Below are 57,671 nucleotides of genomic sequence, written 5' to 3'. Positions count from 1 at the left end.
AGCAGCGTGAACGGAAAGATCGTGGCTTGCGCAAATTCCTCGTCGTCCGTACCGGTCTTCTCGTTCGCGGTTGGAACCGGGCGAAGCGACGGCGACAACGCGATCATGCTGTCGATGCCGGCTGCAAGCTCGGCCAGCATCTTGGCGCGGAAAGCCCCGGGCACGGCGTAGTAGCCGCCGATCTCGGCCAGCGCCGCCTCCCAGCGCAGCCATTGGCCGAAATTCGGCCGGCGCTCGAAACGCGAGCGCAGCGCCGTCCACGCCACCGGCCAGTCGCAGCGGCCGGCATAGTCGAAGATACCAGGCGCGATCCCGCCAATCCGGTCGATCGACCGCGACAGGCCTTTCGGCAGCAGCAGCGCACCGCTGAAAGCGGGTCCGCCGAAGAATTTCGAGCCGGTGATCAGCACCATGTAACCGCGGTCGAGATAGCGGCGCAGCCGCCGGCGGCCGAGCCGCGCCTGACAGGCATCGACGACGACCTGAACCTTGCGCGGCCAGCGCCGCGCGATCTCATCGAGACAGGCCTCGCTCGGGGCACGCCAACCGAGTTTTGACGAATCCATGATCTGCAACAAAACGCGCCGGCCTTGCGCGAGGCTGGTCTCGACCGCGCGCAGCACCGCGGCATCGGCATCCGGGCGCATCGCAATGCCGGCCGCCAAGCCAGCCGCCATGTCGATCAGCGGCACCGCAATGCTATCGCCGGCAAGCCCCGTCACCGCGCCGTCCTTGCGCACGGCAATGCCGCCTGCCGTCATCGTGCTGAAATGGTGGCCGCGTGCGGTATGCGGCGTCCCGCTTCCGGTCTGGTCGGCGCCGACCACGATCGTCACCGGCGCCGCACCGAGCACCGCGCGCGCCACGAACAGGGCGTGAAGCTGGGAGTCCGTGCCGGATGGCGAGAACACGACGTCGATGCGCGACGAGAGCGCAAGGTGGCCGCGCAGCTCCTCGCGCATGTCCTCGCAGCGGGCATCGAAGGCGATTTCGACCTCGTCGAACAGGCATTTGTGCATCAGCTCTTCGCGCGCCAGCGCGGCGCGGTCGTAGCCCGCCCGCGAGATCGTCGACGCGGTCGAGGAGGCGAAATTCCACAGTTCCGGCTCCGGCGAGGCCGCGCAGCCATAGGCGTTGACGCGGTCGTTCGGATCGAGCGCCAGCCGCGGATCGCCGCCGGAGGCGAGCAGCGTATCCAGCGGTGTGAAGAGATCGCGCAGGCGGTAGCGCGAGCCGCCGTCGGGCGCGCGCTCGGTGGCTGACAGACGGGATGCGCCGGCGCTCATCCCGAAAGGCTCACGCCGCATCGGCCGCCGCCGCGGGCGCCGGTGCGAATTGCGAGGTGATATCGCCGTGGAACACCGACGGGCCAACGTGATCGAGCGAGCTCTCGATGTCGGCCCAGATCTCGCCGCCGATGTCGGTCCAGCGCTTGCAGAAGGCGAAGTCTTCGGACAGGTAGGTTCCGGTCGCCGGATCGATCATGCATTCGAACAAGGCAAACCGGTTCTGGCTCGCCGCCAGCGTATCGTGCGAATGCTCGCGGAAGAATTGCAGGCTGGCGTAGTCCGGATGGCGGCACATCGCCTCCAGCACGGGGCGCCGGATCATCAGGAAGCCGGTGCCGGCGTAGCGCACGCGGGTGAAGCCGTTCACCACCACGATGCGGTCGGGGTCCTCGATCTCGAGCACGTAGTCGAGCGATGCGGCCGGCACGTCGGTGCGGCCGGCTTCGATCGCGCGCTTCGCCTTGTCCCAGTTGACCCGCTTGATCGGATAGCAGCCGGCGACGACATCCGCGCCGCACTCGATCAGCCGGAACACCTGCTCCGGCTTGAAGCCGATGTCGGCATCGATGAACAGGAAATGCGTCGCCTGGGGATCGTCCAGGAACAGCGCGGCCAGATTGGCCCGCGCGCGCGTGATCAGCGCATCGCCGTCGCGCAGCAGCACCTTGAGCTCGAGATTGGCCATGCCGTGTACGGCGCGCTGGAGCGCGAAGATCGAGCTCGCATAGATGCTCGTCACCTGCCCGCCAAAACATGGCGTGGCCACCACCAGCTTCATCTTGTCCGACATCGGCAGCTCCGCCCCGCTCCAATCCTCACCAAGAGGTAAAGAGGCATGGTTAACGGCGCCTTAACGCTCGCTTACAGGAACTTGACGAGCGAGAGCTGCGACAGGTTCGAGGTCACCTGGTAGGACGCCTGGAGCGCGTTCTGGAGCGACAGTATCTCGCTCGCGACCTGGTCCGGCGAGGCCGATTCCGCCTGGTCGATGATGGTCTGGACCTGCGCCTTGGCCTGGGTCTGGCGCGAGCTTGCGTCCTTCATCGTGTTCTGGGCCATCGCAAGGTCGGTCTGGATGTCCTCGATGCGCTGCTGGCCCGGCTGCTTGGTCAGCGACTGGGTCACCCGCAGGCTGAGCGCGGCGACCTGCCCGCCCGAATACTGTCCGGTCGGCGAGGTCGAGAACGTCCCGAACACGGCGACCGCCTGCAATTCCTTGCGGATCGCGTCCTCGTTGGCCTGCGCGCCATACTGCACCGTGACGGAGTCGTCGACTCGCGCCATCGCGGTGGAGCGCGGCGAGCCGGGCCCATCATTGCCCAGGTACCATTTCACGGTGGTGGCCGAGCCGTTGACCAGCGTCGTCGCCGAGCTTGCGGGCGACGAGCCGACGCGCAGCGGCGGTTGCGTGGCGGTCACGGGCGTCGAACCGAAACCAAGCGAACCCAGCGCTCCCGTATTCGAGGTCGTGATGTCGAGGCTCGCCGCATCGTCGGTGTTGATCGTGATCGAGCCGCCATGGACCGTCGAGGGCTTCGACGTCCCCGTGATCTGGTCGATCTTGCTCAGCAGGGTCTGGATGCTGTCGCCGACATTGAGCTGGTTGCCGGTCGCGCCCGAGCTGACGAAGGAAAGCGTGGTGCCGTTGACGGTGATGGTGTCGCCGGCGACGAAGCCCGGCGAAATCGAGTCCGAGGGGCTCGCGCCGGACAACGCCGTCGCGCCGGTCACGGGCGCCGGTGTCGCCGCCTGGTTGTTGACGGGCGTGCCGATCGCAGAACTTGCGGTGTTGAAGAAATTGTCACCGGCGACGATCGCGGACGCCGCCACGAGCGAGGTGTTGGCGAGCTTCTTGATCGCGGTGTCCAGCGCGGTGTTGAGATTCGTCGCGGTGTTGGTCGGGTTGACCGGGACGCTGGCATCGATCGCAAAGCTGCCGAGCGGTGTCGGCGTCGCGCTCGATGCGGTCAGGTCGATCTGCTCGGTCGTGCCGTCCGGCAGGGTGAACTTGACGCTCAGCTTGTCACCGTTGTTCGGATTGACGCCGTTGAGATCGACCGAGAACGACACCGGCGAGCCGCTCGGGCCGGTGACGGTCGCCCCCGTCAAGGTCGAGGACACCGCGCTGATCTTCAGCCCGAACGGCGATCCGGCCGTGTCCTCCGACACCTGCACCGAGCTCGGCGTCGGTTGCGTCTGCACCAGACGGCCCTTGCCGTTGGCGCCGAGATCGGCGGCCTGGCGCTCCGCCAGAACGGTCTTGAAGCCCGCCTGGGTCGTGGTGCCGTTGATGATGTCGCCGGCATCCGCGACCGACTGCGTGTTGACGGCGGTTCCGGAGAATAGATAGCGGTTGCCCGACTGCGTGTTGAGCACGCCGACCATCGAGCCGAACTGGGCAGCGGCGGTGTTCTGCGCGACCGTCTGGCCGTTGACGTTGAGATCCTGCGCGGTGTTGGCCGAGCCCGTCTGCACCGTGTTGCGGATCGTGGTCAGCGCCTGCAGCGCGGTATTTGCAAGGTTGATGTTCACGTTCACGTTGGTGATCGTGTCGGTATAGGCGGCGATGTTGGACAGCTGCTCGCGCCCGGCGATCGCGAAGCCCTCGTTGGTCCCCATCCCGGAATAGTTCTGCGACAGCTTGCCGGTCGAGAGCTGCGTCGACAGGTCGGTAAGCTGCGTGTTGATGTTGCGGATCTGCGAACCGAGAACCGACGAGGAGTAGTTGATGCTGCTGATCGACATGTTTCAGAGCCCTGTTACTTGTTACACTTGAGCCTGGAGCAACGTGTTCATCATGCTCTGCACCACCGACATGACATGGGCGTTGGCGGCATAGGCATTCTGGAGCTGGATCAGGTTCGACATCTCCGAGTCCAGATTGACGCTGGAGGTCGAGTTGAACTTGGCCTGCAGCGTCGAGACCACGACGCTCTGGCCCTGCTGGAGCTGGGTCGCCTGGGTCGCGGCATTGCCCTGAACGCTCAGGAACTGCTGCAGATAGTTCGAAACGCTGCCGGTGAAGGGCTGGCTCGCCGAGCCGAGCCCGCTCTGCGGCGAATAGGAGAACACCGCCGAGGTGAGCTGCGAATAGAGGTAGTCCGAGCGCGTGGTGTCGCCGGCGGGCGTCACCGGCGAGGTGTTGTAGACCGACAGCCTGGTCGGGTCGGCGGCCAGCTGCGTGTTGACGGCGATGCGCCCGGCAAGGCCGGTCATCTGCGAACCGGATGCCGTGATCGCGCCGGTGTAGAGCGCCTGCCCGCCGTCGGTGAACAGCGGCAGTTGTGGATTGCCCGAGGTCAGCGACGAGATCGTCTTGGTGATCGAGGACGAATTGACCTTGGCGAGGCCGCTGTTGTCGTCGGTCACCCGCAGCGTGGTGGCCGTCGCCGGCGACGGGGCGGCGGAGAACGACAGGTGCGAGCCGTTGAGCGCGGTGTTGAGCGCCGAGGCGATCGCACCCATGCCGCCGGAGAAGTTCACCCCGATCTGCATCGGATTGGCGTTGGTGGCGTTCTGGAGCGGCAGCGCCGCCGGATCGGTCACGTTGACCAACGTGACCTGGCGCTTCGTGTTGGTGGTCGTGTCCGTGTAGGTGAAGTTGATGCTGTTGCCCGGCGCTGCCCCGGCGAGGTCGAGATCGAACCCGGCCGGCGGACCGGAGACCGTGCTGCCGGCCGTGGTCTTGTCGGACAGCGCGCTCGACATCGTCGCGGCAAGCTGGTCGATCTGGTTCTGCGCCTGCACCAGCGTCTGGTCGCGCAGCTTGAGATCGGCCGCGATCTGGCCCGATGAAACCACGTTGTTGGCGACGACGTCGAGCTGCGAGCCGTTCGGCAGCTTGATGTTCAACGCGCCCACGCCGGACTTGGCCGGATCGATGTTGTAGAGCGAGGTCGCCGACAGCGCGCCGGCAGACGCAAAGGTGAATTGCGAGGCGAGCCCGGCGCCGACCAGCTGGATGCCGGTGGTGGTGTAGATGTTGGCCTGGTTCGATCCGTCGGTGGTGACGCGGACGTCGACATATTTCGACAGCGTGTTGATGGCCTGGTCGCGCTGGTCCATCAGCGTCGCGGCCGAGGGGTCATTTGCCGACAGCCCCTGGAGCCTGGTGTTGATGTCGGCGACCTGCTGCATCGCCAAATTGGCCTGCTGCGCCGAGGTGCCGAGATCCTGCTCGACGTTGGAGCGCAGCGACTGGATGCCCTTGGTGGTGAGGTTGAGCTGCTGCGCCAGCGTCTGCGCCGCGCCGAGAGCGACCGTTTGCGCCGACGACGAGCCCGCGCTGGTCGACAGCGCCTGCAACGCCGTGGTGAAATTGTTCAGCGCGGATTCGAGCGTGCCGCTGTTGCCGGGCGTGCCGTAGACATTCTGAAGCTGCTTCAGGATGTTGGCCATCTGGTCGGCGTAGCCGCTGCCGCCGGTCTCGGTGCGCAGCTGGTTCTGCACAAAGGCGTCGAGCTCGCGGCTGACGCCGGTCGTCATCGCCGTCGAGCCGAAGTCGCCGGTGGTGACCTCGATCTGGTTCGGCGTCTGGACGACGTAACCCGGCGTCTGCGAGTTGGCGACGTTCGAGGAAACGATCGACAGCGCAGCCTGGTTGGCACGCAGACCGCTCATCGCACTGGCGAGGGCTGAACTCAAACCCATGTTGACTTGCCGCCTTTGGTTACGTCACGCGCCGATCAGCGCAATACGTTCAAGAGGTCCTGCACCATCGAATTCGCCGTCGTGATCACCTTGGTGTTGGCCGAATAGGCCTGCTGGGTCACGATCAGCTTGGTGAATTCGTCGGCGATGTCGGTGTTCGAGCCTTCCAGCGACGAGCCGCTGATGGTGCCCGACGCGCCGTCGATCGCGGGCCCCGACTGTTCGGTCGAAGCGTAGGCGCCGCCGTCGAGGGCCTTGAGGTAGTTGGTGCCGTTGAAGTGCGACAACGATACCTGCGCGAGGTCGAGGTTCTGGCCGTTGGAGAAGGTGCCGACCACGAGGCCGTTGTTGTTGACGGCGACCGAGCGAAGCTGACCCGCGGCGTAGCCGTTCTGCGTGATGGTGTTGATGGTCACCGCGCCGCTGGTGCTGGCGTATTGCGTCAGCCCGCCCGAGGAGATGTTGAAGGAGACCGAGCCGAGCGACTGCCCGCTGACGCTGACGTTGTTGATGGTGATGCCCGAGCCGCTCGGCGAGGTCAGCGAGCCGTCGGCGGCAAAGGTGAAGGCCTGGCCGGTATTGACCCAGCCGACCGTCGTGCCGGTCGCATTCGGGTCGGTCTGGTAGAACATGTTCCAGGTATCGGCATGGCCCGCGCCCAGCGAGGCACTGTCGGTCTTGGCCCAGCGCAGCTGCAGGTTCACCGGCGTGCCGGCGGCGTTGTAGGCGGTCACCGCGCCGCCGCTGATCGATTCCTTGGTGAAGGTGGCGACATCGTTGCCGACCACGCCGCCGGTGCCGGCGGTGCCGCCACCGTCACGATTCTTGGTGATGGTCGAGGTGAAGCCGAGCGCGGCGAAGGCCGCACTGTTGGAGCTGGCGACCGACAGGTTGGAGACGGTGCCGGTGTTCAGCGTGATCACGCCGCCGGTGCTGACCGCAGACCCCGACGCACCGGAGAGGGCGTCGATCTTGCCGAGCAAGGTCGTGATGTTGTCGGTGATGTTGATCTGGTTCGCGCCTGTTGCGCCCGACGCCATGAAGGTCAGCGTCTGACCGTCGACCGTGATGGTATCGCCGGCCGCAAAGCCCGACGAGATCACCTCTGCGCCGCCGGCCGACGCCGCGCCGCTCAACACCGTGGCGCCCGAGATCGCGGGCGAGGACAGCACGTTGCCGCCGCGCGTCACGCTGCTGATGCCGAGCGCGGTGGCTGCCGTACCGCTGTTGACCGCCACATCGGTGCCGGTACCGCTCGAGATCTGGATATTGCCGCTGGCGGAGAGCGAGGCCGTAACGCCGGCGCCGCCGGCGGTCTGGATCGCGTTCAGGATGCTGGCCACCGTGGCCGTCGTGCCCGCGCCGAGACCGATCGTGGTGTTGCTGCCGACCGTCGCGACGGTGGTGCCGCCGTTGAAGGTGATCGTATTGCCGTTGACGGTCAGCGTCTGGCCGCTGAGCGCGGTGAGGATGCTGGAGGCGAGATGGGTGCCCACGGTGTTGTCGAGCGAGGTGGTGCCCGACGCCACCGCGGATGAGTTGTTCTGGAGCGGGACCGTGCCCGTCCCCGTCGTCGACGAGTAGGCCGAACGGATGTTGCCCGTGGCGGCTGCACCGGAAACCGTCGCATTGGTGTAGGGCGCGGGCGGTGTGCCCACGGGCAGCGGGTTGGCCGAGAAGTCCGACGGATTGAGTCCGCCGGCGGCCAGCAGCGAGCCGGACGACGCCGTCGTGCTCGCCACCGTGTTCGGCTGGGTCGGCAGGTTCGCCGCGTACTGGATCGAGGTGGTCGCCTGCGCCGGGATGAAGTTGTTCTGGAATTTCAGGACCGTCGCCACGTTGCCTTGCGGGTTGCCGGTCTTCGGGTCGACCGTGACACCCATCAGGTAGTAGCCGGCGCCATTGACCAGGTTGCCGTTGGCATTGAGCTGGAAGTCGCCGCGCCTGGTGTAGTAGGTGACGCCGCTGAACACCGGCGAGTTGTCGACGATGCCGGTCGCCTTCTGGATCGAGAAGAAGCCGTCGCCGGTGATCGCCATGTTGGTGGCGACGGTGGAGCCCGAGATCGTGCCCTGCGTGGTGATGGTGGCCTTGGCGTTGGCCGTCACGCCGCCGGCGACCTGCTTGCTCGGCACCGAGGAGTCCGGAATGAGATCGACGAAGCTGGTCCCGATGCCCTTGTAGCCGGTGGTGGATGAGTTCGCGATGTTGCCGGAAATGTTCTGCAGCGCGTAGGACTGCGCCTGCAGGCCACCCACCGAGGTGTTCATTGCATCGAAGATACCCATAACTTTGTCTCCAGATCCGATCTCGGCGGCCGGTCGACCAAGGCCGCAGTCGGAGGAGACTGTCGCAAGGGCTATGCCAATGCGGGTTTTCTCAGGAAATCAATGACTTAAACAGGAATGCCCCGGTCGAATGACCGGGGCACAATTGCCGGGCCGGCAACAATTGCCGGGATCTCATGGCGTTTTCGAGCGAACGGGCGACCGGTTAGAGCCTCACGTCGCCGACGCCGCCGCCGGATGGAAGACCAGCCCGAAACCGTCGATGCAGTAGCGCAATCCGGTCGGCTTCGGACCGTCGTCGAAGACGTGGCCGAGATGGCCGCCGCAGCGCCGGCAATGCACCTCGGTGCGGAGCATGCCGTAGGTCCGGTCCTCGGTCTTGCCGACATTGCCCTCGATCGGCTGGTAGAAGCTCGGCCAGCCCGTGCCGCTCTCGAATTTGGTGTCGGAGGCGAACAGCGGCAGGTCGCAGCCGGCGCAGGCGAAGACGCCCTTGCGGTGTTCCTTGAGCAGCGGGCTGGAGCCCGGCCGCTCGGTGCCCTCCTTGCGCAGGATCTCATATTGCTGCGGCGTGAGCTGGGCACGCCATTCGGCGTCCGTCTTCTCGATCTCGAATTTTTGCCCGGCCTTCTCGCCGGCCTCGGCAGGCGTCCCTCTCAGCCAGCGGAAGGCCGAAAGGCCGAACAGGCCGGCAACAGTCGTCAACAGGATGCGGCGATCAAACATCTCATTCTCCGTGCGGGAGCGTCCACGCCCTGAGATACGGGCTCTAACGGCCGACGTTACACTTCCGGGCGGGATTTTTCTCGGGTCTGTTGCGAGACGCTGTCGTCGTGCGAGGCCGGTTCCACGCCCTCCGCCGCAGGTTTGGGCGGCTGGGCAAGCCGCGGCCTGACGCCTGACGGCGGACGGCGCGGACCCGTGCCGGCGGCCCGGTTGGCTTCGGCGAGGCGCGTCTCGCGTTCCCGGTCCTTGACCCTGGCACGTTCACGATAGCGGGCGAGCGAGCCTGCGGCGGCGGAACTCGCCCTGCCCCAGAGCCCGACCAATTGGCCCGCGACGCGTCCGGTCGCGCCGCCCGCCCAGACCAGCTCGAACGGCGAGAACAGCCGCCAGCGCTCGTCGCCCCACAGGATGCTGCGCGCGATCATCTGCCCGGCCATGGCCGAGGTGTTCATGCCCTGGCGGCCGAACCCGCTTGCCACCCACAGGCCTTTGCGCAACTGGCCGATCTGCGGCATGCCGTGCACGGTCTGGCCGATGGCGCCGCCGAACATCTCGGTGACCTCGACATTGCCGAGTTGGGGGAAGATCGACCGGACCCGCCGCCTGACGCTGCCCGCAAAGCGTTGCGGTCGCGCCGCCCAGGTGGTCTCCGGGCTCTCCCACATCAGGCGGTCGCCGTCGACGATACGGAAATGATCGACGCCGTCGGAATCCATCACCGATCCCTTGAAGGCGATGATCTCGTGGACGCGCTCGCCGAGCGGCGCGGTGATGCCGGCATAGCGCCAGACCGGCAGCAGCGTTTCCGACAGGCGCCGCAGGGGCGCACCGAGATGGATGTTGCCGGCGAGCACGATGTGGGTGGCGCGCAGCCGCGCCGAAGGCGTGACGATGCGCTTGCGGATGCCGGAATGATCGATGCTGACGACCGGCGTATCCTCGAAGATGCGCGCCCCCGCCCGCCGCGCCAGCGCCGCGAGGCCGTGCACATATTTGCGGCCGTCGACCTGGAACGCCCTGGGATAATACACGCCGTGGAAGTAGTGATCGGTCTTGAGCACCTCGCGGACGCGATCGGCCTGCCAGCCCTCGACCTCGGTGTCGAAATCCTCGGTGAGCATCTGCAGCCGGCTGATCAGCCGGTCACCGGCGTCGACGTTGGAGACCTCCAGCACGCCGTCGCTCCGGCCGATCCCCGGCATGTTCTCTTCCGTGGCATTGGCCCGGACGAACTCGGCGCCCTCCTTCGACAGCGCCCACAATTCCCGCGCGTCCTCGAAGCCGACGCGCTCGATCAGCTCGGTGAGCGGCAGCGCGAAGCCCGGCATCACGGTGCCGAGCTGGTTACCCGAGGCATTCCAGCCGATATGGCGGCCCTCGAGCACCGCGACGCTGGCCCCGAGCCGGGCCGCCTCCAGCGCGATCGAGAGTCCGGCAAGCCCGGCCCCGATGACGCAGATGTCGGCATCGAGGTCGAACGACAGCCGCGCCCGGTCGCGAAAGCCGGCTTCATCCTGGGACACGCTTGTGAAAGTCTCGCTCATGTCGTTTTCTTAGAGCATGATCCGGAAAAGTGTGCAGCGGTTTTCCGAAAAGATCATGCTCTAGACAATAATTTAAAGCGCGATGACGATTTGCCCCTGATCTCATCGCGCTTTAAAGGACTGAGCGGGCGCTTGCCACCTTGTCCTCAACCGGCGCCTGTAGATTATCCTTTTGGATTATCCTTCTGGATTATCCTTGGACGCGTAACGATTCGAGAATGCCATGCGCCGTTTGCTACTGCTGCGTCACGCCAAGACCGAGACCGACGCGCCGAGCGGCCGTGACCAGGATCGCCGTCTCGACGATCGCGGCCGCCGGGATGCCGCGCAGCTCGGCGACTGGATCGCTGCCCATCCGCCCTTTCCCGAGATCGTGCTGGTGTCGCATGCCGTCCGGGCCCGGCAGACCTGGGACTTCGCCTGGGAAACGATGAAGGACCGCGTCGCGGCGCCGCAGGTCGAGATCCTGCCGGAACTCTACGGCGCCGATCCTGCGCAGATCCTGGAGACCATTCGCACTGCAACCGTCCCGGCCGACCCGAAGCAGTTACTGCTGATCGGCCACAATCCGGGCATGCATGAGGTCGCCTTGATGCTGATGGGTGGCGGCGATCCGGCCGGCGCCAAGGCGCTCGCCGACAATCTGCCCACCGCAGGGCTTGCGATCTTCGATTTTGACGTCAAGGATTGGGGCGACGTGGCCTACCGCCGCGGCAAGCTGGTGCTGTTCGTCAGTCCCAGGCTGCTTCGATCGGAATGAGACGCGCACGGCGCCGTCTCGACCGGTTGATCCAGCCTGGTCACAAGACTTCCTGACCGCAAGACTTCCTGACCGCAAGACTTCCTGACCCGAAGATTGGAGGCGCAGATGTTCAAGTCCATCCTCGTGCCCATCGACCTCGCCGACACCGATCTGGCCAAGCCGGCGATCGCGACCGCGGCAACGCTGTCGCAGACCTGGAGCGGTGTGGTGCGCCTGCTCAACGTGCTGCCGATGACGCCGGTGATGCTGGCCGAATACGTGCCGGCCGATTTCGACGAACAGCAGCGCCAGACCTCGGAAGAAGCCCTCGCCATCGTCGCGCGCGAATCCGGCATCGAGGCTTCTCGCATCTCGAGCGTGGTGCGCCAGGGCGGCATCTACCACGAGATCCTGGAGGAAGCCGTGCACATGAAGGCCGAGCTGATCGTAATGACCTCGCACCGGCCGGCGATGCGGACCTATTTCCTCGGCTCCAATGCTGGACATGTCGTGCGCTACGCGAAGTGCTCGGTGCTGGTGGTGAGGCACTGAGCGTTGCACGCAGTTCGTGGCCCGGATGGAGCGAAGCGCAACGAACAACACTCTCGTGCCCCGGACGCAGCGCAGCGCGAAGTGATGCGCTGCAGAGCCGGGGCCCATGCATCAGCGAATGCCGCGGCCTGCTGGGTCCCGGCTCTGCGCAGCAACGCGAAGGGCGTTGCAGCGCGTCCGGGACACGCGGACCTCGGTGCCGGGATGGAGCAGAAGCGCAATCAGCGCTACAAGCCCTTGCGTTGCCCGTCGGGCAAAACACCCAAGCTGCCGGTCAACCGGCGCCGTCAAAAATATTCCACTTTACCGAAATTCGGAAACGGCGTATGTGTCGCCGCAACCCGGCCAAAGGAAGAGGGGCGTATCGCGATCGTCACGAACGCGGGCCGGGCGGCGGCGGACGCAGGCAGCATCGGCGCGACAGGTTTCGCAGGGCGGGCAACCGTGAGCGAAGGCGTCGCGCACACGACCGGTGCTGACAGCGTACGGCAAAACCGTGTCGTCCTGACGCCCGGGGTCTGTGCGTCAAGTCTTGTGGTGATGTGGCGGCCCGACCGGGCCCGCGCATCAGCCATCCGCAAGGCGACGGGGGCAATAGTGCATCGCTCCCCGGGGAAAGCTCGGCATAAGCCGTAAAACCGCTGCGCAGGGAAGGCCGGACGTCTTGGCTTCACCTGTATGCCGCTGTGCAGCTTTTTTAGCACACGCTTTCGCACAGTGGACCACGGGTGCCAGCCGGCACCCGGCCTTCCCTGCGCCCTCTTTCATTCGAGGGTGACGCGACGAAGCAAAGCTCGGGCAAAACAAGCCGCGAGAGGGCGAAGGTGTGTCTGACGTTTCAGGCGTCGAATGTTGCCGCGAGCGCTTATCCATCACCGTCACCCTGAGGTGGCCGCTTCTTCAGCGGCCCTCGAAGGGCGACGGCCCGGCTGCATCTCGGCCGCTCATCCTTCGAGGCTCGACTTGCGATGCGTGCGCATCGCAAATCTCGCACCTCAGGATGACGGGATGGACACCGCCATTGCGGAAAGACGCTGGATTGCTTCGCTCCGCTCGCAATGACGATGCGGAGACATTTTACGTCACCACGCCCGGACCTGCCGGGCGTCGTGACAGTCGCTTACAGATACCGCGTCAGTTCGGCTTTGACCTGGCCGTAGACCGCGTCCTCGATCTGGCTGCGGGTGATCCCGATGTCGCGCAAGGCGCGGTCATCGAGCTCGTTCAGTGTCTTGACGGCGGAACGGTGCTCCAGGCGCTCGAACAGCGCATAGGCGCCGTTGGCGAGGCTGCGGAGGAATCCGCCCGACGAGGATGAGCGTAAACTCCGCCCGGCAGCTTGCGAGATCGTGTTCATTGTCCTTCTCCGGCCTATGGTCCACGCGGCGAAGCGGATGCCGTTGGCGCAAGCGCCCGAGCGCCTGCACCTCATTTGCCGTCGGATTGCTCTCGCTCTCCTCGGCTCAATCGTGGACCTTGATGGAACTTAAATGCTCCAGTACACTACTCGGAGCAAGTGAAACATTGCTCTCGGTGCAATAATGTCCAAGTTCGAGTACGTGAAGCTTGCCGATGCCATTGCCTCGGATATCTCTAACGGCACGTTAAGGCCCGGCGACCGGCTGCCGCCGCAGCGCAATTTTGCCTATGACCGTGGCATTGCAGTCTCGACCGCGAGCCGGGTTTATACGGAGTTGCTCCGCCGTGGCCTCGTCGTCGGTGAGGTCGGCCGCGGCACCTTCATCTCCGGCGACATCAGGCGCGAGGTCGAGGCGCTGAGCGAACCGCGCGACGCGCGGATCGATTTCGAGGTCAATTACCCGCTGCTGCCGCAGCAATGGGCGATGATCGCCAAGAGCCTTGCGGGCCTCGAGCGTGTCGACGCGCTCGAATCCGCGCTGCGCGTCTCCACCAGCACCGGCACCAAGAGCGCGCGCAACGCAGCCGCCGCCTATCTCGCGCGCAAGGATTTTGCGCCGCAGGCCGAGCAGATCGTCTTCACCGCCAACGGCAAGCAGTCGCTCGCGGCCGCCCTCGCAGCCCTCGTTCCCACCGGCGGCCGCTGCGGCGTCGAGGCGCTGACCTATCCTTACGTCAAGAGCATCGCCGCACGGCTCGGCGTGACGCTGGTCCCGATTCCGATAGACGAATTTGGCGCGCGCCCCGACGCCATCCAGAAGGCGCATCGTGAGGCACATCTGTCGGCGCTGTATCTCCAGCCCATCATCCAGAACCCGCTCGGCGTCACCATGAACGCGACGCGGCGCGCCGACATCATGCGCGTCGCCGAGAAGCTCGATCTCACCATCATCGAGGACGCCGTCTACGGCTTCCTGGCCGACGACACGCCGCTGGCCGCGCTCGGGCCCGACCGCTGCATCGTGATCGACAGCCTGTCCAAGAAGGTCGCGCCGGGCCTCGCGCTCGGCATCCTCGTCGCGCCGCCGCAATTGCGCGAGAGCGTGATGAGCGCGGTCCGCACCGGCGGCTGGATCGCTTCCGGCCACGCGCTCGCATCCGGACAGCGGCTGATGGCAGACGGCACCGTCGCCGAGCTGACGCGGCTGAAACGCATCGACGCTGCGCGCCGCCAGCAGACCGCGGCAAGGCTGCTCGCCGGCTACCAGCTCTCGGCCGATCCCCGCTCCTATCACCTCTGGCTCACGCTGCCGGCACACTGGCGCTCGCAGACCTTCGTCGCCGCGGCAGCCCGGCGCGGCATCGCGCTGACACCGTCCTCGACCTTCGCGATCGCCCATGGCCATGCACCGAACGCGGTGCGGCTCGCGCTCGCCCCGCCCTCGTTCGAGCAGCTCGATTCCGGCCTGCGCACGATCGTGTCGCTGCTCGGCACCAAGGAAGAGGATTTTGACTCGACGGAGTAGCGCGCGCTTTTGCCCCGCTCAGACCTCCGGCCATTCCGCGATGAAGCCCTTCGCCTTGTAAGGCTCGATCTTGTCCCATTCGTGCAGCATGCGGCGGCGAAATTCGGGATCGGTGTGCCAGAGCGCGCGCGGGGTGGCAAAGCTGTCGACCGTGAGCAGCATTTTCTCGACCTCCGGCCAGTGCCGGTGCAGCGTCATCGGATAACGCCGCGCGGTCCAGGTGTTGCCGAGGCAGATCACGCTGCGGATATTGTGCAGCCCGAGCGCCGCATCGATGACCGGCAGCGAGAAGATCACGTTCTCGCCGGTGTTCATCGCGCGATCCTCCCCGAGGATTCTGTCCGCCGGAATGCCCGCCTTGACCATCGCCGCCTTGATGATGGTGCACTCGGATTGCTCCGAGCCGGGCGTCACACCGCCGCTGACAATCGACCAGCGGAACAAACCCTCGCGCCACAGCCTCGCGGCGGTGTCGGCGCGCAAGCCAACGTCCTCGCGGGTGCCGAACATGAACAACAGGTCGGCCGGCCGGAGTGGCGTATCGATCAGGTGCGCGCGGTTGATCCTGGCGATCTCATCCGTCGTCGGCAGACGCGTGCTGCGATCCATGGTTGACATGGCAGCACGATGCGACACCGGCGCAGGGGCGCGAAGTCACGTTTGGTTGCCGCCCATTGCACCCAAGGCAGCAAGGCCATTCAGGGCAGCAAAGCTCTGGGCAGGTGATCGAAGCTGTAGCTCCGCGGCTGGTTACGCCGGACGAAGCCGCCGACCTGCCAGGCGAACAGCGCGGCAAAGCCGACGATGAACAGCACGCCGGCGAACTCGCCGATCAGCAGCGCGCGGATCAGGAGCCCCGTCATCGCCACTGCAAGCACCGCCAGAAAAACCAGCACGGTCACGTAGGTCCTGCGGCCAAGGCCCGCGGTCAATTCGGCGCGGCTGCCGGCCTGCGCCATCCGCGCGTGCAACTCGACAATGAAATTGCGAAAGCCGTTGTCCTGTGGCGCCATCAGGGCCGCGGTCTGCCAGCTCGTCGACAGGATCGCGATGCGGCCGCCCTTGGTGTGGCTGACATCGGCGCGAAAGCGGTGCTGTTGCATCGACACAGGGCGGAACGACAGCCGGATCGCGCTGATCTCGTCATAGCACCACAGGCCCGAACGGCCGGCGACGTGCCACGAGAGGCCCTCCTCCGTCAGCTCGAAGCGATGCGCCGAGCCGACCAGCGACGCCCTGTAGGCGTAGCTCGCACCCGCAGCGGCCTCAACTCCCGAATCCTGCACCTTCACAATCAATCCAATCCGGGCGATCCAGTCCGCGATCCGCTTGCGTCATCGCCCTGCCCCATCCTACAAGCGAGACATGGCTGAGACGATTTTTTTTCCGCGCCGCCTGATTCTCGGCGCCGCCGTGATCTCCGGCGTGCTGCTCGCGCTCGCCGTGCACATGCTGGGCGCGCGCTACGGGCTTGACCTCGGCGGCCTCTGGCACTCGGATACGCACGAGTTCATACCGGCGGGCGCGGCGATCGCCTGGTGGCTGATCGCCTCCGTCGGCTTCTCCGGCGGCTATTTCACGGCGACCTTGATGCAGAGCGCCGCCGACGGCCAGATCCCGCAACGGATGCGGCAATTCCTCATCGCGGTCGGCGTGCTGCTGCTTGCGGGTGCGGGCCAGGTGGCCTCGGCGCCGAGCCCGGTCCCGACGGTCTCGGGCGTGCTGGCCGGGATTGCCGCGCTGGGCCTGGGTGCCGTGATGGCGTTCTGCGGCGCGCATTTCGCACTGCGCCGCAGCTAACCTCAGGCGGTCGCGCGCAGCCGCGGTCGGTCCAGCATGATCGTGACATCGGAAGCGGGCCGCGGCTTGCTGAACAGATAGCCCTGCGCCTGGGTGCAGCCTTCGCGTCGGAGCAGCTCGAGCTGCGCGTCGTTCTCGACCCCCTCTGCCGTGGTGACGATGCCGAGGCTCCGGCCCAGCCCGGTCACGGCGCGGATGATCGCCATGGAATCCTCGCGCGTCGCGAGTTCCGACACGAAGGAGCGGTCGATCTTGATTTTGTCGAAGGGGAAGCTGCGCAGATAACTCAGCGATGAATAGCCGGTGCCGAAATCGTCGAGCGAGATGCGTACGCCCATGGCGCGGAGGTCATGCAGCGTGGTCAGCGTCGCCTCGCTGTTCTGGAGCAGCACGGATTCGGTGATCTCGAGCTCCAGGCGGCGCGCGTCGAGTCCGGAAGCGGCCAGCGCCTCGGTCACGGATGCGATCAGGTTCGGATTCTTGAACTGCACCGGCGACAGGTTGACGGCGACGTCGACATCGTCGGGCCAGGTGACCGCGTCGGTGCAGGCGGAACGCAGCACGAACTCGCCGAGCTGGATGATCAGTCCGGTCTCCTCGGCCAGCGGAATGAAGTTCATGGGCGCGATCAGGCCGCGCTGCGGATGGTTCCAGCGCAGCAGCGCCTCGAACGCGACGACGCGACCGCTGGCGACGTCGCGGATCGGCTGATAGTACGCCTCGAACTCGTCGCGTTGCACGGCCGCGCGCAGGTCCATCTCCAGCAGGCGCCGCGCCTGCGCGCGCGCATCCATGCCGGTCTCGAAGAACCGATAGGTGCCGCGGCCGTCCGCCTTGGCGCGATACAGCGCGAGATCGGCGTTCTTCAACAGCTCGTCGGGATTGCTGCCGTCCTGCGGCGACAGCGAGATGCCGATCGAGACGCCGATGATGATCTGATGGTCGTCGATCTCGTAAGGCGCCGAGATCACCTCGACGAGTCGGCCGGCAAGGGATCTTGCCGCGGCTTCCTCCGACCGTCCGATCTGGACCACGGCGAACTCGTCGCCACCGAGCCGCGCCACGGTGTCGCTCTCGCTGACGGTGGCCTTCAGCCTGCGGCCGACCTCCTTGAGCAGCGCATCGCCGATAGGATGGCCGAGCGAGTCGTTGATGTCCTTGAAGTGATCGAGGTCGAGACAAAGCACAGCGAGCTGGTCGCCCGAACTGGTCCGGCGCAGTCCCTGCACGAGCTGCTCGTGGAACAGCACGCGGTTCGGCAGACTGGTCAGCGCGTCATGGCGGGCCATGTGCGAGATCTTGGCCTGGGCCTCCAGCCATTCGGTGATGTCCTCGAAGGTCGCGACCCAGCCGCCGCCCTGCATCGGTTGGTTGACGACCCGGATGGAGCGACCGAACCTGCTCACGACGTCGGTCGTGGTGCGGCTCTCGCGCGCGTCGGCGACGAGGCGGGCGAAGAATTCGCCCGCATCGCCCTGCCACTGGCCCTTGGCCTGCTCCTCCCGCAGCACGTCGACCAGCAGGCGGCCCGTGAGCAGGGTGTCGGTGCGGCCGAGCATCGCGGCATAGCGCTCGTTGAACAGGATGATCTTGCCGTCCGCGTCGAACATGCACAGTCCCTGCGACATGTTCTCGAGTGCCGAGTCCAGGACGATCTGCTGGCGGCCCAATTCGCCCTTGGCGCGGCGGTCGAGCAGCGCGGCCACGAGCGCAATCGCGATGATCGCGATCGCGGCACCCGCGGTGAGGAAGGACAACGAGGCCGGCGGGATCGATAACCCGCTGATCGCGAGCGTCGGATCCGGCGTCAGCACGACCGCGCCCATTGCGGTGAAATGATGTGCGACGATGGCGACCGTCAGCAGGGTGCTCGCGGTCAGCGCGTGGAAGAGATCGTCGCGCCGCGCAGCGACGACCAGCGCGAGCGCTGCAAAGACAATTCCGAACAGCACCGAGGCGGCAACCGTGCTTCCGATCCAATCGACGCGTGCCGGCATCTCCAGCGCCGCCATGCCGGTGTAATGCATCGTCGCGACCCCGGTACCGACGATGGCACCGCCGAGCACGATCCACAGCGCGCGCGTGGAGGATACCGCGAGACTCAGCCCCACGAAGGTTACGGAGATCGCGAAGATCAGCGAAAGGATCGTCACAGGGATGTTGTAGACGCCAGCGCCGCCCGGCCCGTAGGCGAGCATCGCGATGAAATGCGTCGCCCAGATGCCGCATCCGCTGACGGCGGCATCCAGGGAAATCCAGGCCAGGCGCCCGGGGCCGTGTGTCGCGCGCGCCCGGTGAAACAGGCTGATCGCCGCCGCGCTTGCGAGCAGGCACACCGCGCCGCCAAGCGCCACGAGCCGCCAGTCGTGCTCCTCGGTAAGACAGTAGAGAACTTGATACATTACGGGCCCCTATCGACCCGCACTTGAACAGACAGATATGGACAGTCGGTAACCGGCTACGCGCCTGTTTCGGGGATGGTGAACGGAAGCTGAGTTCATTCACTCGGATTGTTCATCCGCGCGCCGGCGCTTCCAGCTCGTCACCATGTTTCGACAATGACCGAATGATGGATGCGCAATACGCCAGCGCCGCGCGGATGACCGCGCGACGCTCTATCCTGGCTACGCTTGGCCCTAGCTGGCCGCGCGCAGGTTCACCTTGCTTTCGGCGAGCGCGGTCAACTTCCTGTCGGTCGCCTTCTCTTCTTCCAGCGTCTTGGCGAGCACACTGGCGCAGTCCGTGCGGCCGAGCTGCTTGGCCCAGGCGATCAGGCTGCCGTAGCGGACGATCTCGTAATGCTCCGCGGCCTGTGCCGCGTTGATCAGCGCGGCGTCGAGCACCGCCTTGTCGGCGACTTCGCCGGCGGTCTCCTCGGCTTCCTCGATGATGCCGTCGATGGCGGGGCAATCGACCGCCTTCACTTGCGTACCGTGCATCTTGAACACTTCCTCGAGGCGCTTGACGTGTTGCTTGGTTTCTTCGAGGTGCGTCAAAAAGCCCTGCTTCAGCTGCGGATCGGTCGCCTTATCCGCCATTTTCGGCAGTGCCTTGGTAAGCTGCTGCTCGGCGTAATAGATGTCCTGGAGCTGATGCACGAACAGGTCGTTCATGGTTTTGATGTCTTTTGTGAACAGTCCCATCGGTCTGATCCTCTCGGGTTTTGGGAACACGGGGGCGCCGGCTTGCAGGAGAAGCCGCATATTCCGCCATGTTCGATTGCTGATGAGGCGCTAACCAGCGCACAGCATCGTCGTTCCAAAAAAGTCCGCATCGCTTGCGCTGGAACAATGCCGACCGTGCAGGATCTGAAACGATGTCACAGACGGACGCGACCGGTCCCACGACTCATATGCTTAACGCGCGTCCGATGTGAACCGCGTATGACAAACTGGCTGGTCCAAGGCAGAACCTATCGTTGTCAAGGGCTGCACAAGTCACTGTTTTTGCCTTAAATGAGCTACATCATGCCTAGCGATCGAAGCCCACATCGGGCACTGATCGCATCCGACCGGCCAATGTCTGGCCTGGTCGGTTTTGCCCCCCGCCGGGAGGATGAATGCACGGACTGCTGACCGCGGTGAAGCGCGGCTTCAAGAGATGGATTGGCTGGCGGCGACTTGGCGTCGCGGCGAGCGTCTTCATCATCGCCTTCGCCATCACCACGCTGGTGCGGACCCTCAAGGGCATCGATACCGGGGTCATCCTGACCGCGTTGACCGAGATCCCCCGCGGCAATATCGGGCTGGCGGCGATCTGCGTATGCTTCGCGTTCTGTACGCTGACCTTCTACGATTTTTTTGCACTGCGAACGATCGGCAAGAAGCACGTGCCCTATCGCATCGCAGCGCTCTCCAGCTTCACGTCCTATTCGATCGGCCACAATATCGGCGCCACCGTCTTCACCGGCGGCGCGATCCGCTTCCGGATCTATTCGGATTACGGGCTGAATGCGATCGACGTCGCAAAAATCTGCTTCCTGTCGGGCCTGACCTTCTGGCTCGGTAACATCTTCGTGCTCTCGATCGGCATGGCCATCCATCCGGATGCCGCCTCCTACATGGATCAGCTGCCGTCGTCGATCAACCGGCTGATCGCGCTCGGCGGCCTCGCCTCCATCGGCGCCTATCTGGTCTGGCTATGCATGGGCGAGAAGCGCCGCGAGCTCGGCCAGAAGGGCTGGAAGGTGGTACTGCCGTCAGCGCCGCTGACGCTGGTGCAGATCCTGATCGGCGTCGTCGATCTCGGTTTCTGCGCGCTGGCGATGTACCTTCTGGTGCCGGCCACTCCGCAGATCGACTTCCTGTCGCTCTCCGTGGTGTTCATTTTGGCGACATTGCTCGGCTTCGCCAGCCACGCCCCCGGCTCGCTCGGCGTGTTCGACGCCGCCATGCTGGTGGCGCTGCCCGAATTCGGCCGCGAGCAGCTTCTGGCGACGCTCCTCGTCTTCCGCATCCTCTATTTCGTGATCCCGTTCGGTCTTGCCATCTCCATCATGGGCGCACGCGAGCTCTGGATGAATGTGGTGGAGCCCTGGCAGGAGCGCCGGCGGCTGGCGGAGGCCTGCGCGCAGGCCAACCTGCCCAAGCAGGTGGCGGCGATGGAGCGCGAGCGGTCGCTGCGGCAGGCCAGCAAACGCTAGACGGCGGCCGGCAAAACCGTCAGACCAATGTTGCCGGCGGAGAGCAGTTCCTCTCTTATTTCCGCCTCAACTTTGCCGTTGAAGACGCGGGCCATGATCCCTGTATCCCTTCGCCGTTTCCTCGCCGGCGCCCTGCTGCTCGCCGGGCTCCTCACCGCCTTGCCGCTGGAGCGGGCGGCCGCGCAGGACGCGGGCGCCATGCAGATCAGTTGGGAGGTGCGCAACCGCTTCCGGCTGTTCCGTGAGGAGCGCGACTTCCTGCTCCATGTCGAGAACGCGCGTAACCGCAGCATCCTCGCCGCCGAGCAATCGCTGGAGCTGCAAAGCGAGGGCCGCGGCTGGGCCCGCAACATGGTCAACCGCCTCTGCATCGACCTCCAGGGCCGGGTCAACCAGCCCTGCACCCGCGACAACACGAAGGAAAACTACCTCACCCCCGTTGACCATCCCGTCACCGTGCGCCTCGCCGGCGCAGTGCCGGTCGGCGCCACCTGCGCCTGGTCGTTCGACGACGGTGACGGGCTGCAACAATCCACCTTCGACTGCGCCGAGCCGGTCAATCTGCGGGTCCGCTACGGCAAGCAGACCGTCACGACCGTCGACGTCTCCTCCGGCTCCGATCCGACCCAGCGCGTCCAGACCGAGATCCAGGTTCGCGATATCTTCGTCGCCGGCCTCGGAGACAGCATCGCCTCGGGCGAAGGCAATCCGGACCGGCCGCTGCCGCTGTCGGACGAAGGTTTTTGCTTCCGCTCCTATCTCGGCACCGCGGGCGCGCAGTACTATCGGCCGAGCCGCGCCGGATATAAGGGCGGCCGCGCCTGCGAAGCGCCGGATACGCTCGCCAACTGGCAGCGCTACAGCGCGCTCTGGTTCAACTCGCCCTGCCACCGATCGCTCTACAGCTACCAGGCCCGCACCGCGCTGGCGCTCGCGGTGCGCTACACCCACGTCGCGGTGACCTTTCTGCCGCTCGCCTGCACCGGCGCCAGCATCAGCGACGGGCTGCTCGGCTCGCAGCGCGCCCGCGAATGCCCGCCCGGCAAGACCGGCGTCTGCAACACCAGCGTGAACGCGCAAGTCGCCGAGCTGCGCGAGGCGCTCACCGCCGCCAGGAAGCGCCAGCCCGAGCGCACGCTCGACCTCGTACTGCTCTCGGTCGGAGCCAACGACATTTATTTCTCCGGCCTCGTCGCCGACGTCATCGTCGAGACCGCAACCGAGCGCGCGCTCTTCCGCCGCTCCGGCGTGATGGCGAGCGTCGACGATTCCCGCGATGCGCTGGCGCGCGAGCTGCCGCAGAATTTCGTCAAGCTGCGCGAGGCACTGAAGCCGCTGGTCGGCGGGGACCTTTCGCACGTGGTCTACGTCTCCTACGCCAACCCGGCGCTCGCCGATGGCGGCGTGCCCTGCCGCGGCGGCCGCGCCGGCTTCGACATCCATCCTGCCTTCAACGCCGATCCGCAGCGCCTCGCCCGCGTCTCGACCTTCGTCGACACCGAATTCCTGCCGGCGCTCAAGGGCCTCGCCACCTGCACCCGGGGCGCGCTGTGCCGCGATCCCGAGGCCGACCGCATGACCTTCGTGGATTCGCATCAGGCGGCGTTCGCCGATCACGGCTTCTGCGCGCATTCGGGCAACGACCCCGAATTCGACCGCACCTGCTTTGCCGAGAACGGCCAGAGCTTCAATCCTGATATCGTGAGCGCGGCGAGCCAGCCGATGCTGTGCGGCCGCGGCGCCTCCGAATTCCGCGCCTATTTGCCGCGCGCGCGCTGGATCCGCGACGCCAATGACAGCTATTTTGCTGCAATGACCTATCCGCAAGGCTTGCCCGCCGCGAGCCAGCCGACCGACATCCACGACGCGACCTGGGGCGTGCTCTCCGCCGTCTATGGCGGCGCCGTGCATCCAAGCGCCGAAGGCCACGCCGCGATGGCGGATGCGGCGCTGCCGGCCGCAAGCGCAGTGCTTGGGCTCGATGCGGTGCCGCCCGGCGTGACGCGAGGATTGCTCGCGCCGTTGTTGCCGAGCGCACGGCAGTAGAAGAACGAGCGAGCTCTCTCCACGCCGTCATTGCGAGCGCAGCGAAGCAATCCAGAGTCCCTCCGCGGAACGATTCTGGATTGCTTCGCTGCGCTCGTAATGACGAGTTTGGGCGCACGCCTCACCACTCTCTCACGATCGTTCCCCCCCACCTGCCGTTCCATCAATCCAAAAACGGCATCGATCGATACCCCCTTGAGCTTGGACACTTTGCCGCGCGCACCTCTAGGAGTCGTCGTGAGGAAACATTTCGAGTTCTAAGGAGGCGCGTAATGAGCGCAGTGATGTCCGCAGCGGACGTGAGGAGGTCTCGCGTCAGGCTGTTCATCGTGACCATGTTGTTCCTGGTCACGACCGTCAATTATGCCGACCGCGCCACGCTGTCGATCGCAGGCCCCGCGCTCTCCAAGGAACTGCATCTCGATCCCGTCGCAATGGGCTACATCTTCTCCGCGTTCGGATGGTCCTATGTGATCGCGCAGGTGCCGGGCGGCTGGCTGCTCGACCGCTACGGCTCGCGCCTCGTCTATGCCTTCAGCATCATCGTCTGGTCGCTGTTCACGACGATGCAAGGCTGGGTCGGCTTCTTCAGCGCCGGCACCGCGATCACCGTGCTGTTCGGCTTGCGCTTCCTGGTCGGCATCGCCGAAGCGCCCTCGTTCCCCGCCAATGCCCGCATCGTCGCGGCCTGGTTTCCGAGCAACGAGCGCGGCACTGCGTCGGCCTTCTTCAATTCCGGACAGTATTTCGCGACGGTGATCTTCGCGCCGCTGATGGGCTGGATCGCGCATGCTTACGGCTGGCGCTACGTGTTCTTCGTGATGGGCGCGCTCGGCGTCGTGATGGGCTTGATCTGGATAAAGACCGTCTACGGGCCGAAAGAGCACCCAGGCGTCAACGAGGCCGAGTTCGACTACATCAAGGCAGGTGGTGCGCTGGTCGACCTCGACGCGCCCAAGGACGATCTGAAGCATGAGCGTGCGTCGGACTCCGGTCCGGGATGGGACCACATCCGCCAGCTGCTCTCCAACCGCATGATGCTCGGCGTCTATCTCGGCCAGTACTGCATCAACACGCTGACCTATTTCTTCCTGACCTGGTTCCCGGTCTACCTCGTCAAGGAGCGCGGCCTGTCGATCCTGCAGGCCGGCTTCGTCGCGACGCTGCCGGCGCTGTGCGGCTTCATCGGCGGCGTGCTCGGCGGTGTCATCTCCGATGCGATCCTGCGCAGGACGGGCTCGTTGACCATGGCGCGCAAGATTCCGATCGTCGGCGGCATGCTGCTGTCGATGTCGATCATCGCCTGCAACTATGTCGACGGCCAGGCGCTGGTGGTCGGCTTCATGGCGCTCGCCTTCTTCGGCAAGGGCATCGGCGCGCTCGGCTGGGCTGTCGTCTCCGACACCTCGCCGAAGGAAGCCGGCGGCGTCTCGGGCGGCCTGTTCAACACCTTCGGCAATCTCTCCTCGATCAGCACTCCGATCGTGATCGGCTACATCCTGGCCGCGACCGGCTCGTTCAACGGCGCGCTGATATTCGTCGGCGCCAATGCGCTGGTGGCCGCATTCGCCTATCTCGTGGTCGTGGGCAAGATCGAGCGCGTGGTGCTCAAACGTTCCTCCTGAGGGCTCCCATGGGAGCTTGACCAGGCAACTTAACGGCGGCTTCACAGCCGCCGTCTTTGTTTTGGGAGTAATCGATGCTAGAAGCGCCGGGGAAACGCCTTATCCATCTAAGGCATGTATCGATGTTCGACCTCAACCAGCTCCGCTGTTTCGTCACGGTAGCGGAGGAATTGCATTTCGGCCGCGCCGCCGCACGGCTGAACATGACCCAGCCGCCGCTGTCCCGGCAGATCCAGGTGCTCGAGCACATCATCGATGCGCCGCTGCTGGAGCGTACCAGCCGCTCGGTGCGCCTGACGCCTGCCGGGCGCAGCTTCCTGCCGGAAGCGCGGCGCATCCTGAAGCTTGCGGAAAGCGCCTCGCAGGTCGCCCGCCGTATCGCGCTCGGCAAGTCCGGCTCGCTGAAGATCGGCTTCACCGCGGCGGCCGCCTACGGCTTCCTCCCCGAACTCGTCGCCGCCTGCCGCGCCAAGCTGCCCGAGGTGGATTTCTCGCTGAAGGAGATGGTGTCGGGCGACCAGTTCGAGGCGCTGACCTCGGGCCAGATCGATGCCGGCCTGCTCAGGCCCCCGATCGCGCGCCCCGAAATCGCCAGCCGCCGCGTCGTCGCCGAGCCCCTGCTCGCCGCGATCCCGAAAAAGCATCCGCTGGCGAATGCCGAGAGCATCACGATCAAGGATTTCGACAACCAGCCCTTCGTGATGTATTCGCCCTATGAGAGCCGCTACTTTCACGACGTGCTGGTGGCGCTGTTCACCCGCGCCGACATCCTGCCGCGCTATGTCCAGCACCTGAGCCAGATCCACTCGATCCTCGCCATGGTGCGCGCCGGCCTCGGCCTCGCCATCGTGCCGGCGGCGGCGGCGAGCCTGAAGATCGCGGACGTCCGCCTGCGGCCGCTGAAGCTGCGCACGCGCGTCCCGGTCGAGTTGTTCATGGTCTGGCGACGCGACGACGAGAATCCGCTGCTCTCGGCGCTCGTCAAAATCGCCAGCGAATTGTCCTCGGCCGAGGTGATGGAAGATTGATGCTGATTTCGCATTGGTCGATATAGGCTTTGGCTTGGACGCGCATCGAACGGTCTCCTAAACCACGGCGCATGGACGCGCAGGCTTGCGTCCTCCACAACACAAGACAAGGGAGCAGCGCCCATGAGCAAGATGACCCCGCAGGAAATGGCCCAGAAGATCGGATCCGGCCTCCTGTCCTTCCCCGTCACGCCGTTCAAGGCGGACTACTCCTTCGACGAGACGACCTACCGCGCCAACATGGACTGGCTGTGCGGCTATGACGTCGCGGGCCTGTTCGCCGCCGGCGGCACCGGCGAGTTCTTCTCGCTGACGGCGGCCGAGGTTCCGCAGGTCGTCAAGATCGCCGTGGACGAGACCAAGGGCCGGGTGCCCGTGCTCGCCGGCACCGGCTACGGCACCGCCACCGCGCGCGAGATCGCGATCGGCGCGGAGAAGGCCGGCGCCGACGGCTTGCTGCTGCTGCCGCCCTATCTCACCCATGCCGAGCAGGACGGCCTTGCCGCCCACGTGGAAGCGGTCTGCGCCTCCGTGAAGATCGGCGTCATCGTCTACAACCGCGACAACGCCATCCTCCAGCCCGATACGCTCGCCCGCCTCGCCGAGCGCTGCCCGAACCTCGTCGGCTACAAGGACGGCATCGGCGACATCGAGCTGATGACCCGCGTCTACACCAAGCTCGGCGACCGCCTGACCTATATCGGCGGCCTGCCGACGGCAGAGACCTTCGCGCTGCCCTATCTCGACATGGGCGTGACGACCTACTCCTCGGCCGTGTTCAACTTCGTTCCGGAATTCGCCACCAACTTCTACGCCGCCGTGCGCAAGCGCGACCACGCGACGATCCACGCCGGCCTGAAGGACTTCATCCTGCCGCTGATCGCGATCCGCAACCGCAAGAAGGGCTATGCCGTCTCGATCATCAAGGCCGGCATGAAGGTGATCGGCCGCGATTCCGGCCCGGTCCGCCCGCCGCTCACCGACCTCACCGAGCAGGAGATCGCGGAAGTGGCCGCGCTGGTGAAAAATCTGCCCGCCATCTCCTCGACACAACAGGCGGCAGAATAACCAGAGACAACAGGGAGAAGCGTGCGATGGCCCAGACTGAAATCGCCGGTGCACCGGTCGTCACGGCGATGCAGGTGATCCCGGTCGCGGGCCGTGACAGCATGCTCCTCAATTTGAGCGGCGCGCATGCGCCGTTCTTCACCCGCAACATCGTCATCCTCACCGACAATGCCGGTCACACCGGCGTCGGCGAGGTGCCGGGCGGGCAGAAGATCTGGCAGACGCTGCAGGACGCCCGCGATCTCGTGATCGGCAAGACCGTCGGCGCGATGAACAACATCCTCGCCGATATCAGGACCGCCTTCGCGGATCGCGATGCCGGCGGCCGCGGCAAGCAGACCTTTGATCTCCGCGTCATGATCCACGCCGTCACGGCCGTGGAGTCGGCGCTGCTCGATCTGCTCGGTCAGCATCTCAACCTGCCCGTCGCAGCCCTGCTCGGCGAAGGCCAGCAGCGCAACAGCGTCGAGACCCTCGGCTATCTCTTCTTCGTCGGCGACCGGCGCAAAAGCAAGCTCGACTACGTCAGCGGCGAGACCGGCAAGCCCGAATGGTTCAACCTCCGCCATCAGGAAGCGATGACGCCGGAGACCGTGGTGCGGCTCGCGGAAGCCACCCACGACCATTACGGCTTCGCCGATTTCAAGCTCAAGGGCGGCGTGCTGCGCGGCGAGCAGGAGATCGAGGCCGTCACCGCGATCGCCAAGCGCTTTCCGGACGCGCGCGTGACCCTGGATCCGAACGGCGCATGGTCGCTCGACGAGGCTGTCAGCCTCTGCAAGGACATGCACGGCATCCTCGCCTATGCCGAGGACCCCTGCGGCGCCGAAGGCGGCTTCTCCGGCCGTGAGATCATGGCCGAGTTCCGCCGTGCAACGGGCCTGCCGACCGCGACCAACATGATTGCGACCGATTGGCGGCAGTTGTCCCATGCATTGCGCCTCGGCGCGGTGGACATTCCGCTGGCGGATCCCCATTTCTGGACCATGCAAGGCTCGGTGCGCGTGGCCCAGACCTGCCGCGACAACGGCCTGACCTGGGGTTCGCACTCCAATAACCATTTCGACATCTCGCTCGCCATGTTCACCCATGTCGGCGCCGCCGCCCCCGGCAAGGTCACCGCGATCGACACGCACTGGATCTGGCAGGACGGCCAGGCGCTGACCAAAGAGCCGCTCCAGATCAAGGGCGGCAAGATCGCCGTGCCTGATAGGCCGGGCCTGGGTATCGAAATCGACAGGGCCGCCATCGACGCCGCGCATGACCTCTACAAGCAGCATGGACTCGGCGCCCGCGATGACGCTATTGCCATGCAGGACCTGATCCCCGGCTGGACCTTCGACGACAAGCGTCCCTGCCTCGTGCGTTAAGAATTCAGGCATGATCCCGGAAAAGTGGACACGGGTTTTCCGATAAGGATCATGCTTCTCAAATAAGGAGGACACCATGACTGCGATCCTGAAGAACTTCATCGGCGGCGAATGGGTCGACGGCTCCGGCGTCACCAGGAACATCAACCCCTCCAACACCAACGACGTCGTCGGCGAATACGCCAAGGCCGACAAGGCGCAGACCGAGAAGGCCATCGCAGCCGCCAAGGCCGCTTTCCCCGCCTGGGCGCAGTCGACGCCGCAGGTGCGTTATGACGCACTGAACAAGATCTCTCTCGAGATCATCGCCCGCAAGGAAGAGCTCGGCCGCCTGCTCGCGCGCGAGGAAGGCAAGACGCTGCCTGAGGGTATCGGCGAGGTCGCCCGCGCCGGCCAGATTTTTGCGTTCTTCGCCGGCGAAGCGCTGCGCCTGATCGGCGAGAAGGGCGCCTCGGTGCGTCCGGGCCTCGACGTCGAGCTCACCCGCGAGCCGGTCGGCATCATCGGCATGATCACGCCCTGGAATTTCCCGATCGCGATCCCCGCCTGGAAGATCGCCCCGGCGCTCTGCTACGGCAACACCGTGGTGTTCAAGCCTGCTGAGCTGGTGCCGGGCTCGGCCCATGCGCTGTCCGAGATCATCACCCGTTCCGGCATTCCCGCCGGCGTGTTCAACCTCGTCACCGGCTCCGGCTCGGTGGTCGGCCAGACCCTGCTCGAGCACCCGGATGTCGCGGCGATCTCCTTCACCGGTTCGGTGCAAACGGGGCGCAAGATCGCGCAGGCCTGCGTGCTGTCGAACCCGATGAAGAAGTTCCAGCTCGAGATGGGCGGCAAGAACCCGCTGGTCGTGCTCGACGACGCCGACCTCAAGACCGCGGTCGAAGTCGCCGTCAACGGCGCCTATTTCTCCACCGGCCAGCGCTGCACCGCCTCGTCCCGCCTGATCGTCACCGAAGGCATCCATGACCGCTTCGTCGCGGCAATGGCCGAGCGCCTGAAAGGCCTCTCGGTGGACGACGCGCTCAAGGCCGGCGTGCATATCGGCCCCGTGGTCGACCAGAGCCAGCTCGACCAGGACCTGCGCTACATCAAGATCGGCCAGGACGAGGGCGCCAAGCTCGCCTGGGGCGGCGAGTTGCTCAAGCGCGAGACGCCCGGTTACTACCTGCAGCCCGCGCTGTTCACGGAAGCCAACAACAATATGCGTATCGCGCGCGAAGAAATCTTCGGGCCGGTGGCGACCGTCATTCGTGCCAAGAACTACGAGGAGGCGCTGGCGATCTCGAACGACACCGAGTTTGGCCTGGCTTCCGGCATCTGCACCACGAGCCTGAAATACGCCTCGCATTACAAGCGCAACAGCGAGTCCGGCATGGTGATGGTCAATCTGCCGACCGCCGGCGTCGACTATCACGTGCCGTTCGGCGGCCGGAAGGGTTCGAGCTACGGCGCCCGCGAGCAGGGCTCCTATGCCCGCGAGTTCTACACGACGGTGAAGACCGCCTATACCTATCCCGGCTAACCACGGGGGAGTATCGTAGGGTGGGCAAAGCGAAGCGTGCCCACCGCTTGTGTTCGGTGTGAAGCATGGTGGGCACGGCGCGTTGCGCCTTTGCCCACCCTACGACTTCAGCTTCTGAGGCAAAGCAGATGGACCAGGACGTCGCAGCGAAAGAACAGCCCCGTTACATCAAGCTCAACGACCGCGACAACGTCGCGATCGTTGTCAATGATTTCGGGCTTCCCGCCGGCTCCCGCTTTGCCTGCGGGCTGACGCTGCGCGCCTTCGTGCCGCAAGGCCATAAGACGGCGCTCGTCGACATCCCGCAGGACGCCCCGATCATTCGCTACGGCGAGGTGATCGGCCATGCGCTCGCGCCGATCCTGGCCGGCGAATGGGTGGACGAAGCGCGCATCCGCATGCCGGAGGCCCCTGCCCTCGACAAGCTCGAGATCTCCACCGCCGTACCCGCGCCGCTGCCGCCGCTCGAAGGTTTTACCTTCGAAGGTTTTCGCAATTCCGACGGCTCGGTCGCCACCAAGAACATCCTCGGCATCTCCTCATCCGTGCAATGCGTCAAGGGCACGATGGAATATGCGGTGAAGCGCATCCGCGCCGAGTTGCTGCCGAAATACCCGAACGTCGACGACGTCGTCCCGCTGACGCACGCCTATGGCTGTGGCGTCGCCATCAACGCGCCCGACGCCGTGATTCCGATCCGCACGCTGCAGAATATCGCGCAGAACCCGAATTTCGGCGGCGAGATCCTGGTCATCAGCCTCGGCTGCGAGAAGCTCGCGCCCGAGCGGCTGGTGCCGGAAGGCGTCAGCAATGCCATCGTGCGCATGCAGGACGAAGCCTTCGACGGTTTCGGCGCCATCGTCGACGCGATCATGACCCAGGCCGAAGCCCGCCTGAAGATCCTCAACAAGCGCACCCGTGAGACCTGCCCGGCCGCCGATCTCGTCATCGGCCTGCAATGCGGCGGCAGCGACGCCTTCTCCGGCGTTACTGCGAATCCCGCCGTCGGCTTCGCCGCGGACCTGCTGGTGCGCGCCGGCGCCACTGTGATGTTCTCGGAAGTCACCGAAGTGCGCGACGCGATCCAGCTGCTCACGCGACGCGCCATCAACGAGGACGTCGGCCGCGCGCTGGTGCGCGAGATGGCCTGGTACGATTCCTATCTCGCCCGCGGCGGCGCCGACCGCAGCGCCAATACCACGCCGGGCAACAAGAAGGGCGGCCTGGCGAATATCGTCGAGAAGTCGCTCGGCTCGATCGTCAAGTCCGGCTCGTCCGCGATCACCGGCGTCCTCTCGCCCGGCGAGAAGGCGACGCAGAAGGGCCTGCTGTTCGCGGCAACGCCTGCGTCCGACTTCATCTGCGGAACGCTCCAGCTCGCCTCCGGCATGACGCTGCAGGTTTTCACCACCGGCCGCGGCACGCCCTATGGCCTCGCCGCCGCGCCCGTGATCAAGGTCGCGACCCGCAGCGAGCTCGCGCGACGCTGGAAGGACCTGATCGATTTCGATGCGGGAGGCATCGCGACCGGCGAGAAGACCATCGAGGAGACCGGCTGGGACCTGTTCCGCCTGATCCTCGACGTCGCCAGCGGCCGCACGCAACCCTGGTCGGATCGCTGGGGCATCCACAACGATCTCACGCTGTTCAATCCGGCGCCGGTGACCTGAGCGCCGCGCGTAGACACTGACGGAAAATCAAGAGGACGTCTCAATGTCCCGCATCACGACCTTGCGCACCATCCGCATCGAGGAACGGCCCAACCTGATCTGGGTCGAGATCGAAACGGATGAAGGGCTCACCGGCCTCGGCGAGAGCTTTCGCGGCGCACAGGCCGTTGAGGCTGCCGTGCATGAGCTCGCAGCGCCACTGGTGCTCGGCCAGGATTCCCGGCGCATCGAAGCCGTTTCGCGCCAGTTGCTGACGCCCTATCTCGGCTTCCACAGCGTCAGCGCCGAGGTGCGCGCCGCCAGCGCCATCGACATCGCGCTGTGGGACATCAAGGGCCAGCGTCACGGCATTCCCGTGCACGAAGCGCTCGGCGGCGCGAGCCGGCTCGAAATCCGCGCCTACAACACCTGCGCCGGTTACGCCTACAACACCAAGAGCGCCAGGCGTCGCGAGATCGGCGCGGACGATGCCGCGCTCGGCCCCTATGACGATCAGATCGCGTTCATGCGCGACGCCGGCGCGCTCGCCGAAAGCCTTTTGAGCGAGGGCTATGGCGCCATGAAGATCTGGCCATTCGACCCCTTTGCCGCCAATGGCGGCCATTCGATTTCGCTGATTGACCTCAAGACCGGTCTCGAACCGTTCCGGAAGATCCGCGCCGCCGTTGGCGAGCGCATCGAGATCATGTGCGAGCTGCACAGCCTGTGGGGGACGCAGACTGCCGAACGCATCTGCCGCGCGCTCGAAGATTACGGCGTGTTCTGGGTCGAGGACCCGCTCGGCAAGATGGACGATGTGCAGGGCCTTGCCGACCTCAGGCGGCGCGTGAAAACGCCGATCTGCGGCAGCGAGACGCTGGCGGGCGCGGCGAGCTTCCGCAATCTGCTCGCGGCCGACGCCATCGACGTGGTGATGCTCGACATTGCCTGGTGTGGCGGATTGAGCGAGGCGCGCAAGATCGCCGCCCTCGCCGAAGCCTACAACAAGCCGCTCGCGCCGCACGATTGCACCGGCCCGGTCGCGCTGATGGCAGGGCTGCACCTGGCGCTGCATGCGCCGACCGCGATCTTCCAGGAGGTCGTGCGCGCGACGCTCTCGACCTGGTATCGCGATCTCGTCACCGCCCTTCCGACCGTGAACAACGGCATCGTGTCTGCGCCGCGTGCGCCCGGCCTCGGGCTTGCGCTCAATCCGGACGTGCGGCGCCGCGCGGATGCAGTGGTGCGAGAGTCCCGTTTCGGCGCGTAGGGCGCGACCGGCGTATCGCCGCGCGACGACTCCCGCGAAACCGTGCGGAAACATTGGCGCGGAAAACTTCTTTCGCGCTTCGTCGCTGCGACATCACGCAATCAAATATATCCGGCGACCGCGATCGAATGTTCGCACACAAGCGAACCTGCTGCCGCATTACCGCGACAAAACCTCCGATTGCCATTTTTCACGGAGATTTTCCAATGCGCGTTCTTTCGATGATTGCCGTTTTCGGCACGATGATTGCCAACTCGTCCGGCGCATTCGCCAACGAGCTTCCCTCTTACGAAGTGACGTCGTTTCCGATCTCGGCGACGCAAGTGCAGGTGCTCGGCGGCGCCGGCGTCGAGGAGCAGTCGGCCGCGCCCGCGATGATCGTCGCCGGCATGCCCGCCTCGCCCGCGCAAATGTCCGTGCTGTCGCCGCGCGTGAAGCGGCTTGCGAGCGCCGACACAGCGAGCGAGCGGCGCTGATCACCTCCCTCAGAGACACACGACCTCATTCTCTCTTTCACGCATCCGCGCGCCGACATCAATCGGCGCGCGCTCGATTTATATGAATACTAATTCCAAATCTGTCGATTGAGGGACGTTGCGTCTCTCCTGCACTTCAAGCGCCAGGTCGCACTTGTTAGTCGTCCCCGTCGAAATGATGGGGTGTCGCGAATGACAAATTACCTGAGGACGACGGCGAAATTGATCGGCGGCGCCCTGCCGCTGTTGGCAGGCTTGTTGGACGCTGCGCCGGCCGAGGCGCAATCATCGTCGCAGGAACTGCCCGCCGTCGTCGTCGAGCAGTCGTCGTCGCGGCCGACCGCACGAACACGTCCGCTTCGTTCCCGGCAGTCAGCGCAAGCCGCAAGCCGCCGTCGTCAGGCCGAGCGCGCGCCATCGAACGCCGATACGTCGGCGGCCGGCGCGAGCACGGAGACCGCGACGGGCCCGGTCCGGGGCTATGTCGCAACCCGCAGCGGCACCGGCACGAAGACCGACACGCCGCTGCGCGAGACGCCGCAATCGATCAGCGTGGTGACCGCAGATCGTGTCACCGACCAGGGTGCGACCACCGTCCAGGAGGCGTTGCGCTACGTGCCCGGCGTGTTCGCCGATGCCTACGGCGCGGATTCGCGCGGCGACTATCCGCGCATCCGCGGCCAGGACCCGAACATCTATCTCGACGGCACGCGCATGGTGAACACCAACAATTTCAACGAATGGCGGCCCGAGCCCTACACGCTGGAACGCATCGAGGTCTTGCGTGGCCCCTCCTCGGTGCTCTACGGCGACACCTCCACGGCGGGCTTGTTGAACCTGATCTCGAAGCGGCCGCAAGCCGAATCCGCCAACGAGATTGGCGTGCAGTATGGCAGCTTCAACCGCAAGCAGGTGCAGCTCGACTCCACGGGAAAGCTGACCAAGGACGGCGAGTGGCTCTATCGCTTCATCGGCGTCTACCGTGACAGCAACACGCAGACCGATTACGTCAAGGACGACCGCGTCCTGCTCGCGCCGTCACTGACCTGGCGGCCGACCAACGCCACGAGTTGGACCGTGCTCGGCACCTATCAGAAGGACACCACCGGTTCGTCCACGGCCTTTCTGCCACATGAAGGCACCCTGTTTGCCGGCCCGAACGGGTTCATCCCGGTGCGGCGCTTCGCCGGCGAGCCGGGCTTCGACAAATACCAGACCGAGACCGGCGCAATCAGCAGCCTGTTCGAGCACAGCTTCAGCGATGGCCTGAAGCTCCGGCAGAATCTGCGCTACGCCCATGTAGAGGGCATCTACCGGTCGACCTGGCCGGATCTGAACTTCGTCGATCCAAGCGATCCGAACTATCCGTTTCTCGATTCCAGTCGACGGACCGTGGCACGCAGCGTATGGAGCCGCGAGACGGTCAAGGACAGCCTGACCTCGGACAGCAATGCCGAGCTGAAATTGCACACCGGGCCGGTCGCGCACAAAGTGTTGCTCGGCACCGACTACCGCGAGGTCAGGGAACGCGCGCAATCCGGCTTTGCGACGGACTCCACGCCGTTCGATCTCTACGCGCCGGTTTACAGCGGCGTGACCGCGCCGGCGATGTCCCCCGAGCCGGATCTCCGCCAGAGCCAGCTCGGCCTCTACGCCCAGGACCAGTTGCGGCTCGGGCCGTGGCTCGCGGTGCTCGGCCTGCGCCACGACTACGTCACCAGCGACACGCAGGGCTCTCCGGTCGAGAACTACCAGGCGACCACGGGCCGTGCCGCGCTGATGTACGAGTTGCCGTTCGGCGTCACGCCTTACGTGACCTATGCGCAATCGTTCAACCCGGTGTTCGGCAGCGGTGTCTGCGCCGCGGGAGCTTGCGCGCCGCAGCGCGGCGAGATGGTGGAGCTCGGCTTCAAGTACAATCCGACGCCCGGCAATGCGATCAACGGTGCGATCTTCGACACCACCGAGCGGAACCGGCTGGCCAACGACCCCGACAATCCGATGTTCTCGATCCAGACCGGCAAGGTCCGCATCCGCGGCGCCGAACTCGAGGTGCTGGCGCGCATCACGCCGGAGCTCGATTTGATCGGTGCCTACACCTACCTCGATGCCCGCGTGGAGAGCGGCGACAACGCCGGCAAGCATGTCGAGACCGTGCCGGACCATCAGGCCTCGCTCTGGGCGAAGTACCGCCTTTCCCTGCTCGGCCTGCCCGGCGTCACGCTCGGCGGCGGCGTGCGCTACGTCGGCCAATCCTGGGACGGCACCGACACGCTCCGCACGCCGGACTACACTTTGTTCGACGCCATGGTCCGTTACGACAACGGTCCCTGGCGGCTTCAGGTCAATGCCAGCAACCTCTTCGACAAGCGTCACCTCACCACCTGCCTGGCGCGCGGCGACTGCTTCCTCGGCATCGGCCGCACGGTGCTCGGCAGCGTCACTTACAAATTCTAGCAACGAGCTCTACGTCATGCTGCCCGGCATGAAGCAGCGCACGCGAGGATGGCCGTCGATATAGTGCTTCCACACCATGGTGCGGCCGATCTTGTTCGGCTCGGTGATGACGGCGCCGTCGGGCACGACGACCCATTCGTTGTCGAGATGCACGCGATAACGGCCCTTGTCGGATTCCCAGTCGACATCGGCCACCACATAGCCGTCGGCATCCGAGCAGCATTGGCCGTATTCGCTGTGCAGGCTCTCGAACCAGGGCTTTAACGGCGAGTTCGCGTAGCGCCCGTCGTCGCGCGCCGGCGCCGGGGTCGTCAGCAGCCCCAGCAGCGCAGCGGCACATAGTCGTGCAAGTCGCATGTCGTCTTCCCGCGGATTGCAGTCATCTTTGCGGGGGACGAACAACCGTCCACGCTCCGCGCCATGAGACAGGCGGTGGCGCCGACGACTCGCTCCCCAGCGGCTTTGCGACAGCTATGCAAATCCGGCGCCAGCGCGCATTCCGGAGAACTACTGCCGCACGGTGTTGTCCCGACCGGCGGGCACATCCTGCATGTCCGGCGCTCCGTCGATCTGCCGCAGCTCGTTTGGAGCTTTCCTTGTTGCGCGAGGACGTGTACGAAATTGCCGCGGCTACGACCGCATCGTTTAATCAACTGTTTCAATTAGAGAAATCGGGTGTTGGCGTGACTGGCATCGGACCGTCAGCGCTATGAGTTCGAGAGACTTGCTTCCTGGCCAGCAGGAGCCGACCGATTTACCCGCAAACGAGGTGCAGTTTGCGCTGGTGATTTCGCGCATGCTCGAAACGGTGAAGGACGACCCTGAAGCCAGGCGTCAGATGGTCTACGATCTGGCCCGCTACAAGCTGCAGGAGCAGTTCACCTACGCCGACGCCAGGAACATCGACCAGATGAAGCGGGCCCTCGATGTCGCCATCGAGGAGGTCGAAAAATTCTCGCGTGAAGAGGCGCCCCTGGAGCGCTTGCCGCAGCAACAGCTCACATCGTCAAAGGCGACCGAGACAGGCGGTCTTGTGGTGTCCGGCGACGCGACCGTTCTGCGATCGGCAATCGGGATATCCCGCAGCAAGCTGCCCGCGACCTCAGGCCCGCTCTGGCCCGTGATCAAACGTACGGCGGCCATCCTGCTCGCCGCCGGCGCCGTCATTCTCATCGTCTCGCAGCGAGACAATATCGCCGCGCTGCGCCGGCTGATTTCGTCCCAGACTCCGGAGATCGCGCTGGTCGCGCCCAAACCGGAGACGTCGATCACGGTCGCCAAGCCGGAAATGGTCACACCTGCCGCGCCTGCCCCAACGCGCGTACTTCCAACCGACTACGGCGTCTATGCCCTGATCGACGACAAGTCGCTGGCTGAGTTGAACGCGACCGGCGTGATGGCGCCCGACATGCGGATCGCGATCTCGCCGGAGTTCAAGAAGCCCGATCGTCCGCATTTGCCGAACGGCCGCGTCAAGTTCATCGTGTTTCGCCGCGACGCTGCGAACTCCATCCCCGAGCGCGTCGAGGTTCGAGTCGTGGCAAAGATCGCCAGAGAGTTTTCGACCGACGCCGCAGGCAAGAATCTGAGTGGTGGAGACGATGTCGGCGTCATCCGCAACTTCGCCTATCCGTTCCGGGTGTCGCCGATTCCGGGGAAACCGGAAATGCACGAACTTCACTCTGGCGCTTCAGAGCTCGAGCTGCCGCCGGGACATTACGTCCTGAGCCTGGGAACGCAGGCCTATTACTTCCAGGTCGACGGCGAGATCACCGATCCCCGGCAATGCCTCGAGCGGGTCGTCGCCGGCAACGGCACGTTCTACGCACCGTGCAAGAAGGCGCGGAGTTATTGATGGGCTCGTAGTCCGGGTTAGCGCAACGAACTCAGCTGTCATCGCCCGCGAAGGCGGGCGATCCAGTACTCCGTGACGCACGTGATGGAGCCGAGAGGCTGCGGCGTACTGGATTCCCTGCTTTCGCAGGGAATGACAGCGGCGGGTGGAGCAACGACCGCGCGAAGACAGCCCTACTGCTTCGGGGCCGGGGCCGGTGCCATCATCGCGCCACCCTTCTTCGCCGCGGGCGCGGGCGCGGGCTTGGTCGCGGCGGTCGCTGGCGCCGGGAGATATTTCGCGACGATGGCGGGATCGACCTGCGCGATGTTGGCGTCGGGAAGACGCGTCCAGGTCTCGTCCTTGCCGAACAGGGAGATGCCGAGGAAACCGCGCATCGTCAGCGTCTGCCCATCCGGGCTGACCGTCATCTTGGCCTTCCAGATGTTGCCGTCGCGCGGATTGACCACGTTGCCGCCGTCATACTTCAAGCCGTCGCGCTTCATGTCGCGGATGAAGGAGAGCCCGAGCACCGGCGCGTTCTTGCGATCGTCCGTGCATTTCGCGCAGATCTCGTTCGGGTCGTCGCCGGGCCGTGGAAAGGTCTTTGCGATGACGCCTTCGAACACACCGCTGTGGTCGACGAAGAGAAACCATCCCACCGTCTTGCCGTCTTCAACCTTCTGCCAGAGGCCTGCGGCGGTCGGCTGCTGCACTTGCGCCGCAACCGGGCTCACCGCACCGAGCGACATCGCGAGCGCGAGGAGCGAGAACAGCCGAAAGCTGGAAAAGAGATTCCGCATTATCATCACCTTGCTAGCCAATCGCCTTGCTAAGCCGCCAACCGCAATGGCCGCAGACTACGGCGATTTCGCGAACTGTTCCAGCACCAGAAACATGGGGCATCGCCCCGCCCGCCGCCGTCAGTTGACACCGAGCTTCTTTTGCAGGCTGGAGGACGAGGTCGTGTACTGGAACACGAGCCGCTTCTCCGGGTAGACATAGCGATGGGCTTTTTGCGACATCAGCGCGCCCTCGTGGAAGCCGCACAGGATCAACTTGATCTTGCCGGGATAGGTGTTGATGTCGCCGATCGCGAAGATGCCAGGCACGTTGGTCTCGAACGCGGATGTCTCGACCGGCACCAGATTGTTCTCCAGCGAGATGCCCCAGTTCGCGACCGGACCGAGCTTCATGGTCAGCCCGAAGAACGGCAGCATGGTGTCGCAGGCAATCTCGGTCACGCTGTTGTCGTTGCCCTTGACGGTGGCGCCGCTCAGCTTGCCCTCGCTGCCTGACAGCGCGGTGACCTGGCCGAGCCGCAGATCCATCTTGCCGCCAGCGACCAGCGCGCGCATCTGCTCGACGCTGTGGGGGGCGGCGCGAAAATCGTCGCGACGGTGCAAGAGCGTGATGCGCTTGGCAATCGGATGCAGATTGAGCGTCCAGTCGAGCGCGGAATCGCCGCCGCCCACGATCAGCACGCTCTTGTCGCGGAACATCTCCATCTTGCGCACGGCGTAGTGCACCGAGCTTCCTTCATAGGCTTCGATCCCCGGCACCGGCGGACGCTTGGGCTGGAACGAGCCGCCGCCGGCAGCGATCACCAGTACCTTGCATTCGAACACCTTGCCGGCGTCCGTGGTGCAGCGGAACAGGGGATCGCCGATCTTCTCCACGGTCTCGATCATCTCGCCGAGATGGAAGGTCGGATGGAACGGCTTGATCTGCTCCATCAGCGCCTCGGTGAGGCCCTGGCCGGAAACCTGCGGAATGCCGGGAATGTCGTAGATCGGCTTTTCCGGATACAGCTCGGCGCACTGGCCGCCGACCTTGTCGAGGATGTCGACGAAATGCGCCTTCATGTCGAGAAGGCCTAGCTCGAAGGCGGCGAACAGACCGCAGGGGCCGGCGCCAATAATCAGCACATCGGTTTTGATCGCGTCGCTCATGTCGTCTCTTTATCGGTCGTTATCGGTGGGACGGCGCCCGGCGGGCAGAGGTGACCCTGCCTGTCTAGCCAACGGGGATGGATCAGGGAAGGCATAAAAGCGGGAGCGCCCCGCAGCCGCGCCCACTTGCCGGGTCATTATAACTGGGCTGTAACCAGCAACGATATGACGGAGATCAATCGGTGAACGCACCAAGCCGCCTCGATACGACGCCGCGCCTGGAGGATTATCCTTATCGCATCGGCGACAACGTCCGCTTCGGCGATCTCGACCCCAACCAGCACGTCAACAACGCGGTCTACGCCACCTATTTCGAGACCGGCCGTGTCACGCTGATGAAGCTCCCGGAATACGGCCTGACGCCGCCGGGACTTGCCTGGATCATGGTGCGGCTCGACATCCATTTTCGCGCGGAGCTGCATTGGCCGAGCACGATCGAACTCGGTCTCGGCGTCGTGAAGCTGGGACGAACGTCGGTGACGTTCGAGCAGGTGGTGTTCTCGGAAGGGAAGTGCATCGCGTCCGCGACGTCGGTCGCCGTGATGATCGACGAAGCGTCGCGCCGGCCAACGCCGCTGACCGCGGAAGTGCTCGAGAAGCTCAGGCCCTGGCACAAGCGCGGCATCGACGTCGCGCCGCCAAGCTCATAGTTGAATCAACGAGGATCGCGCTTGTAAGAAGGATCAGGCCTGGCGTTCCGGCGTCGCCACCACGAGGCCGTCGAGCTCGTCGGAGACCTTGATCTGGCAGGACAGGCGCGAGTTCGGGCGCACGTCGAAGCCGAAGTCGAGCATGTCCTCTTCCATCGGCGTCGGGCTGCCGACCTTCTCGCGCCACGCTTCGTCGACATAGACATGGCAGGTGGCGCAGGCGCAGGCGCCGCCGCATTCGGCCTCGATGCCGGGGATGCTGTTGCGGATGGCGGCTTCCATCACAGTCGCGCCGTTCTCGACGTCCACCGTACGGGTTTCGCCCTTGTGATCGACAAAGTGAATTTTGGCCATGTGTGCTCGTGCTGCCGCGATCTAGGGAATGAAGGAGGGTCCGGGCTGTCCTATAACGGACCGGTCAGCCCGGCGCCATAGCGTTTTGATAAGTCGTGAATACCGCTTCGCGGGAAGAAAACCCGTCAAAACAAAAGACTAGAGCACGGTTCTGGCCCTGTCGCCCCTAGGGGTTCAGGATCGCCTCGATGGCGGCGCGAGCCTCGGTCACCGCCTCTTTCAGCGCGGCGAAGGCGTGGGGCCGGCCCTGGCCGGTCTGGATCGCGGTCTCCAGGCTGGCTGCGGCATCCGCCACCGCAAAGGCGCCGATCCCGCGCGCCGAGCCCTTGAGCTTGTGGGCGAGTGCGCCGGCCTCGGCCGGCAGCGCTGCCATCGCCGCGATCAGGCGCACCGCCTGCTCGGCAAACATCGCCAGCACTTCCTGCTCCAGCTCGGAATCGCCGAGCGTCATGCGGGAGAGATGATCGAGGTCGAGCGGGCTGTCGATGGGTGCAAGCGGGGGCGAGGGCATCCAGTCCATCCGTTGCAGTTCAGGCATCATGGCGCAGGCCCCCGGCATCGCGCGATGTCCGCCGGTCCGGCGGTCAAGTTCCCTCCACCCAAGCATGGAAATGGTTAACGAAATGTTCCGGCTGTTTTGCGCAAATCTGCCTGTTTATTGACGAAAAGTTGCCGCAATCCGGCGAGTCCGGTGGAGAATTGCATTTATTGCTAAGGCGTTACGGCGCGATCCTGTTAACGATGATTAAGATTGTCTTAATCGCAGGCATTTCATTCGCGACGCTCTGCCAATAGGATGTTGGAGAAATTGGCGGACAAGCCGTCCGGGTGGGGATGGCTCGGAGATCCGCGCAAGCGGCATGATCCGGACTGTGGGCTTGCGTAGCGCGCAGAGCTCGCGGGGGGACGCGTACAAGTAACGAGGGCTCGGACTGAACATGGCGAACACTCCGAAAAAGGTCAAAGACCCCACAGAAGTTGCGCTTTCTGCGATCCAGGAAGCCCTGAACATCAGCGACACGGCAGCGGACACCAGCCGCAACGCCTCGATGCGCAACGAAACGTCGCCTCCGGTGGCGCCACCGGCTCCCCCGATCTTCGACGAACCGAGCTTCGACCCGCGCGCTGCCGCGAACGAACGCGCGATGTTCGACCCGATCGAGGAGCCGCGCAGCTCGCGCCGCGCCGCCAACGACGACCGCGAGACCATTGGCCAGTTGCTCCAGGCGCTTCAGAAGGGCCGCCCTGCCCGCAGCGTCTACACCTTCGCCACCGTCTTCGCCGGCGTCTGGCTCGCCGCCTGCGCCGCGCTGACGGTCGGCTTCCTGCCCTCGATCCAGGCCGCCATGGGCCAGAGCGGCGGCGTGCTCGTCATCGCCGGCCTGATCGCGATGTTCTTCGCGCCGATCATGCTGTTCTACTTCCTTGCTAGCCTGGTCTGGCGCGGCCAGGAAATGCGCATGATCGCCCAGGCGATGGCGCAAGTCGCGATCCGCTTCTCCGAGCCCGAGGGTTCGGCCTCCGATTCCATGGTCACCGTCGGCCAGGCCATCCGCCGCGAGGTCGCGGCGATGGGCGACGGCATCGAGCGCGCCATCGCGCGCGCCGGCGAGCTCGAGACGCTGGTCGCCAACGAGGTCGCGGCGCTCGAACGCGCCTATTCCGACAACGAAGTGCGCATCCGCGCCCTGCTCCAGGACATCGCGCATCAGCGCGACAATCTGGTCGGCCAGGCCGAGCAGGTCCGCAGCGCCATCTCCGGGGTGCAGATCGATTTGCGCCATGACATCGCGCTGATCTCGGATGCGATCGCCTCGCGCGTCGACGAGGTCGCCAAATCCATCACCGGCGCGCTCGAAGAGCGCGGCGCCCACATCACCGGTGCGCTCAGCAACGCCGGCGACAACATGATCCTCGCGCTCGGCGAGCGCGGCGGCGACCTGCTCGACCGCCTCGAGGAGGCCAGCAACGAGACCACGCGCGCCGTGCTCGACGCCAGCGAGCGGCTGACCACCAGCCTCAACTTCAAGACCGGCCACGTTCACGACGAGTTCGTCGACCTCGCCGATCGCGTCCACGAGATGCTGAACGAGCGCATCGACCGCATCACCGGCGAATTCGAGCAGCGCTCCGCCGCGATCGTCGACGGCATCTCCGAGCGCACCGAGCAGGTGCACGACAGCCTGAAGAATTCGTCGGACTCGCTGCTGCTCGAGCTCGAGCTGCGCTCCAACGACCTCTCCGCCAAGATCGACGACGCCGGCAACCGCCTCGCCGGCCACATCATGACCTCCGGCGACAAGGCGAGCGAGGCGCTCGACGCCACCGTCAACACGCTGGTCGCCAAGGTCGTCAGCCAGACCGAGACCGCGCACGACTCGCTGTCGCTCCAGATGAGCGCCTTCGACGAACTGGTGAAGAACCAGGGCACCGAGCTGGTCGAGAAGTTCGCCCGCGACTCCGGCACGCTGGGCGCGCTGATCACCCGCCACATCTCCGAGTTCGACCGCACCGTGAAGACCTTCGGCGGCGAGATCGTCGATCGGATGGGCCAGCGCACGCAGGACATCCATGAGTCGCTGAAGACCTATGTCGACAATTTCGACACCCGCTTCACCTCCAACGGCGGCGCGATCACGGCTGTTCTCGACCAGCGCCTGGTGCAGTTCGAGACCACGATCGGCGAACGTGTCACCAACCTCGATGCCTCGCTGAACGGCAAGATCTCCGGCCTCGACTCTGCGATCGACGGTCACATGAAGACCTTCGACGAGCAGCTCGTCGGCCGCGTCGCCGCGCTCGAACAGTCGTTCGACACCCGTGCGAAGTCGGTCACCGAGACCATCGATGGACGCCTCAACACACTCGCCTCGTCGCTGACCGACGGTGCCGCGCAGGCGATCCAGTCGATCGACTCCCGCCTCACCCACCTCACGACGTCGCTCACCGACGGCGCATCGCAGGCGATCGAGACCATCGACACCCGGCTCAACTACCTCACGACCTCACTGACCGATGGCGCATCGCAGACCATCCAGTCGATCGACACGCGCCTCACGCATCTGACGACCACCCTCACCGGCGGCGCGTCGCAGGCGCTCGAATCCATCGACACGCGCCTCACCTACCTGACCACCGCGGTGACGAACGGCGCCTCGCAGGCCGTGCAGTCGATCGACACCCGCCTCACGCTCCTGACCTCGACGCTCACGGACGGCACCGCGCAGGCGATCGAGGCGGTCGACCGCCGCATCACCGGCGTCACCGAGATCATCGACGGCCGCAGCACGCAGCTGACCGACACGGTCACGGCGCGCTTCCAGGACATCCACCAGGCCATCGAGACCAAGGTCGGCTCGGTCGCCAGCGACATCGACGTGCGCGTGGCGCAGTTCGAGGACCTGCTCGGCTCGCGCGTCGAGGCCGTCGCCGGCCGCATCGAGAGCAGCGGACGCCAGGCCAGCGAGGACATGATGTCCCGCGCCGAGATGATCTCGACCGCGATCCGCTCGCATGTCGAGGACGCCGAGCGCTCGCTCACCAACCTCGTAGTCAACACCAGCGAGACCATCCAGACCGGTGCGCGCACCGCGCAGCAGTCGCTGATGACGGTTTCCTCCGACGTCAACGCCCAGCTCAAGATGACCTCCGCCGAGGTCGAGCGCGCGCTGACCGCTGTCGGCACCGGTGCCGCGAACTCGATCCTGAACAGCGCCCGCGAAGCACAGTCGACGCTGGTCGCCGCATCCGGAGATGCCTCCAACCAGATCAAGTCGCTGTCGGCCGACGTCGAACGCACGCTGTCGTCGGCGGGCTCGGCGACCGCCGCCTCGATCCTGGCCGGTGCCCGCGAGGTGCAGACCACGCTCGTCACGGCGTCCTCGGACGCGGCCAACCACGTCAAGACCCTCACCGCCGACGTGCAGCGCTCGCTGTCGATGGCCGGCTCCACCACGGCGGAATCGATCACCGCCGGCGCCCGCGATGCGCAGAGCGCGCTGATCGCGGCCTCGAGCGAGACCGCCAACCAGATCAAGGCACTGTCCTCGGACGTGCAGCGCTCGCTCTCGATGGCGGGCACCGCGACGGCCGAGACCATCATGACCGGCGCCCGCGAAGCCCAGAGCACGCTCGTCAACGCGTCCTCGGATGCGGCAAGCCAGGTCAAGTCTCTCGCCGCCGAAGTGCATCGGTCGCTCTCGCAGGTCGGCCAGTCGACCGCCGAGACGATCACGACCAGCGCCCGCGATGCCCAGAGCACCCTGCTCGCGGTCTCCGCCGAACAGACCGGCCAGGTTCGTTCGCTGGCGGCCGAGATGCAGCGCGCGCTGGCGACCGCCGGCGGCGCCACCATCGAGGCGCTCACCAGCGGCGTACGCGAAGCCCAGGGCACCCTGATCTCCGCCTCGACGGACGCTGCGAGCCAGATCAAGTCGCTGACCACGGACATCGAGCGCACATTGACCTCGGTCGGCGCCGACACCGCCTCGACCATCCTCAACAGCGCGCGTGAGGCGCAGACCTCGCTGACCTCGACCTCGGCGGATGCCGCAAGCCAGATCCGCACGATCTCGAGCGAGATCGAGCGTACGCTGAGCACGGCCACCGCGAACGCGACCAACGACATCCAGACCAGCGCGCTCAACGCCCAGAACGCGTTGATCAACGCCTCCAACGAGGCGAGCTCGCGGGTCAAGTCGAGCTCGGCGGACGTCGAGCGCTCGGTGCTCGCCGCCAGCAGCAGCTTCGGCCAGGCCATGACCGGCAAGACCGACGAGATCGTCACCTACGTGCAGCAGCAGTCCGACCGTCTCGCCAACATGATCGACGCCAAGCGCGGCTCGCTCGTGGACGCGATCGGCTCGAAGACCAGCCAGCTCACGCTCGACATCGACCGCGTCACGTCCGACGCGCTGAAGTCGATCGAGACGCGCGGCCACGCGTTCTCGCAGACCATGATGGGCAACGGCTCCGAGGTGGCGCGGACCATCAACTCGGCGAGCGAGATGGCGACAGGTGCCGTCAACAAGTCGCTCAAGGACCTCGAGCAGGCCTCGCGCGCGGCGATCGACCAGTCGCGCCAGGTCTCGATCGCGGCGGTCACCGAGATGCAGGAGACCAGCAAGATCCTGCGCACCGATACGGTCGCCCTGTTCGAGCGGCTGCGCGAAGGCAACATCCTCCTCCAGGAGGTGCTGACCGGTGCGCACGACAACCTCAACTCGCTCGAGCGGGCGCTGGTGACGCGTGTCGCCGACTTCGTCTCGGCGATGAACGACGTCACCTCGCGCAACGGCGCGGCGACCCAGAACCTGGAAGACCAGCTCAACGTCTTCAACAGCAAGACCACGCGGGCGCTCCAGGATCTCGGCGAGCTGTCGACCCAGTTCGACGCGCACGGCAAGGCACTCGTCGAAGCCGCGCAGGTCGTGGAGCAGAGCAACAAGAACACCACCGCCTCGCTCGCCGAACGCAAGCAGGCGCTGGAATCGCTCGTCACCACGATCGACCTGCGTACGGCCGATCTCGACCAGCGCCTGTCGCGCTTCACCGGCCTGCTCGATGAATCGCTGGCGGCCGCCGAAGAGCGCGCCCGCGACATCGCCCGCGTCGTGGCCGAGACTGCAGGCGCCGGTTCTGCCGCGATCACCCGCCAGTTCGAGGCGGTGCGGTCGGCCTCCGAAGAGGAGCACCGGCAGACCGTCGAGGCCATGCACGACATCTACCGCCAGACCACCGACGAGGCGGATACGATGTTCAAGCAGTCGACCGAGAAGTTCACCAACCTCGTCTCCAGCATGAAGCAGATGGCGTTCGAGATGCACAACGAGCTCGAAGCCACCCGCAACGAGCTGCGCCGCGGCGTGCTCGAGATGCCGCAGGAGGCCGCCGAGAGCACTGCGCAGATGCGCAAGGTGATCGTCGACCAGATCGAGGCCCTCGCCGAGCTCAACCGCATCGTGGCTCAGCACGGCCGCGGCCTCGACGTCTCCACGACGGGCCGCGCCAGCGTGCAGCGCCAGGAAGAGCCGATGCTGGCGACCGTCGGCGCGCGCAGCAGCACCGAGACGCGCATGCGCGAGAGCGCCAGCGCCTCGACGCTACCGCCGCCGGACCTCGGCATGCCGGCCTCCTCGCGCCGCACCGAAGCTCCGCCGGTCGCGCCGGCCGGCAACGACCAGGGCCGCGACGGCTGGCTGTCGGACCTGTTGAGCCGCACGGACGCCAACCAGGGTGCGCCCACCGGACGTGAAGCCCAGCGCGGCCGCCAGGCTGCACCGGCTCCGCAAGGTGGCGGCAATCCGCTGGAATCGCTGTCGCTCGACATCGGCCGGCTGATGGACCGCAACCTCGCATCCGAGATGTGGGACCGCTACCAGCGCGGCGAGAACAAGGCCTTCACCAAGCGCCTTTACACGCCCGCCGGCCAGAAGGCCTTCGACGAGGTCGCCCGCAAGTATCGCTCCGACCGCAACTTCAAGGGCACGGTCGACCGCTACGTCGCCGAATTCGAACGCCTGCTCGACGAAGTCGCCCGCGACGGCCGCGGCCCGCAGGAGCTGCGCAACCACCTGACCTCGGAGACGGGCCTGGTGTACACGCTGCTCGCCCACAGCGCGGGCCGGCTGGGGTAAGCGGCCAGTCGCCAAGACGCATGACGAATGAAAACGGAGGCCTCACGGCCTCCGTTTTGCTTTGGGGGGTCATTAGGAACGAAGCGATCGACCAAACATTCGATGTCGTCCTGGCGAAAGCCAGGACCCATACCGCGAGGTCTATCGATTGCGGCAGGTGGAAGTACCGAACGACCGCTCTTCGCCAAACTCCTCCCTGGGGTAATGGGTCCTGGCGTTCGCCAGGACGACACCTGAGAAGCGCCAGGCGTTTCCTCTACTGCCGCCTGCGCTCGGGCGTCGCCGCGGGCTTCGGCGGCTCGGGCGGCGGTGGAGGAGCGGCTGCCGGTGCGCTGTTGCTGGCGCCGAACAACACGCGGGTTGGGTTGCGGTCGAAATTGTTGACGGCGCGGCTTATGTCGCCGAGCGTGCGGCGGCCGTCGGTCATCAGCGCACCGGAGCGCTTGTCGAAATCGTCGGCCAGTTCGCGGATCGACTTCACCGCCAGAAACAGCTCGCCGCCGTCCTTGCCGCCGGCGAGCGTGTTGAGGCCGAGCATGAGGCTATCGGCCTTGAGCATGACGCCGTCGACCTTGGCCATCACGCCGTCGATCTTCTCGGAGTTGCGGGCGAGCGAGTTGGTGAAGTTCTCGAGATTCTTCAGCGAGTTCTTCACCGACTCCTGATTGTCGGCGACGATCTTGTTGATGTTCTGGAGCGTGCCGCGGATCGCCTCGGTGACATCCTGGAGCTTGTTGGGATCGGCCGTCAGCGTCGGGATGCCGTCCTCGTCGAGCGGCGGCGGAGGCGCCGCCTCCTCGCCGCCCTTGAGCGAGATCGCGGCAACGCCGGTCAGGCCCTGGAATTCGAGGCCGACCAAGGTGTCCTTGCGGATCGGGGCGTTGTTCTCGACCATGGCGAGTGCGACAACCCGCCGCGGGTTGTCGAGCTTCACCGAGACCACCTCGCCCACCCGGATACCGTTGAAATTGACACTGCCACCGTTGCGCAGGCCCGCGGCCGGGCCCTCGAACACGACGCGCAGGGGGCTGCGCTGCTTGGTGGTGTGCAACGACTGAAACCACAGCACGAAGCCGATCGCGGCGGCGATCACCGCCAGCGTGAACGACCCGATCAGCACGTAATTTGCGCGCGTTTCCATCAGCTACTCCGGCACCTCAGCCCATCACCGCGCGAGCGCGCTTGCCATGGAAATATTGCCTCAGCCAGGGATGCTGCGAGGCCTGCATGTCGGCGATCGACCCTGCCGCAATGATCTTACCGTTGCCTAAAACGGCGATGCGGTCACATGCTGTGTAAAGGCTATCGAGGTCGTGCGTTACCATGAAAACGGTCAGCCCCAAAGTACGCTGCAGGGTCCTGACCAGCTCGTCGAAGTCGCCGGCGCCGATCGGGTCCAGGCCCGAGGTCGGCTCGTCCAGGAAGACGAGATCCGGATCGAGCGACAGCGCCCGCGCCAGCGCCACGCGCTTGATCATGCCGCCCGACAGTTCCGAGGGAAAGCGATCGGCGACTTCGGGCTTGAGACCCACCATGGTGAGCTTGGCGATGGTGATCTCGTCCATCAGCCGCTGCGACACCCGCAGATATTCGCGCATCGGAAACTGGATGTTCTGCCGCACCGTGAGCGAGGAGAACAGCGCGCCCTGCTGAAACAGCACGCCCCAGCGCCGCTCCACGTTGCGACGCTGCGACGTATTGGAGGCATCCAGGTCGACGCCGAACACCTCGATGCTCCCTGCGACCTTCGGCACGAGGCCGATGATGGTACGCGTCAGCACTGATTTGCCGGCACCCGAGGGGCCGACGAAGCCGAGTATCTCGCCGCGCTTGACGTCGAGGTCCAGCCCGTCGAGCACGCGCGTCGCACCGAACTGCACGGTGATGTCGCGGACGCGGATGATGGGGTTCTGGATCTCGCCTGCCATCGTCACATCCCGATCGAGGCGAAGAAGATGGCGAACACACCGTCCATGACGATGACGAAGAAGATTCCCTTCACCACCGACGCCGTCGTGTGCTGTCCGAGCGATTCCGCGCTGCCCTGCACGGCGAGCCCTTCGACACAGGCGACGATGCCGATCACGGCGGCCATTACCGGTGCTTTCACGATGCCGACGATGAAATGGTCGATCGAGATGGCGTCGCGCAGGCGCAGCAGGAAGGCTTCGGGATCGACGCCGCCATAGAGCCAGGCGACGAGACCGCCGCCGTAGAGCGCGGCCATTGCGCCGAGGAAGGCCAGGATCGGCAGCGCCAGCACCAGCGCCAGCATGCGCGGCAGCACCAGCACCTCGATCGGATCGAAGCCCATGGTGCGCAGCGCGTCGATCTCTTCGCGCATCTTCATCGAGCCGAGTTCGGCGGTGTAGGCGCTGCCGGAACGGCCGGCGACCATGATCGCCACCAGCAGGACGCCGATCTCGCGCAGCACAAGAACGCCGAGCATGTCGACGACGAAGATGTCGGCGCCGAACCGGCGGAAATGGAAGATGCCCTGCTGGGCAATGATGCAGCCGATCAGGAAGGTGATCAGCACGACGATGGGCACCGCGCGCCAGCAGACCTGCTCGAGATGATGCACGGTCGAGGTCAGGCGGAACGAGCGCGGGTGAATCAGGGTGCGCGCGCCCGCCGCGAGCACCGCGCCGAGCATGTCGATCAGGCCCGCGACCGTGCCGGCAACACCGGCCACGGTCCGGCCGATCTGCTCCAGCATGCCGGTGATGGTGATCGTGCTGGTGTCGATGACGGGCGTCGCCCTGACCCGCCGCACCTCGTCCACGAGGCTCGAATAATTGGCGGAGAGGCCGGCGATCTGCGCCTCGACGGCGCCCTGCGTCAGGCTGCGGCGCAGCCGCTCGATCAGCCAGGCGCCGAAGGTGTCGAGCTTGGCGACCTCGGAAACGTCGATGAAGACGCTTTGCGAGCCGCCTGCGAGCTTCTCGGCGTCGGCCACCATCCGCTCCAGGACCGGCGCGAAGCTCGCGGTCCAGGTTCCGGTAGCGCAGAGTGCCAGCGCATTGCCCTTCGCAATCCGTTCCAGCTTCGGATCGCTGCTCAAGATATCCGCTCCCGTGAAGGGGCGGAGGAAATCAGATGGTTGCGCACGCGCCCTTACCCAGAGAAGGTATCCCCGACTGGTTAACGTTAGTTGCTAGAGGTAACTAGCAGGTTCAGATTTCGCCAGAGTTCAAAATGACTTCCAGCAAAGTTCCGGTTCTCGCCGCGCGAATCGAGCGCTTTCCCATCGCCGGCAGTTTTACCATCAGCCGGGGCGCCAAGACCGAGGCCGTGACCGTCGTGGCCGAGGTCAGCCGGGGCGGCCTGACCGGCCGCGGCGAATGCGTGCCATATCCCCGCTATGGCGAGACGCCCGAGGCGACCCTTGCCGCCATCCAGGCCATGCAGGAGGCCGTGGCCGGCGGCCTCACCCGCCAGGCCTTGCAAGCCGCCATGCCGCCCGGGGCGGCCCGCAATGCCCTGGATTGTGCCCTGATCGATCTGGAAGCCAAGGCGGCCGGCTTGCGGGCCTGGAGCCTGCTCGACCGCCCGGTGCCGGGCGAGCGCACCACGGCCTACACGATCTCGTTGGGCACGCCCGAGGCCATGGCGGCGGCGACCGCCAAAGCGGCGCACCGGCCGCTGCTCAAGATCAAGCTCGGCGGCGACGGCGACGGGGAGCGGATCGCCGCGGTGCGCAAGGCCGCTCCTGAATCCGAACTGATCGTGGATGCCAACGAGGCCTGGACCGAGGCCAATCTGGAGCACAACCTTGCGGCCTGCGACGCCGTCGGCGTCACCCTGGTCGAGCAGCCGCTGCCCGCCGGCAAGGACGACGCGCTGGCGCGGATCAAGCGGCCGCTCGTGGTCTGCGCCGACGAGAGCGTGCACGACCGCTCTTCGCTCGCGCCGCTCCGCGAGCGCTATGACGCCGTGAACATCAAGCTCGACAAGACCGGCGGCCTCACCGAGGCGCTGGCGATGGCCGATGCCGCGCAGGCGCTCGGCTTCGAGATCATGATCGGCTGCATGGTGGCGACCTCGCTGTCGATGGCCCCGGCGATGCTGGTGACGCCGGAGGCGCGCTTCGTCGATCTCGACGGCCCGCTGCTGCTGGCGCGCGACCGCGATCACGGCCTGCGCTATGACGACAGTCTGGTCTATCCGCCGGATTCTTCGCTCTGGGGCTGAGCCTTGAGCCGGTGCCGCGCCGACCAGATCAGAAGCGCGCCGGCAGCGGCCATTGCCGCCATGACGTAATACAGCCCGTCGCCGATGCGGGCGTAGATCGCGCCTGACGCGATCGAGGTGGTCGCACCCAGCAGCCCGGTGCACGCGGCGTAATAGCCCTGCCCCCGCGCGATCCGATGCGAGGGCACGCGCTGCACCAGGAGATTCATGGTGCCGAGGATGGTCATCCCGAAGGTCAGGCCGTGGCCGAGCTGCACGACCGCGAGCAGCACGAGCGGCGGATCGTGCGCGGTGACGACCCAGCGCACCACCGCGCTCGCGCCCCCGATCGCCATGAGCGAGGACGGGTGCAGCGAGAAGCGCGGCGACAGCGCGAACACGACGATCTCGGCGATCACCCCTAACGTCCAGAGGCCAGCGATCGTCAGCCCGCCGAGGCCGTGGGCCTGCCAGTTGATGGCCGAGAACGTATAGTACGCGACGTGACTGCCCTGGATCAGCGCGGCCGCAACGATGATGGCCCAGAAGCCGGCATCGCGCAGCAGCGCCTTGCTGGCGTGTGCCGCTGTCGTCCTTCGCCTGACATCGTCGAGCGGCTGCAGCAAAAGGCTGGCGGCGACCGCAACGATCGCCCAGGCGACGATGACCCAGATCAGATCGCGCGCCGCGATGTGGTCTACGAGATAGCCGCAGGCGAGCGAGCCGGCTGCGAAGGCCGCCGAGCCCCACAGCCGCACCGGCCCGTAGTCGAGCCCGTAGCGGGCGACGCCACGCAGCGCATAGGCGTCGGTCAGCGGCATGGTCGGCGTCCACATCATGCAGGTCAGCGCATAGATCAGGAACAGCGCCAGCGGCTGCTGCTGCAATCCGACCGCAGTGAACCCGATCGCCGTCGCGAGCACCGACACCATCATGCCGGCGCGAATGGCATGTCGCTTTTCGGCGAAGGCGGTGATCTGCGGCAGGGTGGTGAAGCGCGTGATCGCCGGCAGCGCGTTGATGAGGCCGATCCAGGCCGCGTCGATGCCGATCGCCTTCAGCCAGACCGGAAAGAACGGCAGATGCGTACCCGACACCGCGAACACGGCCGAGTAGAACAGGGCGAGGCTCACGGCGAATCGCCGCTTCCGAGATACCGCGATGGGGATTTGTGATTCGGGTGCCATCAAACCAATTGCGATTCGGTCGATATCGTGATGATCGTTACTGTAACGCGCGGTGATTTGCGCGACGAGATTGACATGGCCAACGAAGCATTCGCCCTCTCGCCTATGTCTGCCCGCGCGGCTGAGCCGAACGAGCAGGATTACGACGCGATCCGCGAAGCCTTCCTGGAGACCGCGCGCGGCCGCTGGTTCCTTGGCGAATACGCCAAGCGCAACCGCAATGCCGACACCCGCATGGTGCTCGACGCGGTTGCGAAAATCGAAGAAACCCTTGCGGCACAGCGCCAACCCGTCGTCGAGGACCGCCTGCCCGAGGCGCTGGTCGCAATCCGGCACGCGATCCGCGAAGCCGAGACGATCGCGATCGCTGCCTTCGATCCCGCGGCGATCGAGGCGAGCCTCGCGCCGATCCCGCGCGGCCTCCGCATCATCAAGGAGATCTCCTGGCGCTGGCGCGAGATCGGCGCCGACGGGCGAATCTGCGACCTGATTGATTCGCAGCTCGCGTCCATCGAGGCGGCCTGCGCGCAGGTTTCGACCATCGACCCGCGCGCCGACCTCAAGGCCGCATTCGATCTGCTCAAGGACCGGATCGACCAGACCGACGGTGACGCTCCGCCGCAGGCTGCGCGCCCCTCGCCGGCTCCGGTGCAGGACGCGCCGTCGTCCGTGGCGGACGCTCCGCTTGCGGAGGCCGCGCCTGCGGCGATGACCAGCGAAGCAGCCGTGGCTTTTACGGAGGCGCCGCAGGACATCGCAGAGGCGATCGAGCCCGAAGCGGCCATGGAAGCAACCATGGAAGCGGCCGGCGTCGCTGAAGCCTTCTCCGTTCTCGAGCAGGCGATGGACGCCGCGCTGGAGCCGGAGGCCGTCGCCGAGAGCCAGATCGCGCCTGAAGACGCCGCTTTTGCAGAGCCGGCCGCTGCGCCCGCCGACTTCGCCGAGGTGACGGACGAATTTTCGCTCGATGCCGCCGCCGAAGCCGAGGACGAAGCGATACTCGAAGCCATCGCGCTGGAGATGGCCGCGCCTGATCCGGAGTTCGACGAGATCATCGAGCCGGTCGAGATGGCAGCGACCATTCCGGAGCCGGTGGTTGCAGAGGCCGCAACGCCCGTTGCAGCCGAGATACCGGAGCCGATCGCACCGGAGCCGGCCGCCGTATCGGTCGTGGAGGAGCCCGTAGAGGAAGCGCCGATCGCGATGGAATCGCTTGCGCGCCTCACCAGCGCCATTGCGGAAGCCGCCGCCGAAGTGATGGAGCAGCCGGCGCCGGCCATGGCAGCCACTGCGACATTCGGCGCAGCACCGACCACGACGCTGCCGATGCCCTCGCCGGTCCCGGAAGCCTCACTCGGCGCCACCATCCTCGCCAGCGGCATCCTGCAAAGGTCCCGCGCCGCCGCAAACGATCCCATGGCGCCAATCCGCCGCATGACCCAGGCCGAGAAGATCGCGTTCTTCTCGTAAGGGGCGGCGTACTCGCCGGTGTCCCGGACAAGCGAAGCGCAGAGCCGGGACCCAGAAGCCACAGCCTCCGTCGCAACATGGACCCCGGCTCTGCAGCGCACGGTCGAAGAGACGCTGCGCTGCGTCCGGGGCACGAGAGCGGAGTGAGGAAAACACTCTCTCCTCAACGTCATTGCGAGCGTAGCGATGCAATCCAGACTGTCACCGCGGAAAGACTCTGGATTGCTTTGCTACGCTCGCAATGACGGATGCTCAGTCGATCACCCGCAATTCCACACCGCGCCGATCGGCGTCCGCGTCCAGCACGGCCCGAAACTGCCGCCATTGTAGCGGCCGCCGCCAAAGCCGGGCCGGCCGAAATAGCGCCACTCACCATCCCAGCCGTAATATTGGGGGACCGGATCGATGTACCAATGGCGCCGGTCGCTACGCGACATCCGCCGCATCGCTTCCTTCTGCTTATAGAGCGGAATGCTGTTGCTCAGCGGCTGGCGATAGCCCGGCAGGAAGCCGTAGCCATGCCAGGCTTGCGCCGGCCGTTTCTTGACGGACTCCGCCGGAGCCGTAGCCGGCAGCAGAGACAGGACGATAGCGACAGATAGACACATAAGGCGCGACATGGACCGACCATAGACAGTCGGATGCCGGCAGGCCATTCAAATTCGGGTGCGAAGTTCATCGCAACCGGGAATTTCGCACGACATCCGACGATCGGTGTTTCGCCGATGAAGAATTGACACAAGCGGAAACAACCCGTGCACGAAAACAATCTCGCCTGCCGCGATGTAACAAAGCCAATCGCGAAACCGAAGAGATCGGGGGACGGAAATACCATCACCGAAGGTTAAGGAAACATGATTGGCGAAGTGATTGTCATTGGCGACCTACAATTGCGGAACGGCGCCTCTGTCGACGAACACGACCGGCTCGGCGAGCGCATGTACGACATCGTCAGCCAGCTGCCGGGCTTTCTGTCGATCAAGTCGTTCAAGGCCAGCGATGGCGAGGAGCTCACAGTGTTCCGTTTTGCTTCGGAGGAGGCGCTCGAAGCCTGGCGCACTCACCCCGAACATGTCGAGACGATGAAGCGAGGACATGACGAATTCTACTCCAGCGGATTCCTGCAGATCTGCAAGGTGATCCGCGAAGTCGGACCATTCGAGCACGCTGACGTTTCTAGCTGATCACACCTTTCCTGATCAGGAAGCATCCGTAACCCCTGCTGTCGCCGACCTGCACGACGCCAAAGCTCGCCGCCGCCGCGCGATAAAAATCCGGCCGGGAGAGTTTTCCGGGCGTGACCGGGCCGCCGACGGCGCGTTCGATCTCGGCGAGCACCGCGCGCTGCACGTCGGGGACGCGGTCGGGATCGTCGACGGGCATCATCACGCGCACCGGATCGGGATCGAAATCGTCGAGCGGGTAGACCGACATGATGGCGCGGATCGCGATCTCCATGCTCATGCCCGGCAACTGGATCAGGCGCTGCGAATTCGTGCTCTGCGCGATGCGTGCCGCGGGGTGATTGGCATCGACGAAAACGAGGTCGTCGCCATGGCCCATGGAAGCCAGCAGCCAGAGCAGGTCGGGCGTGAGGATCGGATCGATCGATTTCAGCATGTGACGGACTGTCCTCCCATTGGGCGCCCACCTTGGCAGGTTCCAAGCGTGATTCAGATCACGCAATCTACCATGGTGATGGCGATCACGGACCTCAAACTCGAACGCGGCCAAGCTCCCCGGCAACCAATCTCGTATCGAGATCAGTGCCAAAGGAGCACGCCATGTTCCGCCTAAAACCTTTCCTGATGACGGCTAGCCTGCTGGGAAGCCTGTTCGGCTTCGCCTGCGGCCCTGTTTCCGCGCAGGTCGCCCCTGTCGAACCGGCCCCCACCGCGCTGCAAGGCCCGGAACAGCGCGTAGCGCTGGTGATCGGCAATTCGAACTACCAGAACGCGCCGCAGCTCGCCAACCCCGACAATGACGCGGACTCGATGGCGAAGTTCCTGAATTCGGCCGGGTTCGAAGTGGTCGCCGCGACCGACCTGACCCAGAACGACATGCTCCGCGTGGTGCAGGACTTCTCCGCCAAAGTGTCGGCGCGCGGTCCGAACACGGTGGCGATGGTCTACTACGCCGGTCACGGCGTGCAACTCGCCGGCGAGAACTACCTCGTTCCCGTCGACGCCAAGGTCTCAAGCCAGACCGAACTCGTCAACAACTCCGTCCGCCTGGTCGACGTGATGTCGACGCTGGAGACGATCCCGAGCCGCATGCGCATTGTCATCCTCGATGCCTGCCGCAACAACCCCTTCCCTAACGTCAACGATGCCGGCCGCGGCCTTGCCATCGTCGATGCGCCGAACGGTTCGATCGTCGGTTACTCGACCGCGCCGGGCGCAGAAGCGCAGGACGGCACCGGCGGCCACAGCCCCTACACGCAGGCCTTCCTGAACGTCGCGCGCGAGCCCAACGTCCCGATCGAGCAGCTGTTCAAGCGCGTTCGCCTCGAAGTGAACCAGACCACCAGCGGCGCGCAGATCCCGTGGGAGAGCTCGTCGCTGACGTCTGACTTCACCTTCTTCGGCGACACCGCTGTCGCCGCCAACCGCGCGCCGGTGAATGCGCCTGTCGTGCAGATGGCCTCCAACCTGCCGAGCCGCTCGACGCGCCAAGCCTATGACTATGTCGTGTCCGAGGCACGGCCGGAGTACTATCAGGAATTCATCGCGATGTATCCGCACGACCCGCTGTGCGATCACGTCCGCTGGCTGCTCAACAACCTCATGCTCACGCAGGCCTGGCACAAGGCGGTGCTCGCGAACTCGCCCCTCGGCTACAAGAACTTCTACGACAGCTACGGCAACACCCCCTATGCGCAAGTCGCGTTGACGCTCCAGATGCAGCCGAAGCAGATCCCCTTGATGCAGGCGACCAAGTTCCTGGCGCCGCAGAATATCGCTCCGGCCTTCAAGATCGGCAATCTCGGCCAGCCCAAATACATGCCGCTGCAGCAGGGTAATGGCGGCGCGCAAGTGAACGGCAATTTGCCGATCGTGCAGAAGTCGGGCGACAACAACGGCATCGGCAAGCTCGGCAATGGCGGCCAGATCGTCAACCTGCCGGCGGGCAACAACCAGCCCAACCCGCAGAACGGCACGCCGTCGCAGACCCCGGGCAAGATCGTGACCCTGCCTGCGCCGACCAACACCACGACCACCAATGGCGGCATCGGCAAGATCGTGACGCTGCCTGCCACCAACAACAACCAGAATGGCGGCACCAACAATACCGGCACTGCCAACGGCAACCCCGGCAAGATCGTGAGCATGCCGGTGAATGTCGGCAAGGGCGGCTCGACCGTCGATGCGAAGCCTGTTCAGACGCAGAACAACCCGATCCGCGTCAACAACGGCGTGAAGATCAACAACAACCCGGTGAACAAGGTGCAGGTCCAGAACAACGTCCAGAACAACGTCCAGAACACCCGCCCGCAGTTCAACACGATCAACCGGATCGGCAATAATGGCAGCAACAACTTCCGCCAGTCGATGAACCAGAGCCAGGGCAATAGCGGCGGCAACAACCACCGCGGCTTCATGCACTGATCGCGGTCGGAGCGCACACACGACAAAGGGGCAGAGCGGTGACGCTCTGCCCCTCTTCGCGCGCCTCGTCCTTCGAGACGACCGCTTCGCGGTCTCCTCAGAGCCTGACCGAAAAAAGGTGAGCGGCATTGGCGGGCCTGTGATTCCTTCGGATTTGCAAAGATTCGAGGGAGGAC

Annotated in this window: 46 protein-coding genes (1 of these 46 running past the window's edge); 23 read left to right on the top strand and 23 right to left on the bottom strand. The window is 65.5% G+C overall.

Translation table 11 applies throughout. The features are described 5' to 3' along the window. From JQ591_RS35055 to JQ591_RS35025, 7 genes are all read right to left on the bottom strand, one after another. Positions 1-1,307, bottom strand: the 5' portion of a protein-coding gene (locus tag JQ591_RS35055) for a hypothetical protein (RefSeq protein ID WP_211400517.1). Its footprint begins 355 nt before the window's first position; the window shows 1,307 of its 1,662 coding nt (coding positions 1-1,307); it begins with the start codon at positions 1,305-1,307; its stop codon lies beyond the left edge, outside the window. Next, positions 1,297-2,079, bottom strand: coding sequence for a hypothetical protein (locus tag JQ591_RS35050; RefSeq protein WP_211400516.1), 783 nt, complete (start codon positions 2,077-2,079; stop codon positions 1,297-1,299). The genes JQ591_RS35055 and JQ591_RS35050 overlap by 11 nt, the downstream gene beginning before the upstream one ends. 71 nt (positions 2,080-2,150) lie before the next feature. Further along, the gene (locus JQ591_RS35045; RefSeq protein WP_211400515.1) at positions 2,151-4,034 is read right to left on the bottom strand and encodes a flagellar protein; all 1,884 of its coding nucleotides are present in this window, start codon (positions 4,032-4,034) and stop codon (positions 2,151-2,153) included. Between the two features lie 21 nt (positions 4,035-4,055). Continuing rightward, positions 4,056-5,939, bottom strand: coding sequence for a flagellar hook-associated protein FlgK (flgK, locus tag JQ591_RS35040; RefSeq protein ID WP_211400514.1), 1,884 nt, complete (start codon positions 5,937-5,939; stop codon positions 4,056-4,058). 35 nt (positions 5,940-5,974) lie between these two features. Continuing rightward, positions 5,975-8,227 carry a flagellar hook-basal body complex protein gene (locus JQ591_RS35035; RefSeq protein ID WP_211400513.1) on the bottom strand — a complete coding sequence of 751 codons (2,253 nt, stop codon included), beginning with the start codon at positions 8,225-8,227 and terminating at the stop codon, positions 5,975-5,977. A 213-nt stretch (positions 8,228-8,440) separates the two neighbouring features. Then, positions 8,441-8,953 (bottom strand): peptide-methionine (R)-S-oxide reductase MsrB, encoded by a 513-nt coding sequence (msrB, locus tag JQ591_RS35030; RefSeq protein WP_211400512.1) that lies wholly within the window; start codon positions 8,951-8,953, stop codon positions 8,441-8,443. A 56-nt stretch (positions 8,954-9,009) separates the two neighbouring features. Then, entirely contained in the window at positions 9,010-10,497 is a 1,488-nt protein-coding gene (locus JQ591_RS35025) for an NAD(P)/FAD-dependent oxidoreductase (protein WP_211400511.1), read from the bottom strand. A gap of 223 nt (positions 10,498-10,720) precedes the next feature. Between JQ591_RS35025 and JQ591_RS35020 the strand changes: the two genes are divergently transcribed. From JQ591_RS35020 to JQ591_RS35555, 3 genes are all read left to right on the top strand, one after another. Continuing rightward, on the top strand, positions 10,721-11,257 hold the full coding sequence (locus JQ591_RS35020; protein WP_211400510.1) for a SixA phosphatase family protein: 537 nt from the start codon (positions 10,721-10,723) through the stop codon (positions 11,255-11,257). A 108-nt stretch (positions 11,258-11,365) separates the two neighbouring features. After that, complete coding sequence (locus tag JQ591_RS35015; RefSeq protein WP_211400509.1) at positions 11,366-11,791, top strand: universal stress protein; 426 nt, start codon at positions 11,366-11,368, stop codon at positions 11,789-11,791. 204 nt (positions 11,792-11,995) lie between these two features. Next, complete coding sequence (locus JQ591_RS35555; RefSeq protein WP_249137999.1) at positions 11,996-12,427, top strand: hypothetical protein; 432 nt, start codon at positions 11,996-11,998, stop codon at positions 12,425-12,427. Positions 12,428-12,911: 484 nt separating this feature from the next. Here the strand turns inward: JQ591_RS35555 and JQ591_RS35005 are convergent, their stop codons facing one another. Further along, a complete protein-coding gene (locus tag JQ591_RS35005; RefSeq protein ID WP_211400508.1) occupies positions 12,912-13,148 on the bottom strand; it encodes a DUF1127 domain-containing protein in 237 nt (78 codons plus the stop codon). 184 nt (positions 13,149-13,332) lie between these two features. Here JQ591_RS35005 and JQ591_RS35000 point away from each other — a divergent pair, with 184 nt between their 5' ends. Further along, entirely contained in the window at positions 13,333-14,676 is a 1,344-nt protein-coding gene (locus JQ591_RS35000) for a PLP-dependent aminotransferase family protein (RefSeq protein WP_211400507.1), read from the top strand. Between the two features lie 18 nt (positions 14,677-14,694). On the opposite strand, the gene JQ591_RS34995 is transcribed toward JQ591_RS35000, so the two are convergent. After that, entirely contained in the window at positions 14,695-15,294 is a 600-nt protein-coding gene (locus JQ591_RS34995) for a YdcF family protein (RefSeq protein ID WP_211400506.1), read from the bottom strand. A gap of 80 nt (positions 15,295-15,374) precedes the next feature. Beyond that, a complete protein-coding gene (locus tag JQ591_RS34990) occupies positions 15,375-15,962 on the bottom strand; it encodes a hypothetical protein (protein ID WP_211400521.1) in 588 nt (195 codons plus the stop codon). A gap of 79 nt (positions 15,963-16,041) precedes the next feature. Here JQ591_RS34990 and JQ591_RS34985 point away from each other — a divergent pair, with 79 nt between their 5' ends. After that, positions 16,042-16,476 (top strand): hypothetical protein, encoded by a 435-nt coding sequence (locus JQ591_RS34985; protein WP_211400505.1) that lies wholly within the window; start codon positions 16,042-16,044, stop codon positions 16,474-16,476. Between the two features lie 2 nt (positions 16,477-16,478). On the opposite strand, the gene JQ591_RS34980 is transcribed toward JQ591_RS34985, so the two are convergent. Continuing rightward, positions 16,479-18,878, bottom strand: a complete 2,400-nt coding sequence (locus JQ591_RS34980) for a bifunctional diguanylate cyclase/phosphodiesterase (protein ID WP_211400504.1) — start codon at positions 18,876-18,878, stop codon at positions 16,479-16,481. Between the two features lie 234 nt (positions 18,879-19,112). Then, a complete protein-coding gene (locus tag JQ591_RS34975; RefSeq protein ID WP_211400503.1) occupies positions 19,113-19,619 on the bottom strand; it encodes a ferritin-like domain-containing protein in 507 nt (168 codons plus the stop codon). Between the two features lie 416 nt (positions 19,620-20,035). Here JQ591_RS34975 and JQ591_RS34970 point away from each other — a divergent pair, with 416 nt between their 5' ends. From JQ591_RS34970 to JQ591_RS34920, 11 genes are all read left to right on the top strand, one after another. Then, positions 20,036-21,118, top strand: a complete 1,083-nt coding sequence (locus JQ591_RS34970) for a lysylphosphatidylglycerol synthase transmembrane domain-containing protein (RefSeq protein WP_211400502.1) — start codon at positions 20,036-20,038, stop codon at positions 21,116-21,118. A gap of 93 nt (positions 21,119-21,211) precedes the next feature. Beyond that, positions 21,212-23,164, top strand: a complete 1,953-nt coding sequence (locus JQ591_RS34965; RefSeq protein ID WP_211400501.1) for a hypothetical protein — start codon at positions 21,212-21,214, stop codon at positions 23,162-23,164. A 272-nt stretch (positions 23,165-23,436) separates the two neighbouring features. After that, positions 23,437-24,789 (top strand): MFS transporter, encoded by a 1,353-nt coding sequence (locus tag JQ591_RS34960; protein WP_211400500.1) that lies wholly within the window; start codon positions 23,437-23,439, stop codon positions 24,787-24,789. Positions 24,790-24,911: 122 nt separating this feature from the next. Then, the gene (locus tag JQ591_RS34955) at positions 24,912-25,817 is read left to right on the top strand and encodes a LysR substrate-binding domain-containing protein (protein WP_211400499.1); all 906 of its coding nucleotides are present in this window, start codon (positions 24,912-24,914) and stop codon (positions 25,815-25,817) included. Positions 25,818-25,940: 123 nt separating this feature from the next. Further along, positions 25,941-26,885: a 5-dehydro-4-deoxyglucarate dehydratase gene (gene kdgD / locus JQ591_RS34950; protein WP_211400498.1), complete on the top strand. Its 945-nt coding sequence runs from the start codon at positions 25,941-25,943 to the stop codon at positions 26,883-26,885. A 26-nt stretch (positions 26,886-26,911) separates the two neighbouring features. Beyond that, entirely contained in the window at positions 26,912-28,255 is a 1,344-nt protein-coding gene (gene gudD, locus JQ591_RS34945) for a glucarate dehydratase (protein WP_211400497.1), read from the top strand. 76 nt (positions 28,256-28,331) lie between these two features. Beyond that, entirely contained in the window at positions 28,332-29,780 is a 1,449-nt protein-coding gene (locus JQ591_RS34940) for an aldehyde dehydrogenase family protein (RefSeq protein ID WP_211400496.1), read from the top strand. A gap of 128 nt (positions 29,781-29,908) precedes the next feature. Next, positions 29,909-31,450 (top strand): galactarate dehydratase, encoded by a 1,542-nt coding sequence (gene garD / locus JQ591_RS34935; RefSeq protein WP_211400495.1) that lies wholly within the window; start codon positions 29,909-29,911, stop codon positions 31,448-31,450. Between the two features lie 43 nt (positions 31,451-31,493). Next, entirely contained in the window at positions 31,494-32,699 is a 1,206-nt protein-coding gene (locus JQ591_RS34930; protein WP_211400494.1) for a mandelate racemase/muconate lactonizing enzyme family protein, read from the top strand. Between the two features lie 206 nt (positions 32,700-32,905). Continuing rightward, positions 32,906-33,175 (top strand): hypothetical protein, encoded by a 270-nt coding sequence (locus JQ591_RS34925; protein WP_211400493.1) that lies wholly within the window; start codon positions 32,906-32,908, stop codon positions 33,173-33,175. 192 nt (positions 33,176-33,367) lie between these two features. Next, a complete protein-coding gene (locus JQ591_RS34920) occupies positions 33,368-35,632 on the top strand; it encodes a TonB-dependent siderophore receptor (RefSeq protein ID WP_211400492.1) in 2,265 nt (754 codons plus the stop codon). A 9-nt stretch (positions 35,633-35,641) separates the two neighbouring features. Here JQ591_RS34920 and JQ591_RS34915 read toward each other — a convergent pair whose 3' ends face one another. Then, the gene (locus JQ591_RS34915; RefSeq protein ID WP_211400491.1) at positions 35,642-35,989 is read right to left on the bottom strand and encodes a hypothetical protein; all 348 of its coding nucleotides are present in this window, start codon (positions 35,987-35,989) and stop codon (positions 35,642-35,644) included. Positions 35,990-36,341: 352 nt separating this feature from the next. Between JQ591_RS34915 and JQ591_RS34910 the strand changes: the two genes are divergently transcribed. Next, positions 36,342-37,487: a hypothetical protein gene (locus tag JQ591_RS34910; protein ID WP_211400490.1), complete on the top strand. Its 1,146-nt coding sequence runs from the start codon at positions 36,342-36,344 to the stop codon at positions 37,485-37,487. Between the two features lie 173 nt (positions 37,488-37,660). Here the strand turns inward: JQ591_RS34910 and JQ591_RS34905 are convergent, their stop codons facing one another. Then, positions 37,661-38,269 (bottom strand): DUF2147 domain-containing protein, encoded by a 609-nt coding sequence (locus JQ591_RS34905; protein WP_211400489.1) that lies wholly within the window; start codon positions 38,267-38,269, stop codon positions 37,661-37,663. A 120-nt stretch (positions 38,270-38,389) separates the two neighbouring features. Then, the gene (locus JQ591_RS34900; protein ID WP_211400488.1) at positions 38,390-39,418 is read right to left on the bottom strand and encodes an NAD(P)/FAD-dependent oxidoreductase; all 1,029 of its coding nucleotides are present in this window, start codon (positions 39,416-39,418) and stop codon (positions 38,390-38,392) included. Positions 39,419-39,600: 182 nt separating this feature from the next. On the opposite strand from JQ591_RS34900, the gene JQ591_RS34895 reads away from it, so the two are divergent. Then, entirely contained in the window at positions 39,601-40,068 is a 468-nt protein-coding gene (locus tag JQ591_RS34895) for an acyl-CoA thioesterase (RefSeq protein WP_211400487.1), read from the top strand. A 33-nt stretch (positions 40,069-40,101) separates the two neighbouring features. Here JQ591_RS34895 and JQ591_RS34890 read toward each other — a convergent pair whose 3' ends face one another. Beyond that, entirely contained in the window at positions 40,102-40,422 is a 321-nt protein-coding gene (locus JQ591_RS34890) for a 2Fe-2S iron-sulfur cluster-binding protein (RefSeq protein ID WP_045008721.1), read from the bottom strand. A 166-nt stretch (positions 40,423-40,588) separates the two neighbouring features. After that, complete coding sequence (locus JQ591_RS34885) at positions 40,589-40,963, bottom strand: Hpt domain-containing protein (protein ID WP_211400486.1); 375 nt, start codon at positions 40,961-40,963, stop codon at positions 40,589-40,591. A 397-nt stretch (positions 40,964-41,360) separates the two neighbouring features. On the opposite strand from JQ591_RS34885, the gene JQ591_RS34880 reads away from it, so the two are divergent. Beyond that, complete coding sequence (locus JQ591_RS34880) at positions 41,361-47,057, top strand: negative regulator of septation ring formation (RefSeq protein ID WP_211400485.1); 5,697 nt, start codon at positions 41,361-41,363, stop codon at positions 47,055-47,057. Between the two features lie 256 nt (positions 47,058-47,313). Here the strand turns inward: JQ591_RS34880 and JQ591_RS34875 are convergent, their stop codons facing one another. Genes JQ591_RS34875 through JQ591_RS34865 form a run of 3 tightly spaced genes read right to left on the bottom strand, consistent with a single transcriptional unit; the run spans position 47,314 to position 50,121 of the window. After that, the gene (locus JQ591_RS34875; RefSeq protein ID WP_211400484.1) at positions 47,314-48,198 is read right to left on the bottom strand and encodes an MlaD family protein; all 885 of its coding nucleotides are present in this window, start codon (positions 48,196-48,198) and stop codon (positions 47,314-47,316) included. A 16-nt stretch (positions 48,199-48,214) separates the two neighbouring features. Then, a complete protein-coding gene (locus tag JQ591_RS34870; protein WP_007612400.1) occupies positions 48,215-48,985 on the bottom strand; it encodes an ABC transporter ATP-binding protein in 771 nt (256 codons plus the stop codon). A gap of 2 nt (positions 48,986-48,987) precedes the next feature. Beyond that, positions 48,988-50,121, bottom strand: a complete 1,134-nt coding sequence (locus JQ591_RS34865) for an MlaE family ABC transporter permease (protein ID WP_211400483.1) — start codon at positions 50,119-50,121, stop codon at positions 48,988-48,990. Positions 50,122-50,255: 134 nt separating this feature from the next. On the opposite strand from JQ591_RS34865, the gene dgcA reads away from it, so the two are divergent. Then, complete coding sequence (gene dgcA / locus JQ591_RS34860; protein ID WP_211400482.1) at positions 50,256-51,251, top strand: N-acetyl-D-Glu racemase DgcA; 996 nt, start codon at positions 50,256-50,258, stop codon at positions 51,249-51,251. On the opposite strand, the gene JQ591_RS34855 is transcribed toward dgcA, so the two are convergent. After that, complete coding sequence (locus JQ591_RS34855; RefSeq protein WP_211400481.1) at positions 51,221-52,417, bottom strand: MFS transporter; 1,197 nt, start codon at positions 52,415-52,417, stop codon at positions 51,221-51,223. The genes dgcA and JQ591_RS34855 overlap by 31 nt on opposite strands. A 75-nt stretch (positions 52,418-52,492) precedes the next feature. On the opposite strand from JQ591_RS34855, the gene JQ591_RS34850 reads away from it, so the two are divergent. Further along, positions 52,493-53,887, top strand: coding sequence for a hypothetical protein (locus JQ591_RS34850; RefSeq protein ID WP_211400480.1), 1,395 nt, complete (start codon positions 52,493-52,495; stop codon positions 53,885-53,887). A gap of 260 nt (positions 53,888-54,147) precedes the next feature. Here JQ591_RS34850 and JQ591_RS34845 read toward each other — a convergent pair whose 3' ends face one another. Beyond that, the gene (locus tag JQ591_RS34845) at positions 54,148-54,507 is read right to left on the bottom strand and encodes a hypothetical protein (protein WP_211400479.1); all 360 of its coding nucleotides are present in this window, start codon (positions 54,505-54,507) and stop codon (positions 54,148-54,150) included. Positions 54,508-54,741: 234 nt separating this feature from the next. On the opposite strand from JQ591_RS34845, the gene JQ591_RS34840 reads away from it, so the two are divergent. Beyond that, positions 54,742-55,071 carry an antibiotic biosynthesis monooxygenase family protein gene (locus JQ591_RS34840; RefSeq protein WP_211400478.1) on the top strand — a complete coding sequence of 110 codons (330 nt, stop codon included), beginning with the start codon at positions 54,742-54,744 and terminating at the stop codon, positions 55,069-55,071. Here JQ591_RS34840 and JQ591_RS34835 read toward each other — a convergent pair. Beyond that, positions 55,064-55,507 (bottom strand): RbsD/FucU family protein, encoded by a 444-nt coding sequence (locus JQ591_RS34835; protein WP_211400477.1) that lies wholly within the window; start codon positions 55,505-55,507, stop codon positions 55,064-55,066. The genes JQ591_RS34840 and JQ591_RS34835 overlap by 8 nt on opposite strands. 164 nt (positions 55,508-55,671) lie before the next feature. On the opposite strand from JQ591_RS34835, the gene JQ591_RS34830 reads away from it, so the two are divergent. After that, positions 55,672-57,495, top strand: coding sequence for a caspase family protein (locus tag JQ591_RS34830; protein WP_211400476.1), 1,824 nt, complete (start codon positions 55,672-55,674; stop codon positions 57,493-57,495). Positions 57,496-57,671 lie beyond the last annotated feature (176 nt).

Source organism: Bradyrhizobium canariense, assembly GCF_018130465.1.
Classification (GTDB): domain Bacteria; phylum Pseudomonadota; class Alphaproteobacteria; order Rhizobiales; family Xanthobacteraceae; genus Bradyrhizobium; species Bradyrhizobium canariense_C.
Note: the sequence above shows the minus strand (reverse complement) of the source record. Positions and strands in the feature narration are given on the sequence as shown.

Excerpts from the sequence above, each read along its gene's own strand:
- JQ591_RS35050 (WP_211400516.1), bottom strand. The coding sequence starts at position 2,079 with ATGTCGGACAAGATGAAGCTGGTGGTGGCCACGCCATGTTTTGGCGGG.
- JQ591_RS35045 (WP_211400515.1), bottom strand. The coding sequence starts at position 4,034 with ATGTCGATCAGCAGCATCAACTACTCCTCGTCGGTTCTCGGTTCGCAG.
- flgK (WP_211400514.1), bottom strand. The coding sequence starts at position 5,939 with ATGGGTTTGAGTTCAGCCCTCGCCAGTGCGATGAGCGGTCTGCGTGCC.
- JQ591_RS35035 (WP_211400513.1), bottom strand. The coding sequence starts at position 8,227 with ATGGGTATCTTCGATGCAATGAACACCTCGGTGGGTGGCCTGCAGGCG.
- msrB (WP_211400512.1), bottom strand. The coding sequence starts at position 8,953 with ATGTTTGATCGCCGCATCCTGTTGACGACTGTTGCCGGCCTGTTCGGC.
- JQ591_RS35025 (WP_211400511.1), bottom strand. The coding sequence starts at position 10,497 with ATGAGCGAGACTTTCACAAGCGTGTCCCAGGATGAAGCCGGCTTTCGC.
- JQ591_RS35020 (WP_211400510.1), top strand. The coding sequence starts at position 10,721 with ATGCGCCGTTTGCTACTGCTGCGTCACGCCAAGACCGAGACCGACGCG.
- JQ591_RS35015 (WP_211400509.1), top strand. The coding sequence starts at position 11,366 with ATGTTCAAGTCCATCCTCGTGCCCATCGACCTCGCCGACACCGATCTG.
- JQ591_RS35555 (WP_249137999.1), top strand. The coding sequence starts at position 11,996 with ATGGAGCAGAAGCGCAATCAGCGCTACAAGCCCTTGCGTTGCCCGTCG.
- JQ591_RS35005 (WP_211400508.1), bottom strand. The coding sequence starts at position 13,148 with ATGAACACGATCTCGCAAGCTGCCGGGCGGAGTTTACGCTCATCCTCG.
- JQ591_RS35000 (WP_211400507.1), top strand. The coding sequence starts at position 13,333 with ATGTCCAAGTTCGAGTACGTGAAGCTTGCCGATGCCATTGCCTCGGAT.
- JQ591_RS34995 (WP_211400506.1), bottom strand. The coding sequence starts at position 15,294 with ATGTCAACCATGGATCGCAGCACGCGTCTGCCGACGACGGATGAGATC.
- JQ591_RS34985 (WP_211400505.1), top strand. The coding sequence starts at position 16,042 with ATGGCTGAGACGATTTTTTTTCCGCGCCGCCTGATTCTCGGCGCCGCC.
- JQ591_RS34980 (WP_211400504.1), bottom strand. The coding sequence starts at position 18,878 with ATGTATCAAGTTCTCTACTGTCTTACCGAGGAGCACGACTGGCGGCTC.
- JQ591_RS34975 (WP_211400503.1), bottom strand. The coding sequence starts at position 19,619 with ATGGGACTGTTCACAAAAGACATCAAAACCATGAACGACCTGTTCGTG.
- JQ591_RS34970 (WP_211400502.1), top strand. The coding sequence starts at position 20,036 with ATGCACGGACTGCTGACCGCGGTGAAGCGCGGCTTCAAGAGATGGATT.
- JQ591_RS34965 (WP_211400501.1), top strand. The coding sequence starts at position 21,212 with ATGATCCCTGTATCCCTTCGCCGTTTCCTCGCCGGCGCCCTGCTGCTC.
- JQ591_RS34960 (WP_211400500.1), top strand. The coding sequence starts at position 23,437 with ATGAGCGCAGTGATGTCCGCAGCGGACGTGAGGAGGTCTCGCGTCAGG.
- JQ591_RS34955 (WP_211400499.1), top strand. The coding sequence starts at position 24,912 with ATGTTCGACCTCAACCAGCTCCGCTGTTTCGTCACGGTAGCGGAGGAA.
- kdgD (WP_211400498.1), top strand. The coding sequence starts at position 25,941 with ATGAGCAAGATGACCCCGCAGGAAATGGCCCAGAAGATCGGATCCGGC.
- gudD (WP_211400497.1), top strand. The coding sequence starts at position 26,912 with ATGGCCCAGACTGAAATCGCCGGTGCACCGGTCGTCACGGCGATGCAG.
- JQ591_RS34940 (WP_211400496.1), top strand. The coding sequence starts at position 28,332 with ATGACTGCGATCCTGAAGAACTTCATCGGCGGCGAATGGGTCGACGGC.
- garD (WP_211400495.1), top strand. The coding sequence starts at position 29,909 with ATGGACCAGGACGTCGCAGCGAAAGAACAGCCCCGTTACATCAAGCTC.
- JQ591_RS34930 (WP_211400494.1), top strand. The coding sequence starts at position 31,494 with ATGTCCCGCATCACGACCTTGCGCACCATCCGCATCGAGGAACGGCCC.
- JQ591_RS34925 (WP_211400493.1), top strand. The coding sequence starts at position 32,906 with ATGCGCGTTCTTTCGATGATTGCCGTTTTCGGCACGATGATTGCCAAC.
- JQ591_RS34920 (WP_211400492.1), top strand. The coding sequence starts at position 33,368 with ATGACAAATTACCTGAGGACGACGGCGAAATTGATCGGCGGCGCCCTG.
- JQ591_RS34915 (WP_211400491.1), bottom strand. The coding sequence starts at position 35,989 with ATGCGACTTGCACGACTATGTGCCGCTGCGCTGCTGGGGCTGCTGACG.
- JQ591_RS34910 (WP_211400490.1), top strand. The coding sequence starts at position 36,342 with ATGAGTTCGAGAGACTTGCTTCCTGGCCAGCAGGAGCCGACCGATTTA.
- JQ591_RS34905 (WP_211400489.1), bottom strand. The coding sequence starts at position 38,269 with ATGCGGAATCTCTTTTCCAGCTTTCGGCTGTTCTCGCTCCTCGCGCTC.
- JQ591_RS34900 (WP_211400488.1), bottom strand. The coding sequence starts at position 39,418 with ATGAGCGACGCGATCAAAACCGATGTGCTGATTATTGGCGCCGGCCCC.
- JQ591_RS34890 (WP_045008721.1), bottom strand. The coding sequence starts at position 40,422 with ATGGCCAAAATTCACTTTGTCGATCACAAGGGCGAAACCCGTACGGTG.
- JQ591_RS34885 (WP_211400486.1), bottom strand. The coding sequence starts at position 40,963 with ATGATGCCTGAACTGCAACGGATGGACTGGATGCCCTCGCCCCCGCTT.
- JQ591_RS34880 (WP_211400485.1), top strand. The coding sequence starts at position 41,361 with ATGGCGAACACTCCGAAAAAGGTCAAAGACCCCACAGAAGTTGCGCTT.
- JQ591_RS34875 (WP_211400484.1), bottom strand. The coding sequence starts at position 48,198 with ATGGAAACGCGCGCAAATTACGTGCTGATCGGGTCGTTCACGCTGGCG.
- JQ591_RS34870 (WP_007612400.1), bottom strand. The coding sequence starts at position 48,985 with ATGGCAGGCGAGATCCAGAACCCCATCATCCGCGTCCGCGACATCACC.
- dgcA (WP_211400482.1), top strand. The coding sequence starts at position 50,256 with ATGACTTCCAGCAAAGTTCCGGTTCTCGCCGCGCGAATCGAGCGCTTT.
- JQ591_RS34855 (WP_211400481.1), bottom strand. The coding sequence starts at position 52,417 with ATGGCACCCGAATCACAAATCCCCATCGCGGTATCTCGGAAGCGGCGA.
- JQ591_RS34850 (WP_211400480.1), top strand. The coding sequence starts at position 52,493 with ATGGCCAACGAAGCATTCGCCCTCTCGCCTATGTCTGCCCGCGCGGCT.
- JQ591_RS34845 (WP_211400479.1), bottom strand. The coding sequence starts at position 54,507 with ATGTCGCGCCTTATGTGTCTATCTGTCGCTATCGTCCTGTCTCTGCTG.
- JQ591_RS34840 (WP_211400478.1), top strand. The coding sequence starts at position 54,742 with ATGATTGGCGAAGTGATTGTCATTGGCGACCTACAATTGCGGAACGGC.
- JQ591_RS34835 (WP_211400477.1), bottom strand. The coding sequence starts at position 55,507 with ATGCTGAAATCGATCGATCCGATCCTCACGCCCGACCTGCTCTGGCTG.
- JQ591_RS34830 (WP_211400476.1), top strand. The coding sequence starts at position 55,672 with ATGTTCCGCCTAAAACCTTTCCTGATGACGGCTAGCCTGCTGGGAAGC.